General features: G+C 32.8%; 38 protein-coding genes and 1 tRNA gene (1 of these 39 running past the window's edge). 18 read left to right on the top strand and 21 right to left on the bottom strand.

All coding sequences use genetic code 11. The annotated features are described in order from the left end of the window. Together C4S35_RS13385 and C4S35_RS13380 are read right to left on the bottom strand one after the other, a co-directional pair. Positions 1-219: helix-turn-helix domain-containing protein (locus C4S35_RS13385; protein WP_146059552.1), on the bottom strand; the 219-nt coding region annotated here is incomplete at its 3' end. Positions 220-420: 201 nt separating this feature from the next. Then, complete coding sequence (locus C4S35_RS13380) at positions 421-5,391, bottom strand: LamG-like jellyroll fold domain-containing protein (protein WP_104000656.1); 4,971 nt, start codon at positions 5,389-5,391, stop codon at positions 421-423. A gap of 491 nt (positions 5,392-5,882) precedes the next feature. Here C4S35_RS13380 and C4S35_RS13375 point away from each other — a divergent pair, with 491 nt between their 5' ends. After that, positions 5,883-6,974, top strand: coding sequence for an alkene reductase (locus C4S35_RS13375; RefSeq protein ID WP_104000655.1), 1,092 nt, complete (start codon positions 5,883-5,885; stop codon positions 6,972-6,974). Positions 6,975-7,032: 58 nt separating this feature from the next. Continuing rightward, on the top strand, positions 7,033-8,094 hold the full coding sequence (locus C4S35_RS13370) for a class I fructose-bisphosphate aldolase (RefSeq protein WP_104000654.1): 1,062 nt from the start codon (positions 7,033-7,035) through the stop codon (positions 8,092-8,094). Positions 8,095-8,211: 117 nt separating this feature from the next. Here the strand turns inward: C4S35_RS13370 and C4S35_RS13365 are convergent, their stop codons facing one another. Then, a complete protein-coding gene (locus C4S35_RS13365; protein ID WP_104000653.1) occupies positions 8,212-8,715 on the bottom strand; it encodes a hypothetical protein in 504 nt (167 codons plus the stop codon). A gap of 17 nt (positions 8,716-8,732) precedes the next feature. Then, the gene (locus C4S35_RS13360) at positions 8,733-8,939 is read right to left on the bottom strand and encodes a hypothetical protein (RefSeq protein WP_104000652.1); all 207 of its coding nucleotides are present in this window, start codon (positions 8,937-8,939) and stop codon (positions 8,733-8,735) included. Between the two features lie 277 nt (positions 8,940-9,216). On the opposite strand from C4S35_RS13360, the gene C4S35_RS13355 reads away from it, so the two are divergent. Together C4S35_RS13355 and C4S35_RS15515 are read left to right on the top strand one after the other, a co-directional pair. Further along, on the top strand, positions 9,217-9,780 hold the full coding sequence (locus C4S35_RS13355) for an ATP-dependent Clp protease proteolytic subunit (protein ID WP_104000651.1): 564 nt from the start codon (positions 9,217-9,219) through the stop codon (positions 9,778-9,780). A gap of 312 nt (positions 9,781-10,092) precedes the next feature. After that, positions 10,093-10,533 carry a hypothetical protein gene (locus C4S35_RS15515; RefSeq protein WP_146059551.1) on the top strand — a complete coding sequence of 147 codons (441 nt, stop codon included), beginning with the start codon at positions 10,093-10,095 and terminating at the stop codon, positions 10,531-10,533. 267 nt (positions 10,534-10,800) lie between these two features. Here C4S35_RS15515 and C4S35_RS13345 read toward each other — a convergent pair whose 3' ends face one another. Then, entirely contained in the window at positions 10,801-11,361 is a 561-nt protein-coding gene (locus C4S35_RS13345) for a DUF6642 family protein (protein ID WP_104000649.1), read from the bottom strand. A gap of 209 nt (positions 11,362-11,570) precedes the next feature. Continuing rightward, complete coding sequence (locus C4S35_RS13340) at positions 11,571-12,401, bottom strand: hypothetical protein (protein WP_104000648.1); 831 nt, start codon at positions 12,399-12,401, stop codon at positions 11,571-11,573. 129 nt (positions 12,402-12,530) lie between these two features. Here C4S35_RS13340 and C4S35_RS13335 point away from each other — a divergent pair, with 129 nt between their 5' ends. After that, positions 12,531-13,061 (top strand): site-specific integrase, encoded by a 531-nt coding sequence (locus C4S35_RS13335; RefSeq protein ID WP_104000647.1) that lies wholly within the window; start codon positions 12,531-12,533, stop codon positions 13,059-13,061. Positions 13,062-13,162: 101 nt separating this feature from the next. Here C4S35_RS13335 and C4S35_RS13330 read toward each other — a convergent pair. Then, positions 13,163-13,239 (bottom strand) — tRNA-Met (locus tag C4S35_RS13330). Positions 13,240-13,394: 155 nt separating this feature from the next. Between C4S35_RS13330 and C4S35_RS13325 the strand changes: the two genes are divergently transcribed. Both C4S35_RS13325 and C4S35_RS13320 read left to right on the top strand, forming a co-directional pair. After that, complete coding sequence (locus C4S35_RS13325) at positions 13,395-13,787, top strand: START-like domain-containing protein (protein ID WP_073210168.1); 393 nt, start codon at positions 13,395-13,397, stop codon at positions 13,785-13,787. A 54-nt stretch (positions 13,788-13,841) separates the two neighbouring features. Further along, positions 13,842-14,681, top strand: a complete 840-nt coding sequence (locus tag C4S35_RS13320) for an aminotransferase class IV (RefSeq protein WP_104000646.1) — start codon at positions 13,842-13,844, stop codon at positions 14,679-14,681. Here C4S35_RS13320 and C4S35_RS13315 read toward each other — a convergent pair. The 5 genes from C4S35_RS13315 to C4S35_RS13295 form a co-directional block, all read right to left on the bottom strand. Continuing rightward, on the bottom strand, positions 14,678-15,238 hold the full coding sequence (locus C4S35_RS13315) for a YqgE/AlgH family protein (RefSeq protein ID WP_104000645.1): 561 nt from the start codon (positions 15,236-15,238) through the stop codon (positions 14,678-14,680). The genes C4S35_RS13320 and C4S35_RS13315 overlap by 4 nt on opposite strands. Positions 15,239-15,358: 120 nt before the next feature. Then, positions 15,359-15,631, bottom strand: a complete 273-nt coding sequence (locus C4S35_RS13310) for an HU family DNA-binding protein (protein ID WP_104000644.1) — start codon at positions 15,629-15,631, stop codon at positions 15,359-15,361. Positions 15,632-15,810: 179 nt separating this feature from the next. Further along, a complete protein-coding gene (gene fmt / locus C4S35_RS13305; RefSeq protein ID WP_104000643.1) occupies positions 15,811-16,758 on the bottom strand; it encodes a methionyl-tRNA formyltransferase in 948 nt (315 codons plus the stop codon). After that, positions 16,758-18,653 carry a RecQ family ATP-dependent DNA helicase gene (locus C4S35_RS13300; protein ID WP_104000642.1) on the bottom strand — a complete coding sequence of 632 codons (1,896 nt, stop codon included), beginning with the start codon at positions 18,651-18,653 and terminating at the stop codon, positions 16,758-16,760. Before C4S35_RS13300 ends, fmt begins: the two co-directional genes overlap by 1 nt. 84 nt (positions 18,654-18,737) lie before the next feature. Then, complete coding sequence (locus C4S35_RS13295; protein WP_104000641.1) at positions 18,738-19,277, bottom strand: AAA family ATPase; 540 nt, start codon at positions 19,275-19,277, stop codon at positions 18,738-18,740. 147 nt (positions 19,278-19,424) lie between these two features. On the opposite strand from C4S35_RS13295, the gene C4S35_RS13290 reads away from it, so the two are divergent. The 4 genes from C4S35_RS13290 (at position 19,425) to C4S35_RS13275 (ending at position 22,927) form a co-directional block, all read left to right on the top strand. Next, a complete protein-coding gene (locus tag C4S35_RS13290) occupies positions 19,425-19,709 on the top strand; it encodes a DUF493 family protein (RefSeq protein ID WP_104000640.1) in 285 nt (94 codons plus the stop codon). An 89-nt stretch (positions 19,710-19,798) separates the two neighbouring features. Further along, the gene (locus C4S35_RS13285; RefSeq protein ID WP_104000639.1) at positions 19,799-20,524 is read left to right on the top strand and encodes a DUF4290 domain-containing protein; all 726 of its coding nucleotides are present in this window, start codon (positions 19,799-19,801) and stop codon (positions 20,522-20,524) included. 106 nt (positions 20,525-20,630) lie between these two features. Beyond that, positions 20,631-21,941, top strand: coding sequence for a UDP-N-acetylglucosamine 1-carboxyvinyltransferase (murA, locus tag C4S35_RS13280; RefSeq protein ID WP_104000638.1), 1,311 nt, complete (start codon positions 20,631-20,633; stop codon positions 21,939-21,941). A 110-nt stretch (positions 21,942-22,051) separates the two neighbouring features. Beyond that, complete coding sequence (locus tag C4S35_RS13275; RefSeq protein ID WP_104000637.1) at positions 22,052-22,927, top strand: cation diffusion facilitator family transporter; 876 nt, start codon at positions 22,052-22,054, stop codon at positions 22,925-22,927. Between the two features lie 98 nt (positions 22,928-23,025). On the opposite strand, the gene C4S35_RS13270 is transcribed toward C4S35_RS13275, so the two are convergent. The 3 genes from C4S35_RS13270 to C4S35_RS13260 all read right to left on the bottom strand — a co-directional run bounded on the left by C4S35_RS13270 (position 23,026) and on the right by C4S35_RS13260 (position 26,646). Beyond that, positions 23,026-25,512 carry a DUF5686 and carboxypeptidase regulatory-like domain-containing protein gene (locus tag C4S35_RS13270; RefSeq protein WP_104000636.1) on the bottom strand — a complete coding sequence of 829 codons (2,487 nt, stop codon included), beginning with the start codon at positions 25,510-25,512 and terminating at the stop codon, positions 23,026-23,028. Positions 25,513-25,590: 78 nt separating this feature from the next. Further along, positions 25,591-26,004, bottom strand: a complete 414-nt coding sequence (locus C4S35_RS13265) for a type II 3-dehydroquinate dehydratase (protein WP_104000635.1) — start codon at positions 26,002-26,004, stop codon at positions 25,591-25,593. A gap of 78 nt (positions 26,005-26,082) precedes the next feature. Beyond that, complete coding sequence (locus C4S35_RS13260) at positions 26,083-26,646, bottom strand: porin family protein (RefSeq protein WP_104000634.1); 564 nt, start codon at positions 26,644-26,646, stop codon at positions 26,083-26,085. 344 nt (positions 26,647-26,990) lie between these two features. Here C4S35_RS13260 and C4S35_RS13255 point away from each other — a divergent pair, with 344 nt between their 5' ends. From C4S35_RS13255 to C4S35_RS13240, 4 genes are all read left to right on the top strand, one after another. Beyond that, on the top strand, positions 26,991-27,581 hold the full coding sequence (locus C4S35_RS13255; RefSeq protein ID WP_104000633.1) for a porin family protein: 591 nt from the start codon (positions 26,991-26,993) through the stop codon (positions 27,579-27,581). A gap of 142 nt (positions 27,582-27,723) precedes the next feature. After that, positions 27,724-28,314, top strand: coding sequence for an outer membrane beta-barrel protein (locus C4S35_RS13250; protein WP_104000632.1), 591 nt, complete (start codon positions 27,724-27,726; stop codon positions 28,312-28,314). Positions 28,315-28,389: 75 nt separating this feature from the next. Beyond that, positions 28,390-28,662 (top strand): hypothetical protein, encoded by a 273-nt coding sequence (locus C4S35_RS13245; protein WP_104000631.1) that lies wholly within the window; start codon positions 28,390-28,392, stop codon positions 28,660-28,662. 287 nt (positions 28,663-28,949) lie between these two features. Beyond that, positions 28,950-29,849, top strand: a complete 900-nt coding sequence (locus tag C4S35_RS13240; protein ID WP_104000630.1) for a site-specific tyrosine recombinase — start codon at positions 28,950-28,952, stop codon at positions 29,847-29,849. A gap of 108 nt (positions 29,850-29,957) precedes the next feature. On the opposite strand, the gene rny is transcribed toward C4S35_RS13240, so the two are convergent. The 3 genes from rny to C4S35_RS13225 form a co-directional block, all read right to left on the bottom strand. Then, positions 29,958-31,520 carry a ribonuclease Y gene (gene rny, locus C4S35_RS13235; RefSeq protein ID WP_104000629.1) on the bottom strand — a complete coding sequence of 521 codons (1,563 nt, stop codon included), beginning with the start codon at positions 31,518-31,520 and terminating at the stop codon, positions 29,958-29,960. 209 nt (positions 31,521-31,729) lie between these two features. Continuing rightward, positions 31,730-32,023 carry a cell division protein ZapA gene (locus C4S35_RS13230; protein WP_104000628.1) on the bottom strand — a complete coding sequence of 98 codons (294 nt, stop codon included), beginning with the start codon at positions 32,021-32,023 and terminating at the stop codon, positions 31,730-31,732. An 8-nt stretch (positions 32,024-32,031) separates the two neighbouring features. Continuing rightward, the gene (locus C4S35_RS13225; RefSeq protein ID WP_104000627.1) at positions 32,032-32,322 is read right to left on the bottom strand and encodes a hypothetical protein; all 291 of its coding nucleotides are present in this window, start codon (positions 32,320-32,322) and stop codon (positions 32,032-32,034) included. Between the two features lie 177 nt (positions 32,323-32,499). Here C4S35_RS13225 and C4S35_RS13220 point away from each other — a divergent pair, with 177 nt between their 5' ends. From C4S35_RS13220 to C4S35_RS13210, 3 genes are all read left to right on the top strand, one after another. Beyond that, positions 32,500-34,197 carry a M23 family metallopeptidase gene (locus C4S35_RS13220; protein WP_104000626.1) on the top strand — a complete coding sequence of 566 codons (1,698 nt, stop codon included), beginning with the start codon at positions 32,500-32,502 and terminating at the stop codon, positions 34,195-34,197. Between the two features lie 12 nt (positions 34,198-34,209). Further along, positions 34,210-36,675: a TonB-dependent receptor gene (locus tag C4S35_RS13215; RefSeq protein WP_104000625.1), complete on the top strand. Its 2,466-nt coding sequence runs from the start codon at positions 34,210-34,212 to the stop codon at positions 36,673-36,675. Between the two features lie 124 nt (positions 36,676-36,799). After that, positions 36,800-37,522, top strand: a complete 723-nt coding sequence (locus tag C4S35_RS13210) for a hypothetical protein (RefSeq protein WP_104000624.1) — start codon at positions 36,800-36,802, stop codon at positions 37,520-37,522. 203 nt (positions 37,523-37,725) lie between these two features. Here C4S35_RS13210 and C4S35_RS13205 read toward each other — a convergent pair whose 3' ends face one another. The 3 genes in view from C4S35_RS13205 to C4S35_RS13195 are tightly spaced (at most 17 nt apart) and all read right to left on the bottom strand, a layout consistent with a single transcriptional unit that may run on beyond the window. Then, positions 37,726-38,427: a hypothetical protein gene (locus tag C4S35_RS13205; RefSeq protein WP_104000623.1), complete on the bottom strand. Its 702-nt coding sequence runs from the start codon at positions 38,425-38,427 to the stop codon at positions 37,726-37,728. Positions 38,428-38,444: 17 nt separating this feature from the next. Further along, entirely contained in the window at positions 38,445-40,277 is a 1,833-nt protein-coding gene (locus C4S35_RS13200) for an ABC transporter ATP-binding protein (RefSeq protein WP_104000622.1), read from the bottom strand. Beyond that, positions 40,277-40,864, bottom strand: the 3' portion of a protein-coding gene (locus C4S35_RS13195) for a phospho-sugar mutase (RefSeq protein WP_104000621.1). The gene runs 1,140 nt beyond the window's last position; 588 of the gene's 1,728 nt are visible here — the last part of the coding sequence; its start codon lies beyond the right edge, outside the window; the stop codon is at positions 40,277-40,279. Before C4S35_RS13195 ends, C4S35_RS13200 begins: the two co-directional genes overlap by 1 nt.

The raw sequence follows: 40,864 nt of genomic DNA, 5'->3' as shown, positions 1-40,864 counted from the left end.
AAGATAAACTTTTTTAGGTTTATTTATTTGACGCTTATCGTATTTTCGCTGAGCTAATTCAGAACTGTATTTACCACTGCGTAAATCGCAATTGCGTTTTAATTCAAGTGTTATAACAGATTTGTCCTTATTTATAAGAATTGCTATTTCACTTTTATTGTAGTTTTGATCTAATAATACACCGATTGTGTATCTTTGTTCGCTGGTTAAGTGGCTCATTATTTACAACTTTGGTCAGGAGCAAATAAAGAACATTTATTCCATTCGAGAGAGAGGGCTTTTTAAAAGTCCTTTCTTTTGAAAAAATGTCTTTATCTCCCCCCTAAAAGTTGCATTAATTAGTTGAATCTAGTGAATAAAATAAGGGCCAAAAAAAAACTGTCTCGAAAGACAGTTTTTTATAAAGACGGATTTAAAACCTTAAGGGACAATTATTTTTTTGCTGATATCTCCACTTGTCGTTTGAATTCGTACGATATATATACCAGAACTTAAATTTTTAATAGGCAGCTGGATATTTTGTTGTGATTGACTCTCAATCTCCCATGTTGCAATTGACTGGCCATTCATATTATACAAAATAACTTTTTGAAGATTTGTTATAGCTGATTTATTGTTAATCATAATTGCATTTTTTCCTTGAAGATTAGTCACTTTTATATCATCTGATTTTTTATTTTTTTTGTCTTTTTCATCCTTACTTTCTTCTTTTTCTTTTTTAGTTTTTTGTTTAAAGCACAATGAAAAACGGTCGTTGTTTTCACCAGATGGAATCAAAACTTCATATTGTTTTTTTCGGATGTCGTTATAGCTGTCATTTTCCGAATCATAAATGAATATTTTTTCATTTTTGTCAAAATTTTCAAGTCCATCAATCATGAATTTTACTTTGCCATCTGTATCTGCTTTGATTCCAATAGGGTAAGATTCATTTCTGTCAAAGTAGCCAACTCCCTGAATTACTAATTGATCTTCTCCATTCATAAAATACATGTCATTAGGAAAGTCATCAAAATTAAAACCATCATAACCATTATCGATATCTGAAGTTGCTTTTTCATCCATAAATCCTATTAACACTTGACGGTGGTAATTATTATTGGAATTATAACCGATTCGAATTCTTTTGTAAGTATCTTTTTTAATAATATCATTATTATTGTTCCAAACGTTATCTTTCTTGTCTTTGGCTGTTGATTTAAACATGATATTTGATACGCCAACCTCATCTTCTTTATGAAAACCTCTTTGAGTATTTTTATAAGTAATAGGACCTCCTGAATTTATATTTCCATACACAAAAAAGCTTTGTCCCACAGGAATAAATTGATTTGGAATACCTTTGGTGCTAGAGCCTAAACCACTTATAAAATCTATACCTGATGAGGTTGCAGGAACTCCACCTGTTAAATTTCTTTCGGCATAACCACCTTGATAATCCCTTAGAATATGGGTGTCATTAGTAGTATACTGTTCCCAAAAATACAGAGTACCATCCATAGAACTTAAATTATCATTTATGAATGCATTGGCATCCAATGCAGAAGGATATGGATTTCCTGTTAAAAGCAATTGGTCGGCACTAACATTATTGGTTGCTATTGTTCCATTATTTGGTTTTCCTACAAAGGTGTAATTCTGAGTTCCTGAAGCTGCTCCGCTTCCTTTTAACGTAAACCCTTGTCCAACTCTAAGAGCACCTGTTTCACCTATTTGTGACCAGTTTGCATAAGTATTTGCAGAATTATCAAATTTATATATCCAGTATCGTGCTAGATTAATAGGGGATCCAGAAGATCCATCATAACCACTAACCCAATTTATGTTTTGTGGTACTGATGCCGTTCCGTCTTTCATTATACTTGTAACCGTATAATCAATATTGTTAGCGGTTGTATTTATGGGACTCACCGGAGCGCTCCAGTAATTATAATTGTATTTGTTGGATTGACCTTGTTGGTCTCTTTCTATCGATCCGGCACTTGATAGGTCCAAATCACTGTCGATGGTTTGTACTAATTGTGACTTGCCCACTAAATCTATTTTTCCATCTAATTTTAGATAACTGGAAACTTCAATTTTTGAATCACTTACAGCAGTTAATATATTACTATTTACTACTAATCCCAAAACTATTTTATTGCTATTTGAAGTTATATTGTGTGCCGTCTTAACGATATTCCAATCTATTTTTGTTGTACCATCTATACCTAAACTATTAGGAACATCCCAAACCTGAAAATAAGTCCAGGTGGCGTCACTTTCCCAATTACCATTAGCTCCGGAGGTATAAGGAATTGGTGCGGTATCTGGTTCTTGAACATAAATACCTTTCAATTTACCATTTTTGGTGTTGCCTGATTTGTCTACTAAATAGCCATTTAAGATATCACTTGTACGATTCATTTGAAAATAACCGGACAAATTAGTCCAATTTATTCCAGTGATGTTTTTGGGTACAATTGCTCCCCTAATATTGCCGCTGCCGTCATTTATGATTTCTTGATTCATCATTTGGCGAATTTGACTAATAGTTAGAGAAGCATTCCAGATTCGAACCTCATCGATATAACCATTAAAATAATTATTGGGAGTTGTACTGTTTTGGGCCATCGCACCTAAAACACAATCAATATTATTCGATGTTGGGTTTACCCCTGAGCCAGTTTTTTCTAATAAACCATCGATGTATAATTTATAGTTAGTTCCGTCGAAAGTGACCCCAATATGATACCATCTGTTCGTATCAATTGCATGAGTGGCGTTTATGGAATTATTATTCCAATTGAATGAAACTATATTATTTACTAATCTTAAATCATATCCATCAGGTGAACTCGTATTTAAACGTTTGGAAATAATTGTTTGTGTATTATTATTACTTGCATTCGATTTTATCCAAGCTTCAATACTAAAATTGCCGCTGTTTAAATTATAGTTATTTTTAAAGTTGATATGATCATCAATTCCATCAAAATTTACAACATTGCATAGTGTAAAAGTGACTACAACATCATCTGTGGTAGAGCAACTGGTAGTCCATCTTAAGATATATGCACCAAGATTAGGACTGTAAAATGTTGAATTTGGACTTGTGTTATTCGAAAAAAGTTCTCCACCTCCGGCAGGTCCACTAATAATGCTCCATGTTCCTGTTTTCCCTGTTGATGCCGCTAATGTGACAAATTCTCCTCCGCACGAAGTTATTTGATTGGGTCCAGCCATACTTGATAAGCAGGAACTCGCATCGATAGCGACTTTAATTGAGCCCTCAATAGGTAAATGGCAAGAGTTTGAATCATATCCCTGAAAGAAATACTTCGTAAAGGAAGATCCAGATGTGGCACCATTACCCATTATAGTTCCGGTCTCTAAAGAAACTTCGGGGCTACAACCCGCACTTAATATAATATTACAATCTGTTGTAACATTGAGGGTAAAACTTAAATCGGCAAATATATATTCGGGATGACCTGATGTTATCGGTAATGTGCCTAGGTTCCAAATGATTTTATTTGTCACTGCGTCAAAGTAGGGAGTGTTGGTCGTTGTAAAACCGTTATACGTGTGATATACAATAGTTGCTCCTGTATTGAAAATTGCTGTTGCCGGAATGGGTATTGAAACTACTGTGTTATTCGTAGCTTCAGTGCCTTCATTAGTAATATTCAATGAGTAATTAATTGTTTGTCCCGGTAAAGCGTTTAAAGTGGGCGGATTTGTTACATTATTAATTGAATTGACACTTATTAATCCTTTAGGTTCCGGAATATAGGCATCTACTGACATGGCAAAACCAAATATGGTATATACTTCATAAGTGGAGCCAAACCTAAAAGTGGTAGAGGTTTGATTTTTTCCTATTACTAAATTTGAGGTATTCGGAATGGTAAACATACTAAAATCGACTCCGGTATTGTTTTGTAAAATAGGATTGCTGGTACCCGGAGCTGGGACTGGGTAAATGGATGAATTGAAAAAGTTGTCGACTGAATTTCCTGCATGGTTCATCGTTAAATAGTTGGTGGTATTGTAAACTGTAGGATCTGCACTTAATTTTTGCACTGCCAGATAATCGCTTCCCGAGTTGGTGGCTACGTCCCCTTCGGCTGCCATAACCCCTAGTTTCATATTTACTTGTCCTGAACCAACAGTTGTGAATCCCGAGATGGGAATTGTTCCATATTCGCCTTGAGTTGTATAAGAACCTGATGCTGCTCGCTGTCCGTTTACATAAGCATAGCCGTCAAAAAGCGTTACAGCGCGACTTTTCATTAAAGGATTTTCATAAATAACCACCATTGACCAACCTCCAGAAAAACCAGGATTAGCATTTGTTCCCTCTGTAAGAGCGACATCGGCAACAGTATAAGCTCCTGGACCATGTGCTTTTACATAATCGGTGATTTCTTGATAACCAATGAAAATTCCACTGTAGGATGTTCCAGGGAAAAGAATATTTGAACTGGTGCCGTTAGTTTTTGCCGTGATGGAAGTATAAGTTGTGGCACCTGGCCCTTTTATAGATATGACTTTTTTATCGTAATTTTTAGTTAGTGTTGTATATGTAGCAACAGTGCCTGAAACATTAACCGAAATAGAAGAATTGATTGTATAATCTGTACCGTTAACGATTGCTGTTGATCTTGTTAGGGTATAAATTTTTATAGTTACTGTACCGTCTGTTATGCTATAAGGTGTTGTTAATGTGGCGGTAGCTATCGATCCAGATGTAGAAATCGTTGCAGGTAGATTTGTAGTTGTACCACCTACAGTTACAGTTATGGTTGGAGTATTAGTGTAATTAAATACGTAAGTGTTGCTACCTGCAAAAGTATAGATTGGGTAATGATTGTTTCCAGGTCCTCCCGTAGTCACTTTTAAATTGTAAGAAGTGTTGGCAATGTTTTGATTGTGAGTTACGGCTGAATTATCATTAACTGGTTGTGTGCCGTTTTGAACTTGCTTTGAAACTGTAAAAGCATCAGCATCATTTGATTTACCGGTCCAATAAAGGCCCGCAAAAAGAACAGTAGAACAAGTTGGGTTAGCTCCATTTTCTCCCGAATTAGAGAGTTCAAGATTAGCCTTCGAAGAATTTAAGGTATTGGAATCGTCGTCAATATCCACATATTTCATCGCATTTCCTTCATTGTTGGTAGTAATTCCATAATTAACAAGAGTTAAATTGGTATTGCCCAACATTGTAAAATCTCCCTTGACATTGTAAACCGTTCGAGCTGGCGTCGCTGCGGCAGTTCTTTGAGTAAAATTAACTTGAGGAGATGTTGGTGCTTGCTGCGCCTTAATTTGAAAAGATAAAACAAAAAATAAAATTGAAAATGCTACATAAAATTTGTAATTGATGGTTTTAGAGTAGAGTTTTTTCATAATTTAATTAAGGTATCTGTATTATTATAAAAATTTTTAGATTTTCTAAGCTGTGAGTATTACGCCTTTAAAATTATATTTTTTGTTTTGTTTAACAGTTTAAAAGCTTAAATAATCGATAAAGTACATGTTTTATATTTTATTGTAGGTAAAAAAGTATAAAAATTAAAATAATTATCGTAAAAAAATACGGTAATGCTGACTATAATAAATTAAAAAAAATTATTGTAAATCTCTATAGGTATTTCTTGGCTTTCGTTCCTATTTACTTGCATCCGCCCTAAGTGAATTTATGCGTATTCGAGGTGGTTTTGATTGCCATAAATATGATAATATTTTTATTGTATTTTATTTTGGCCAATTCTATGAAGACCTATTTTTCCTTGATAGTAAACAGTAATAGATTGATCTTTCTTATTTTAAAAAGAAATAAATGACACTTTTGAAAATAATTTAAATATCTTTATACTAATTATTTAAGAAAAAAAAATATGAAAACGTCCAAATTATTCTCACCAGAAACAGTTGGTTCTATTGCGTTAAAAAACAAAATTGTTATGGCGCCAATGACTAGATGCAGAGCAATTGATAGTATTCCTAACGAACTTATGGCGGAGTATTATAAACAACGTTCAAGTGCTGGATTGATAATAACTGAAGGAACATCACCATCTCCTAACGGTCTTGGATATGCCCGTATTCCCGGGGTCTTTAGTGAGAACCAGGTAGAAGGATGGAAAAAAACAACAACGGCAGTTCATAAAAATGGAGGTAAAATAATAGTTCAGTTAATGCATTCCGGAAGAATTAGCCATCATCTCAATATGCATAAAGATGCGCTGATTGTAGCACCTTCAGCAGTAAAAGCAGCCGGACAAATGTGGACCGATTTAAAAGGATTGCAAGATTTTGATGTTCCAAAAGAAATGACTTCTCAGGAAATTTTACATGCCAAAACAGAATATGTTGCCGCTGCCGAAAATGGTTTGTTTGCGGGCTTTGACGGAGTTGAATTGCATTCGGCTAACGGATACCTTTTAGAAGAATTTCTTTCCCCAATAAGCAATATTAGAGAAGACAATTATGGTGGAAGTATTGAAAACCGTTGCCGTTTTGTGATTGAAGTGGTAACAGCCGTTGCAAAAGCCATTGGAAAAGAAAAAACGGGAATTCGCTTGTCACCTTATGGAGTAGCTAGTGACATGCCTCATTATCCGGAGATAGAAGCCACTTATGATTATTTGGCAAGGGAACTCAATAAATTAGATATCGCCTATATTCATCTTGTCGATCACTCGGCTATGGGAGCGCCTCCGGTTCCTTTGGAAATTAAAAAACGGATACGAAACAATTTTAAAAACACGATTATCCTTTGTGGTGGTTTTGATAAAGAAAGTGCTGAAGCAGTTCTTGAAAGTGAACTTACGGATTTGGTAGCTTTTGGGCGGCCATTTATCAATAATCCCGACCTTGTTGAAAGATTTGAAAACAATTGGCCTTTATCACAGGATCTTAATATGGATTTGTTTTATACAGCGGACGAAAAAGGATATACTGATTATCCATTTTACAAAATGGAGTAAAGTAATTACATTTATCTATTAAAAAGTGTTTTGGAAATTTATTCAAATCAAAGTCAAAATGAAAGATTTACGCCAATTATTGGATTTATTAGGGGACGAAAAGGATTCGTTGTTAAATCATGTCTGTACAAAAATTACGAAAGAGCACATTCATTTTCCGAATCCAAATCATATAGAGACTCATTTTTTGCAAAGTAATAGAAAGGCACAATCCATTCGAAGCTTAACGCAGTTATACAATCACGGTCGGCTTTCTAACACTGGCTATCTGTCAATTTTGCCAGTCGATCAAGGAATTGAGCATACTGCAGGAAGTTCCTTTTCTCCAAACCCCATTTATTTTGATCCTGAAAATATTGTAAAGTTAGCCCTGGAAGCCGGTTGTAATGCGGTCGCTTCTACAATGGGAGGATTGGCAATGTTATCCAGGAAATATGCTCATAAAATTCCATTTGTGGTAAAAATAAATCACAACGAACTATTGACTTATCCAAATAAGTACGACCAAATCATGTTTGGTAGTGTCCGCGACGCTTGGAATATGGGTGCTGTAGCGGTAGGAGCGACGGTTTATTTTGGCTCTGCTGAATCCGACAGGCAAATCATAGAAGTGGCGAAGGCTTTTGAACAGGCCCATAATTTGGGTATGGCTACTATTCTTTGGTGCTATTCGAGAAATGATGCTTTTTTAAAAGATGGTGTCGATTACAATACTGCAGCCGACATTACTGGTCAAGCCAATTATCTTGGTGTTTCCATTCAGGCTGATATTATTAAACAAAAGTTACCAACTAACAATGGTGGTTTTACCGCAATAAAATTTGCCAAATCAAGTCCGGACATGTACACCAAATTAGCCAGCGATCATCCCATAGATTTATGCCGTTATCAGGTACTGAATTGTTACTCGGGACGGATCAGCATGATTAATTCAGGAGGGGAGTCAAAAGGGGAAAATGATTTGGCGCAAGCTATAAAAACGGCCGTGATTAATAAGCGGGCAGGAGGAGCTGGAATGATTATGGGAAGAAAAGCTTTTCAGCGTCCTTTTAGCGAAGGTGTAGAACTCATACATGCGGTACAGGAAATATACTTAGACAAAGAAGTTTCGATAGCTTAATTAAATATGATTATAAACTTTTTTTAGTAGATTTTACATTATTTAAAAAAGAAATAGAATTAATGCATCTTATCAATAATTCTATTTCTTTTTTTTATAAAGTTTAAAAGGTATTATTTACAAGAAATTTTTCGGAGATTTGTTTTGATCTTCAATCTCTGAATCTTCCTCATCATTTACATTCGCCCGTTTGAAATTGTTATTGCTATTTTGTGGTGAATCTAAATCATTTTCATTTTCACTTACGTTTTCTTCTGCATTATATGCACTTTGCGGATCTTTATTTTGTTCTTCATCAGATCGTTGCTCCTGATTTTCGTTAAAAATTTGGTCCGTTTGTGAATCAGATTTGCTTTCTTCCTGATTATTAAGCTCTTTCTTCCAATCTGATATTGCAGAAGTTGAACTTTTAAATTCTTCAATAATGTTTTCATTAGTAGGATTTCTTTCTTGATCCTGATCTGAAATGTCCTTTGGATCTTGTTCCATTTTTGGATCAGATTGATCTGCCAATTGATTGCTAGTGTTTTCCGAATCTGAAGTCTCGAAATTCGCTTCTTTTTGTGGGTTTTGGTTATCCTGGCTCTCTTGACCTAAATTACCTTTATTATCATTTTCCATAAAAATTGATAATAGGATTAATGTTTTTTAGTTGAATGAGCTCCAGAATCTTTGTCTGATTTTTTTTCATGACTTTTAGATTTTGAAGTTTCAGGTCTTTTTTCGTCCATTTTTTTTGCATCTGTTTTAGAAGTTGCGTTGGTGCCAGTTGTTTTTTCATCCTCTGTTTTTGAAGATTCGACGGCGTTTTTTGCTTTAGTGTCTTTTGCATTTAAAGGTTTCATAATGTAATTTTTTTGAAATTAATATTACTATAAATTTATATACTAATTAAATGATAAACAAGTAGTTATGTAAAAAATGAGGTTTTTTTAACAGTGCGACTGTTTATTAATTATGCTTCATGAATTTTAGTAAAAATTAACTGTCTTTCATGTTTTAAATAAATTTTACACTACATTTTTTTTGATTAACTTTAATGTTTTAATAAAATTAAGACCGTAGCGGGAGCAATTAACATCTATATTTTTATACATAAATTCATAAGAAAATAAGTGAAATATGAAAAATATCAAAACAGTTTTTATCCATTTTTTTGACGAAATAAACGCAGATAAAGTAAATAAATTTATTAAGTTTACCACTCAAGCTATTGAAAATCATAACCCAAATGAACTCTATTATTTTATATCTTCTAATGGAGGCGATGTTGACTCGGGGTTTGTACTTTATAATTTTTTAATTTCTTTAAAAAGTAAATTAACTGTAACGATGCACAATATTGGTTCCATTGATTCAATAGCTAATGTGATTTTTGTGAGTGCTGATAAAAGATTCTCTGCACCAAGCGCATCATTTTTATTTCATGGCGTCACCTTGGATATTAATTTGAGCTGCACCGCAACAATGTTAAAAGAAAATCTAAGCAGACTGGAAGGTATGGAAAATAGAATTGCGCACGCGCTCAGTGAACACACTAAACTGACTGAAAAAGAAATCAGTTCTCTTTTTCGGCAAGGAGAAGATAAAGATGTTTTTTTTGCACTTGAAAAAGAAATAATACACGAAATTAAAGTGCCCGCTATTCCTGCCGATTCAATTTACTTAGCAATGACTTTTACATAAGAAAAACTGTACAGCACGAAATTTATTGAAATAAAGGTTCTCTAATTATAATATGGTTTACCCGTTGGATTACATTAATAAAATCCTGAATTATTAAACAGCTAACCCTTTGCGGGTACTTATTAAAAACATAGAACTACTGCGAAATTATTAGAACTACTTTAAATTAAAATTAACAGATTTGGACTGAAGGATAATAAAATCATTGACTACCTTAGTGTAGAAACTAAATTTAATAATTTTTGCTATCGGAGTTTAATAGTTTTTGGGACAAGTAAAAAACGGAAAAAAAACACAGGAAATAAAAACAAGATGAAAAGAACAATCAAATCGATTAAAGAAACATCCAAACCTGGAAATCAAATCGAAGAAGAAAATTATGTTGACTTATTACTTAATAAAAAAAGTGTAATTCAAGTATCGGATAATCTCAATAGAAAATTAAGAAGAAAAATTCTTGTGAAAGCTAATTTTAAAACTACTGTAAATAGTAAGCGCTATAGGGATGAGGTTAAACCTGTTGTACCTACGCAGCCAATGCCATCAATACAGCCCCCAGTGGAACCGACCGAACCACCAGCCCCAATACCAATACAACCACCAGCCCCAGTACCCCAAATAATACCGGAGCCTGCTGAACCTTCTGTCCCTCCTATAGTACCTTTGCCTCCTGTAGTGCCTTTGCCTGCTGTACCACTTGTTCCACAAGTACCTTTTGTACCCACGGCAGGAAACCACATTGTTGCATCGTAGAAAACTTTTTATATCTCTAAAATAATATAAGAATTTTTTAATATGGGTTTTATCTGCCAAGAAAAGACCCGTTAAGAGTTTGTTATACGGTAGGTCTTACTGTTGAAGTACATAAAAAAACCAGAAATATTTTTCGAAAAACACGGATTTTATGATATCTCATACAAGGTTATTTTTTGTCTCTAAGGATCAAAAAAAACTGGAACTGCAGAGAATTCAATTTATGTACATAGTGGGGACGGTGACATCGACAGACTGATTTCATATTTAATAATACAATCTAAAATCGAGTAGTTTACAGAGGGAATAATGTTTTTGAAATAATTCTTCTACAATTTCGACAACATTATCCTGTTCTTCGAATAAGCTAAAGAAAGCTTTGTCTAGGGCGCTGCTCGTTGTTGTATTGAATGCTGCGCCATAACCAGAAATGGCACGCGCACCAGTAACATCTAAAAAGTATTGCGCTTCTTCCTGGCTCAAGTCCAATACCTTTGCATTGGCAAAATGCAAAATTTTACCTTTCATTTTTCCTTCAAAAAGCTCCGCTATTTCTTCTAAACTGTAATAATACTCATTGAGGCAAATAGTATTTCCTTCGCCTTGCATGACTAAATAAATTATTTCATAATTGATAAAATTATGATCCTCATAGAGTAATGCATTTAAACTTTCTTCTAATCCCTCAATAGTATCGCAAGTTTTATAAATGCTTGTAATACCTTGTTGAAAAGCTAATTGTTCTAGGTTTTTTACCACTTCAGTAGTGGTGGCTGTTTCTATATCGGGAACAGCTTCGAGGCAGAAAATAAAGGTATCCGAATCCATGAAATTTAGTTTATGTAAATTATCTATTAGGGTTGGAGATGCTAATTGCGTTTTGCATGACTGATCTATTTGTATAAACAAACATAGTATATGCAAATTAAATATCGAAATAAATCAAAGAAAAAAAGTGATACAAAAAAAGTGTATCACACAAACCTGTTAAGGATTAATATTGATACACTTCGAGTTTTGATACAGAAACTAATATTTTAGGATTCGTTTCCGAAAATATTCAATTGATTTTCGTTTGCTTCTCTTTTTTTCCTTTGTTTCTTTCTTTCTGGAGTTTCAACTGGTTTATCGTTTTCAAAATAATGGTTAACACTCAAAATATTAGATGCAATAATTTTTTCATTTCCGTCATTATCCAATTCTTTTTTTATATTGAGAACGCAATTAATAGCTGAGCCGTTTTTAAATTCGATTTTACCTGTTTGAATTAGTGTTTTAAATTCATTGGATTTCATATCAAATGAAATGGCATTGTTATTATAAATTCCTTTCCATTTGTAATTACCTTTTTTTAACACAGGAGATATAATTTCTATTACTGCATCTTCAATTGGTTCTGTTTCGATTTCATTAGATGGTAAAATGTATTCTTTGCAATTTTCTTGTAAAATATAATGTTCTTTAGAAATAGGCAATCTGTAATTATCCTCAACGGCAAATAAGATTTTTTGAATTCGTTTTTCTTTTTCAATCTCTTCATAAAAATTAGACTTGTACTTTTTTATTTTTTGATTAGAATCTATTTTAATAACAACGTCTTTTAATTCTTGCTTGATTTTTTCATTTTTCAGTCTTTGTTCTTCATTTTTAAGTCTTTTACTCTCATTTTCTAATTCCTTTCCATCAATTTCAACTTCTTTTTCTCTTCTATCAGATTCATCTTCAAAAAACTTTTCTACTACTATTTCAGTTGTTTTTGATAGGGCAGTAGTTATTGGTGTTGCGACAGTTGCAATTACCAAAGCAGTAAACAGCGCAATTGTTAACGTAGCTTTTTTGTTTTCGTTTTTCAGTGAGAGTTTGACCATCTTAGAATTCCGCCCTCTGCAAGAGCTTCTGTTTCTATTGAAAATTCTATATCAAAAATTTTACCCATTTCCGAAATAAGGCGAATTAGTTCAAGTTCTCCTTTATTTTGGAAAAGGGAAAAAAAGAATATGTACAGGAATTATTTTGTTCAAGGTTTTAAACTTTCCTTGCTAACTGGTGGCCGTAGGGAAGAAGTTGTTGACTTAAAATGGAGTAATATATTTAAGTATGTGAGAGGCGTTAAGTTTTTTAAAATTACAAATATAAAAGTCGAATTATTAACTGCTGAGGATTATTGGAAATATATTCCAATAAATACGGATTTGATGAACTTACTACTTAAATTGGGTTATCATGATAAAAAGCAAACAGATGATTTTATACTTTTTCCAGAGAGACAAATATTAAAAAAGACTATAATGAATGACTTATCTAAAGGATTTACTCATTATAAAAAAATGGCAAATATTGATAAAAAAGTAAGTTTTAAGAATTTAAGGAAAACTTATTTATCTTGGGTGAATGCAGTTATGAACAAAGATACGTGTATTTTATCATCACATTCAACTTATGAGATACTCGAAAGGTATTATATTGACCCAACTATTTTAAGTGTAATTGAAGAAGGAGCGTTGAAAATTTCTGTTTTTGGAACATAAAACGTCACTCCTTTTCGTCACTCCTGGGGTTGAGGTCTGAAGAATCAGTTGAATTTTAAGCATAAAAAAACCCTAACGTATTGCTGTTAGGGTTTTTGCTTTGGTAGCGAGACCGAGATTTGAACTCGGGACCTCAGGGTTATGAATCCTGCGCTCTAACCGACTGAGCTATCTCGCCATGATTTAGGGTGGTAAACCATCCCTGAATGCGGGTGCAAATATAAAAATAATAATACAGCTTGCAAGCGTTTTTTAAAGAAAAAAAAATATTTTTAAAAATGCTTTTTTTTCGGACTTATATTCTATATATTTCAGAAAAATTAAATGTAGCTCATGGATCAAAAAGTACGTTACGAAATCGAGTTCCCCATAAATTCCTCGCCTCAATTATTATATCAATATATATCGACTCCATCTGGTCTATCAGAATGGTTTGCCGACAATGTAAATTCTCGTGGTGAATTTTTTACTTTTATTTGGAATGATTCCGAGGAAAAAGCCAGACTTGCCTCTAAAAAGTCAGGTGAAAAAGTAAAATTCAAATGGATAGATGAAAATAATAAAGATACTGAATACTTTTTTGAGTTGCATATTTTGGTAGATGAGTTAACTAAGGATGTTTCCCTAATGGTGATTGACTTCGCTGAAAAAGATGAAGTTGATGAGGCTACTCAACTATGGGAAAATCAAATTTCAGATTTAAAACATCTTATAGGTTCTGTATAGTTTAATCTTATTTTATGACTTATATTTGCCCTGAATAAATTTAGGGCTTTTTTTATGATTAATTTTAATGGAACTATGGTGTCAAAAGACGCTAATATACTGACACAAAATCGCGGTTTCTTATATGGTGATGCTGTTTTTGAAACGGTTAAAATAATAAACAATAAAATTCTATTTTTAGAAGATCATTATTTTAGATTGATGGCTTCTATGCGGGTGGTCCGAATGGAAATACCCATGAATTTCACCATGGAATATTTAGAAGAACAAATTCTGTCATTGGTTAAAAATAATTCATTGTCGGACTCATCTCGTGCTCGAATTACGGTTTATAGAAATGATGGGGGCTATTACTTACCAAGCAATAACAGTATTTCCTTTTTGATACATACCGTTGCATTAGAAAACGCCTCTTATTCTATTGAACAAAAGGAATATGAAGTAGATCTTTACAAAGATTTTTATGTGACGAAGCAACTACTATCTTCTATAAAAACAACCAATAAAATTATCAATATTACTGGAAGTATTTATGCTCATGAAAATGGTTTAGACAATTGTATTTTATTGAATGACAGCAAAAATGTAGTCGAAGCATTGCAAGGAAATATTTTTATGCTAATTGGAAATAGACTGATTACACCACCCGTTTCAGAAGGTTGTTTGAACGGTGTTATGAGAAAACAAATTTTGGGGTTGGCAAGAAGAATAGAGGATTTAGAAGTTGTTGAAGAAGTGATTTCCCCATTCGATCTTCAGAAAGCAGATGAATTGTTTTTAACAAATGTCATAAAAGGGATACAACCCATTACTAAATACCGAAAGAAAACGTTTACTGCCAAACTAGCTAATCAATTAGTGCAAATGCTTAATGAAATGTTAACTGTAAATTAATTTAAATAGGGGTTTTCAGGGGCATTTGACCATATCAGGTATTCTCCTCCTAATTCTTTTATTTGTTCTTGCCAGAAATGAGTTGCTGATTTTCCGATGATTTTATTTTCATAATTATTTTCAGTGATAATCCATGAATTTTCTAACATTTCGTGTTCTAATTGGTTCTCATCCCAACCCGTATAACCTAGAAAAAAACGAATATTGTCTTTATTGATTTTTCCTTCGTTGATTAATTCTTTGGTAGATTCAAAATCACCTCCCCAATAGATCCCATTAGAAATTTCAATACTGTTTGAAATTAAATTAGGAATATTGTGTATGAAATAAAGATTGTCTTGTTCTACCGGGCCACCATTATAAATTTTGAACCGTGCACAAATTTCAGGAATCAAATCATTGATGGTATATTTTAATGGCTTGTTTATAATAAAACCAACAGATCCTTCTTTATTATGATCTGCTAATAAAATTACGGATCTATTGAATGATAAATCGCCAACTATAGAAGGTTCTGCTATAAGTAGATGTCCTTTTCTTAATTTTTCTGAGATCATGACATTGTCTTTTTTAAGTAATTAAATTTAAGAATAAATTCATTAAAACTCCAAATAAAGTCGTTAAAGTGCATAAAAAAACCTTCCTGTGGAAGGTTTTATTATATTGGAAAACTTAAACTAGTTTACTGCTCCTTCTAATTCTGCGCCAGCTTTAAATTTCACAACATTTTTAGCAGCGATTTGAATAGTTTTTCCTGTTTGAGGATTTCTACCGTCTCTTGCAGCTCTAGCTGAAACTGACCAAGATCCAAAACCTACTAAAGATACTCTTCCACCTTTTTTCAAAGTACCGCCCACATTTCCTAAAAATGACTCTAAAGCTAATTTTGCAGCAGCTTTTGTAATTCCTGCATCAGCAGCCATAGCATCGATTAATTCTGATTTGTTCATAATGAATAGTTATTAATTGTTGGTTAAAAATATTTGTTAATACACAAATTTAATAGGAAAAACGTTCCTTGCAAGTGTTTTAGCTGTTTTTAGTTAGTTTTGTTGATAACTTATTTTTTTTGTTCATAAAACGCTATTTTTAGTGCTAAAATCATCGATAAACACCCATTTTGCTGAGGTTAATAGACTTTTGAATTTTCAGTAAAAGAAATTCCGTTTAGTAACTCGGCTGTAGTCATCCTTTTTTTTCCGGGAAATTGTAAATTTAATACTTGAATAAATCCATTTGCTACAGCAATTTTTATTTCTTTTTTGGTGCAAACCAAATGACCAATGGAATAGGAGTGGTCTTCTGAAATAACTTTTGCATCATAAATTTTCACATTCCACTCTTCATTTTTGTCTCCAAAGAAACACCAAGCTGCCGGATAAGGACTCAGTCCTCGAATCAAGTTATTTATTTCTGAAGCTGATTTTGTCCAATCTATTTTGCAATTCTCTTTATTTAGCTTGTATGCCGTTTTAATATCAGCATCATCTTTTTGAATAATTGTCGTTACATTTCCTTTTTCAATCATTTCCAAAGTTTCAATAACGGTAGTACTTCCCAAATCCATTAATCGATTGTGCAATTCTCCTGCATTTTCAGTTTCACCAATTTCGATTTCTGAACTTAAAATCATAGCCCCCGTATCAATTTTATCGTCGATAAAAAAAGTAGTTACGCCAGTTTTTGGTTCTCCATTTATAATTGCCCAATTTATGGGCGCAGCACCTCTATAATTGGGTAGGAGAGAAGCGTGAAGATTAAATGTACCCCGTGAAGGCATTTCCCAAACCACTTTTGGAAGCATTCTAAAAGCAACTACAATTTGTAAATTGGCATTCAGGGATTTTAATTCGGATAAAAAAGTTTCGTCTTTTAGATTTGTAGGTTGTAATAAAGTAAGGTTATTTGCTAATGCAAATTCTTTTACAGCGGAGTATTTTATTTTTTGTCCCCGACCTGCCGGTTTGTCTGCAGCTGTAATAACGCCAACAACCTCATAGTTGTTTTTAATTATGGTCTGCAGAATTCCAACTGCAAATTCAGGTGTTCCCATGAAAACAATTCGTAATTTTTCCATTATGATTTTAAAGTATATTTATTGTTTGGTTGTACAAGTATGGCGTTGTTTTCTAGTAAATGTTGCAATACAAAAATAATATTGTCAGGACTATTTTTAGTTTTATCCTGTATTTCTCTAGAATTTAGATCCGCAGTTTGTAATAAAGTAATGATTTCTTTTGCTAGTGAAATAACATCTGGTTTTCGCTGTTTTTTTGTGATGCAATACGAACAAATACCACAGTCAGTATTGGCTTTTTCGCCAAAATAGTTCAAAATTAATTTACTTTTACAAACCTTTTTCTCATTAATATAATCAAGTACAGCTTTGAGTTGGTCCTTTTTTAATTGATTTTGATTTTCTAAATATTTAGAAACTCTGCTAATTGTTCTTTCATCTTCCCGAACTTCGTTGAAAATTAATGTGGCATCATTATTTTTCGAATGGTATTCAATAAGGCCTTTTTCTTTTAATTTTTTTAAAACGGCATGTATTTCTGCTGTAGCATGATTCGATTTTTTTGCAATCAATTCTAAATTAAAAGCGGTTTGCATTTCGTAAATTCCCGGATACGTTCGCAATATTGCTAAAATAATTTCCTCATCATTCGAATTTAAACTCATATAACGAATCACTTCTTTGGATGAAATTAAAAATTGAATGGTGATTTTTTCGGAAAATTCCGGAGAAAGAGTAATAATGCCTTGTCGGTCCAGAAATTGCATGGCATTGTACGTTTTCAAGATAGGAAAACCATATTTTAAACAGAAATGATTCAAATTGAAAGTGAATTGTTCGTTAATTCCTTCTCCATATGCGATTTGAAAATAATTGCAAAGCTTCACATACATTTGATTCAGAAACTTTTTATCAGGGAGAATATTTATAAACTGGCTTTCCGTCTGAATGATATCAGAAGGACTTGTCAACAGAACAGCAAATGCTTTTTCGCCATTTCTTCCCGCGCGACCGGCTTCCTGGTAATAATTTTCTAAATTCTCCGGTAGTTGAATGTGAATCACCGTTTTTACACTGGATTTGTCAATTCCCATTCCAAAAGCATTCGTGGCAACAATTATTTGTACTTCATCGTTCATCCATAATTGCATATTTTTATCTTTCTCTTTGGACGAAAGTCCGCCGTGATAATAAGTTGCTTTAAAACCTAAAGACTGTAGTTGCGCAGAAACATCTAAACACGATTTTCTGTTTCGCACATAAATGATGGAAGGTTGCGGATTTTTCTTCAGTATTTGTTCAATTCTAAAAAGTTTATCTTCTACTTCAAAGACCATATAGGCGATATTTTCCCTTGCAAATGATTTTTCGAAAATTTGTGGGTTGTGCAATCCTAATTCGTTGATGATATTTTCCTTTACTTTTGAAGTCGCCGTTGCTGTCAAAGCCAAGAAAGGTACTTTTGGAAAATGTGTTTTTAAGGAAGAAATTTTTAAATAGGCAGGACGAAAATCATGTCCCCATTGCGAAACACAATGTGCTTCGTCTATGGTGATTAAGTTTATGGGAAGGTTTTTTATTCTTTCTAATATCCAATCTGACTGCAGTCGTTCTGGTGATAAGTAAAGGAATTTATAATTTCCGAATTGGCAATTGTCCAGCAGATCAATCATTTCCTCAGATCGTATGCCTCCCGTTAGAGCAATCGCTTTTATGTCTCGCTTCTGTAAATTAGCGACTTGATCTTTCATCAAAGCTACCAAAGGCGAAATCACCAAACAAATGCCTTGATTCATCATCGCTGGAATCTGAAAACACACTGATTTTCCGCCACCGGTTGGCATTAATGCAAAAGTATCTTGACCACTTAAAACTGAATTAATAACTTCGTTTTGCAGTGACCTAAATTTATCATGTTTCCAATATTTTTGAAGAATAGCTACTGCTTCTTGCATAGATTACAGTCCCGAGACTTCGGGATCAGATTTTAAGTTATACTAGATGAAAAAAATCGTAAATCCCAAATTGTAATTCGTAAATTATTTAGAAATTTCATCTAAGATAAAAAGAATTCTGTTATCTAAAGTATCTTTTGGCACTTCTATAAGTTCGTAGCCATAGTTTTGATAGGTTTCAGCAAGATGCGTATAAATGATTTTGGCTTGTTCGAAGTTTTCGTAACGTTCGCCATCGCTAATGTATATGTCTTCCCAAGGCGGAAGAATGAAGATTTTCGAGTAGGTATGATCTCGGCAGGCAGCATCAAAAAAATCAGGGTAACTGTCCCCGATGTAGTGCATATAAGCTAAAACATCCGGAATTCCTCTGTCGATAAATACAATTTCATGAGGTTCTTGGGAAGCATCTTGAAATTGTTTTTTTCTTCCTTCCAGCAATAATTCGCTGAATAACAATGGTTTTTCTAGAAACAACTGCTCAATTCCTTGTTTTTTAGCTTCCAAGGTTACTTCCCGAGAAATTTCGGGGTAGCAACAATATCCGTTAGCTATCAATCCGTCTATGATAGTACTTTTCCCTGTTCCAGGACCGCCAATGATAACTATGATTTCTTTCTGCACTTTTAAAAAATAAGGCGCAAATTTACTTAAACTTATCGGGATTTAAAAAATTGATTGCTATTAAAATAATATTAGGCAAAAAATCATAATTCAAAATTCATAATTTACTTTTGAAACCGTATATTTGCCTTTATTTTTAAAAGAAAAATGGACAAAAAGACTGAAGAATTTTACGAGAGATTAAAAGTGGAGTTGGATATGAGTAATACATGGCCAGCATTGTATTTGTTTAAGTTTATTGTACCTACTGAAAATGATAACGTGGAGCGCGTAGAATTGTCTTTTGATTGTATGGGTGCAGTTATAAAAACTACTAAATCCAAAACTGGAAAATTCACCAGTATATCTGTTGACGTCACTGTTAAAGATGCACAAGAAATAGTAGATAAATACCTAGAAGTTTCTACAATAAAAGGTATTGTTTCATTGTAAATAAGAAATGAATTTGAAATGGTACACTCGAATGATTATAAATTTTCGGGAATAGTAGCATACAAAATCAAAAATACATACATTCGAATATGAATTCAAAATATATAAAAGAAAACTCGAACGATGTTGTCCACCATTTGGAATATAATGCGGAGCGATCTCATTTGATTATTCCGGAATACGGACGTCATTTGCAAAAGCTAATTGATCAGGCAACTAAAATTGAAGATGATGTGGAGCGCAACAAAGCGGCAAAATATATCATTCAGGTTATGGGAAGTTTGAATCCTCACTTGCGTGATGTTCCTGATTTTCAACATAAGTTATGGGATCAGATTTTTATCATGTCTGATTTTAAATTGGTTGCTGATTCACCATATCCAATTCCTTCACGTGAAGTTTTGCAACTGAAACCAGATGTATTACAATATCCTCAAAATTTCCCCAAATACAGATATTATGGCAACAATATAAAGTACATGATTGACGTAGCCAATAAATGGGAAGAAGGCGAAATGAAAAATGCATTAGTGAAAGTGATTGCTAATCACATGAAGAAATCATATTTGAGTTGGAACAAAGACACCGTAAAGGATGATGTTATTTTCGAACATTTATATGAACTTTCCGATGGAAAATTGAATTTAATTCAAAGTACAGAAGAACTGCTGAATACAACCGATTTATTACGAACCAATAAAAGAGTATCTAATAAAATTTTACCAGTTGGACAGCCAAAAATTCTTAGTAACAAGAATTTAAAAACTGGTAAACCCAACCCTATTCACAAAAACCAAAACAGAAAACCTTTGTAAGTCAGTTATAAATTAGGAGTTATAAGTTTTGAATTTTTTCTGCATTACTTTTAGCTCGTAACTTTTTAACTCTTAACTAATAATTTATAACTCATAACTGTAAAAAATGGGAATTTTCAAAATAGAAGGAGGCATTCCTCTAAAGGGAGAAATCACGCCACAAGGAGCCAAAAATGAAGCGTTACAAATTTTATGTGCCGTTCTTTTGACGCCTGAAAAAGTGATCATTAATAATATTCCCGATATTATTGACATCAATAAACTAATCACGCTTTTAGGTAATTTGGGAGTGAAAATCCAAAAAACAGGATCAGGCTCTTATACTTTTCAAGCTGATGAAGTGAATATACAGTATTTAGAAACTGAAGCATTCAAGAAAGAAGGCGGTTCTCTTCGTGGATCTATTATGATTGTTGGACCACTTTTGGCACGATTTGGAAAAGGATATATTCCAAAACCAGGTGGTGATAAAATAGGTCGTAGAAGATTGGATACTCATTTTGAAGGATTTATCAATCTTGGAGCTAAATTCCGTTACAACAGAGAAGACCATTTTTATGGAGTAGAAGCGCCTAAAGGATTGAAAGGTGCTGATATGTTATTGGATGAAGCATCTGTTACCGGAACCGCTAATATAGTTATGGCTGCGGTTTTGGCCAAAGGGAAAACAACCGTTTATAATGCTGCATGCGAGCCTTACCTGCAACAATTGTGTAAGATGTTGAACTGCATGGGAGCTAAAATTACAGGTGTAGGATCTAACTTATTGACAATTGAAGGGGTTGAAAGTTTAGGCGGTTGCGAGCATAGAATCCTTCCTGATATGATTGAAATAGGTAGTTGGATTGGTCTTGCAGCAATGACAAAATCTGAAATTACGATAAAAGATGTAAGTTGGGATAACCTGGGAATCATCCCTAATACATTTAGGAAACTTGGTATTACTCTGGAACGTCGTGGGGATGATATATACATTCCAGCTCACGTTGATGGATATGAAGTAAAAACGGATATTGATGGCTCAATTCTTACCATCGCAGATGCGCCTTGGCCAGGATTTACTCCGGATTTGTTGAGCATTGTTTTAGTAGTAGCTACACAAGCGAGAGGTGACGTATTAATTCATCAAAAAATGTTTGAAAGCCGATTGTTTTTCGTTGATAAGTTGATCGACATGGGAGCAAAAATCATGTTGTGTGATCCGCATAGAGCGGTTGTTATGGGACACGATTTTAAATCACAGTTGAAAGCTACAACTATGTCTTCACCAGATATTCGTGCTGGAATTTCTTTATTGATTGCAGCCCTTTCTGCAAAAGGAACAAGTACTATTCAAAATATAGAACAAATAGATAGAGGATACGAACGTATTGACGAACGATTAAGAGCCATTGGTGCTAATATTATTCGAGCATAAAACGTACAATTATTATAAAAATCGTTTAAGTAAACCTGAGAGATTCTGAATAGAGACATTCAATTAGGTTTATTTAAACGATTTTAATTTTTTAAAATTCAACAGCAATTATGTCAAACGAACAGACTGCAATAAAAGCTACTTATTTTAGTATCGTTGGAAATATAAGTTTGGCACTTATAAAGGGCTTAGCAGGTTTTTTTGGAAATTCCTATGCTTTGATAGCAGATGCAATTGAATCTACGACCGATATTTTCGCGTCATTTTTAGTATTGTTCGGAATCAAGTATTCTAACAGACCAGCGGATAAAAATCATCCTTACGGACATGGCCGAGCGGAACCTTTAATTACTTTTTTGGTTGTTGGCTTTTTAATTACTTCAGCTACAATTATAGCGTATGAGAGTATCAATAATATTGGGACATCACATGATTTGCCTAAATCATGGACGCTTTATGTACTTGGAGCAATAATTATTTGGAAAGAATATTCATTTCGAGTAGTAATGAAAAGGAGTATAGAGACTAATAGTTCCTCTTTAAAGGCTGACGCTTGGCATCATAGAAGCGATGCTATTACTTCTGTTGCTGCCTTCATTGGAATTTCTATTGCTTTAATTTTAGGAAAAGGATATGAGTCGGCTGATGATTGGGCTGCACTTTTTGCATCAGGCTTCATTTTATTTAACAGTTATTTGATTTTTAGACCTGCACTTGGAGAAATTATGGACGAGCATGTTTATGATGATTTAATTGAAAAAATTAGAGAAGTATCTCAGCAAGTAGAAGGAATTATCGATACCGAAAAATGTTTTATCAGAAAAGCGGGTATGAAATATCATGTAGACTTGCATGCCATTGTAAATGCGAATATTACTGTAAAAGAAGGACACGAGCTAGCTCATAAATTAAAAGATACCTTAACGGAGAAACTACCGGAATTGGGACATGTTTTAATTCATGTTGAACCTGGTGAAAACCATTAGAAAGCATATTAGAAGTAATTGACAAGGATTATAAAATATAAAAACGGAGCAGGTTTTTGAAAGCTGCTCCGTTTTTCATTTATAAAAGAATCTAAAAATTACTCCAGAACATTTAGGATCTTTAAACCAAAAACAACCCCATCGCCTTTATAACCGTTTTGGTAAGAACGAACATAATCAACTCTAAATAGCTTAAATTTTCCAAAACCAAGATTATCTAGACCAGCAGTAAATTCAGAATATGGCTTCGAATTTGGTATGGCAAGGGTATGAAATCCTATCACTAAAGTAGATTTCAATTTGTTCAATATAGGAATTTTATTCATAATATATCCTTTGTCATTGTGTTCAATGTGAGCTTCAAAATAGCTGTCGTTTGTACTGTTAGAATAATACGGTAGCAAATTAAAAACATTCAAATAACGTTCTGTTTGAACAATATGCGTTTGGTTACCATTGAAATGTTTGTAATCTATGAAAGCAATATTATCCGCATTCAGAAACTTTCCTACTTTTAGATTTAATCCTAAAACTCCTTTATTCCCCAATGTTAAATCGTACGTTAATCGGGCGTTGAAATGGTCAAATTCGTACTTCTTTTCGTTGGCCGCAATTGCTTTTTCATAGCCTAAATAAAGCGTTGGATATTTATTATTTCTAATGTTGAATTTGCCATCGGGGCGGGAGGAATACTTATTCCCAAAATTGATTTTTGCCAGCAAATTAACTTTCGTTAAATGGTGTTTTTCAAAAGCTGAACTAGTGAAATCAGCCGGTGCCAAAGGGTTGTTCGAACTGTATAAATCGTTCTTGTTGAAATAAGAAAAATCAGTGTTGTTGAATAATGGTTTTCGTTGTTGGTATTCTATTTTTCCATTTAGATTTACACCATTAGCAATATCTTGGCTATAGCTTATTGCTGCAAATTCAAGATTATACAGTTTCATATAATTGTTCTTAAATGCTAAAGAACTTATGGAATTTATAATATTACTGATGGGTTGTTCGGCATTAAATTGTTTAACTGTATTTCCTCCTGATAAGTTTAAGGTTGCATAATCCTGATTATTGAATCGATGGCTTAATTCACCGGTAACTCGCAGTCGATCTTCTGAAAAACCATAATTGATAGTGGTACTTATCGAAGTGTTTTTCCCTTTTTCTTCATCCCAATTTTTGAATGAAAAACCAGAACTAAGACTATGACCTTGAACGGTATTAAAACTTAACGAGCTCAAATCCAATAATCCATTGTATTTAAAGGAATGTTTTTTGAAAGTGTTTTTGTAATCGTAACCCATTATTAAATCCATAAATTTGAATTTATTGTTTTTCGCATCAATTGAATCCATATACTTTTGGGATTTTCTGATGGTTTGAAGGCTGTCTTTCTTAATATAATCGTTACTTTCTTCTATTGTCAAAGGAATTGGCCGGATGTTATTCCAAAAGGCATCTTCCTTTTTATTGGCATTTGTCTCGAAACTCAAAATTTCATTCCCAAAGGTTTTCTTTTCGAAAGAAAGAGGGAATTCATAATTACTATACACATAATTGAATTTTCCAGAAAACTTTACTCCAAATGCTCCAGCATTAAAAGCCAGACTTTGAGAATTTTTTGACCAAATTTTGTTTTTGGAATTGTAACTGAAGTTTTGTTTTAAGGTCATTACATCAGTAAATTCATTTTTCATTCTATATCCTTTTATGTCAAGGTCTACGGCATAAATTGCGAAACTATCATCGATAATATAAATATATCCTTCAAAAACGGGTTCTTTATCACGCTTTGAGGTAACTTTTATTTTATTGATTTGCTGATTGTTTTCAAAAAAAGTGCCTTCAAGTTTGAATTTGTAGTAATTGAAAGCATTATCGGCAATGGGCGAAATCATGTTGACTCCAAACTCTAAAGTATTATTGTAAAAATCATAGGTAGATGATTTTGCTGTATTATAACTGTACCCTTTGTTATTTCCTGAAATTCTGGAAGCAACAATCTTCTCTTTTAAATTATTGGGCTTTTCAAAAGCTATTTTTGAAACCGTTTCCGATAAATATAAAATACCGCTTCCCGTTGAATCAAGATTCAAAGCCATGTTATCGCCTATATCAACCTTCATTCCCATTATTTTCTTGGGTAAATCCTTGATCTTGAATAATCCCCTGGAATAAAAATCGGCTGTGAATCGCGCTGTTTTTTCCGAATTTTCTTTTTTGGATGCAATGGCATTTTTTATAATCGCTATGGCAGGATTATTTTTTTTGTTGATTATAACTTCATTTAAAGTGAAGTTTTCTTCTGATAAAGTTACATTTAAAAGAAATGGGAATTCTTTAATGCTAACGATTTCTCTTTTAGTTTGGTAACCTAAAAATTTAAAAACAAGAATATAGCTGCCCGTTTTTCGTATTTTCAATTCGTACTTTCCCTGTTCGTTTGAAGTCGTTCCGTTATAGGTTTCTTCTTGAAAAATAGTTACATAAGGTAATGGATTTCCTTTTACGTCAGTGATGGTTCCTTTGATTTGGGCATTGGAATAAAAAGATAAGAATAATAGAAGGAACAAGTAAGCAATCTTCATAATTGAGTTTTTTGTATGACGCTTAATTGTAAGGAATGTTACATGATTTTGAGGGTTTTTATTGTATTGATAGTGAAACTATAGAAACGACTGTATTGCTAATTCATAACTTTTTAAACCAAATCCAAGAACAACTCCTTTAGCATTTCCGGAAATATAGGATTGATGTCTGAAGCTTTCGCGAGAAAATGTATTTGAAATATGCACTTCAACAACAGGTGTGGTTATGGCTTTTACAGCGTCACCAATACCGATAGATGTATGCGTATAAGCACCGGCATTTAAAATAATTCCATCAAAAGAAAAACCGAATTCCTGAATTTTATCTATTAATTCCCCTTCTATGTTGCTTTGATAATAGGTAAATTCTATTGCAGGAAATTTAATTTGTACTGTAGTGAAATACTCTTCAAAAGTTAGATTTCCATAAACTTCTGGTTCCCTTTTTCCTAAAAGATTAAGATTAGGCCCATTAATGATACTGATTTTCATTGTGCTTGTTTTTGTAAAAATAAAAAAACCGTTCCTATTTATGAAACGGTTTTAATAAATATATTTATTTTAATTTTCTTAGAACTTAATACCTGCTGAAATTTGAACAACAGAGTTTTTAACTTGCGCATCTTGTGAGGCATCTGTTAAGCCTAAACCGTAACGTCCTTGAATAAATAAATTTTTAGTAATATTTAGTCCTAAACCACCAACAACTGCAAAATCAAAAGTATTGGCGTCTTTCACATTAAAATTGTTTCTTTCACTCAATAAAAAAGAAGCTTGGGGTCCTAGTTCAAGGCTGACAAATTTATTCAAATTGATTTTTGCTAAAACTGGAATTGATAAATAGCCTAATTCATTTCTAAATTCTTCGGTAGCATTTTTGTAAGTAGCACCTTGTGTAGAATATAGCAATTCAGGTTGTACAGAGAAACTGTTTACGAGTTTTATTTCTGCAATTAAACCTGCATGATAACTTGTAATAGCATCTGTTTGGTAATTAGTGCTGTTTACTGTAATATCTGAACCAGTTTGATTGGCATAATTTACTCCAGCTTTAATTCCAAATTTAACTAACTGCGCTTGCATATTCATCGATATAGCAACAAGTAAAACGGTAAATAAGATTGTCTTTTTCATAAAATGGTATTTAATTTGTATTAATTATTTATACTTAAAACTCTTCATTTTGACAATTATTGCCATTATTAGTAAACAAAACAATTGTCAGAAATATTTAAAAAACAAAAATAAGGGTATCTGATGAGCATTTTTCTATTACTACTATTTATTATCACCAAATATTATAATTGTTTATTGTGGTATTGCATTTTTCATGCCAAAATTGAAAATTAAATCTTACCTTTTGTTGTTTTGTTAGTTATTAATCTTAGTATATTGATAATCAACGAGTTTAAGTTATTATTGATAAATCAAAGTTTGGTTTTTTTAACTTTGTGTGTATAAATTTTAAATAATTAATCATGAAAAAAATTACTTTATTATTAGTGACAGTTTTCACAGTTGGATTTGTGAATGCTCAAGACAAGGAAGATATGTCTTTTGGAGTTAAGGGAGGTTTGAACGTTTCCTCAATTACTAATGCTAATCAAGATGGTGTAAATTCAAAATCTTTAATAGGATTTCACGTTGGTTTTTTCGCAGAATTTATGATAAGTGATAAATTTGCCATTCAGCCTGAATTGCTATATTCCGCACAAGGAGTTAAATTAGAGTCTGGTGGTGACAATGGAGATTTAAAATTAGATTATATCAACATTCCAGTTATGGCCAAATATTATGTGGCTAATACCTTTAGTCTTGAATTTGGTCCTCAAATTGGGTTTCTTGTATCTGCCAAAGCTAAGTCTGGAGGAGTATCTGAGGATATTAAAGATGAAATACAATCAACAGATGTAAGTTTGGGGTTTGGAGCCAGCTATTATTTTGCTGAAAGATTTATGTTCGGCGCACGTTATAATTTAGGCTTATCAAGAATACAAAAAGATTTATTTCCAGGAGAAGCAGAGTGTAAAAATTCTGTTTTTCAAATTTCGGTGGGTTACAAATTCTAAAGTTTTTAAAAAAAAAATATTTAATGACCTTTCGTCGCAACGGAAGGTTTTTTTTGGTAAAAAAACAATTTATAATAGATTTTGATTGTTAATATTTATTGTTAAATTTGTAGTAAAAATATTAAAATTTATTTAAAACCATATGAAAAAATTTATTTTATTAGCTACTTTACTCTTAGTAGTAACAATTGGTTATTCTCAGAAAGAGGGGGGATTCAGAGTTGGTTTAGATTTTGGCTTTGTTCCAGCGTCAAATGGAGCTGGTGTATTATTCTCTGTTGAGCCAAAATATAATATTAAAGACAACATGAATGTGGGTTTACGAATAGGCGTTGCAGGAATGGTTAGAGATGTTAATGATTCGGGTGTTAGCACAAGCGCCAAAGTTTCTGCTAATAGTTCGTACGTTGCAACGTATGATTATTACTTTAACAAATCAGGAAAAACTTTTGTTCCATATCTCGGTGGGGGTTTAGGGTTTTATACTGTAGGGAATGTTCAGTTTGATGATATAAATAATTCAAATAATGTCACATTAGATGCAACAAGTAGTTTGGGCGGATTAGTTAGAGGCGGTTTTGAGTGGGGGAAATTTAGAATGGGGCTGGAATATAATTTGGTACCGGAATCCACTTTACATGGTATGAATGGGAACAATAGAGGGACAGTTTCTAATTCATATATGGGAATACATGTAGGGTTTTATATTGGTGGTGGAAAATGGGGTAAATAGAAGTCCTATTTGTTTTATTTTTTAATTCAATAACCGTAGTAATAGAAATTGAGGAATAAAATTATAGTAACTGTAATGGCAGTAGTTATTTTTGGATTCGCAAATGCCCAAGACGTCAGATATGATTTAAAGGCAGTATCTGATTTTGCTTCAACTAAATTTACACATGCAAATGTTTCTGGAGCCGAGACGAAAACTGGGATTTATATCGGGGGATTTGCTGATCCGGAACTCTTCAGGAAATTCCATCTTCGACCTGAAGTTTTGTATGTCTTTATCAAATGCTTAGATCAAGTGCAAGTGTTGAGCAATGCTAAATATAAAATTTTTGATAATAGCAAACTTTGAACGAAACCAAATTTGGGCTTTTTTACCAGTTCAAATTAAAATAATTCGGTCAACATTATCTTAGATTTTGGACTTTCATATGATGTGACAAAAAACATTTCATTTGCTGCAAAATATAATTTAAGTTTGAATAATTTCCTAAAGGTTATAGATGATAATTCTAGCAGTAAACTCAGCGGTTTATATGTTGGTCTTGGTTAAAAATTCTGATTCTTTTTTATAAAATATTTTAAAACCTCTTATTCAGGAGGTTTTTTTATGTCTAAAAAAGTCTTTACTTTGTAACCATGGATTGGAATTCATACATCAAAGGTTATCAATCATATCTGAAAATCGAGCGCGGTTTATCTAAGAATACCATCGAAAACTATTCTTTCGATATTGATCGATTACGTTTATTTCTTACTGAAAATGAAATTGCAGTTTCTCCAATAAAAATAGGAGAGGAGACACTGCAGCAGTTTATTTATGATGTTTCAAAACAAGTTAATCCTCGTTCTCAAGCCAGAATTATTTCTGGATTAAAAAGTTTTTTTGGCTATTTAATTTTTGAGGATTACCGTCCTACTAATCCTCTTGAATTGATTGAAACGCCCAAAACGGGAAGAAAACTTCCAGATACATTAACTACTAATGAAATTGATTCACTAATAGCCGGTATAGATTTAACATCTAACGAAGGAGAACGTAATAGAGCTATTTTGGAGACGCTTTATGGCTGTGGGCTTCGAGTTTCGGAATTGACTTCTTTGAAAATTTCTGATTTATTTTTCGATGAAGGATTTGTAAAAATTACGGGTAAAGGAAATAAACAGCGTTTTGTGCCTGTTGGGGATTTGACCCAAAAATATATTGAAATTTATAAAAATAATATTAGAACACATTTGGGTATTCAAAGGGGATTTGAAGATACTTTATTCTTAAGCAGAAGAGGTAAACAATTGACTCGGGCCATGATTTTTACGATTATTAAAAATTTAGCTGTTAAAATAAATTTGAATAAAAATATTAGTCCACATACGTTGCGGCATTCTTTTGCGACTCATCTACTGGAAAATGGTGCTGACTTACGTTCTATTCAATTAATGCTGGGTCATGAGTCGATAACTACCACGGAGATTTATGTGCATCTCGACAGAAAATTTTTGACAGAAATACTTAATACTTTTCATCCCAGAAAGAGTTAAGATTATAGTTGCGGTTTACCGATGATAGGAAATAGATAATGCAAAAAGACTTACCGATTTTGAATCAATAAGTCTTTTTATGTATTATCAAATTGAGCTTAAAGCGAATTATTTTGCAATATTTACCGCTCTAGTTTCTCTAATTACAGTTACTTTCACTTGACCAGGATAAGTCATTTCTGTTTGTATTTTTTGTGATATTTCAAAAGATAAAGTAGCAGCATTATCATCTGAAACTTTTTCGCTTTCTACGATAACACGAAGTTCTCTACCGGCTTGAATAGCATAGGCGTTTTTTACACCGCTAAATCCGTAAGCCACTTCTTCAAGGTCTTTTAAACGTTGGATATAGGAATCTAATACTTGTCTTCTTGCGCCAGGTCTAGCGCCTGAAATAGCATCACAAACCTGAATAATCGGGGATAATAAAGATTTCATTTCTATCTCATCATGATGCGCTCCAATTGCATTACAAACTTCTTCTTTTTCACCATATTTTTCAGCCCATTGCATTCCTAATAAGGCGTGAGGTAAATCACTTTCTGCATCTGGAACTTTACCAATATCGTGTAATAAACCGGCTCTTTTAGCCAATTTTACATTCAGACCTAATTCGGCAGCCATAATTCCACAAAGTTTAGAAACTTCACGGGAGTGTTGCAATAAATTTTGTCCATAAGAAGAACGGTATTTCATACGCCCAACTACTTTAATTAATTCAGGATGCAATCCATGAATTCCTAAATCAATGACGGTACGTTTACCAACTTCTATAATTTCATCGTCAATTTGTTTGGCTGTTTTAGCAACAACTTCTTCAATTCGAGCTGGGTGAATTCTTCCGTCAGTTACCAATTTGTGCAAAGCCAAACGTGCAATTTCTCTACGTACTGGATCAAAACAAGAAAGGATAATTGCTTCTGGTGTATCATCTACAATTATTTCAACTCCAGTTGCTGCCTCTAATGCTCTGATGTTTCTACCTTCACGACCAATAATTCTACCTTTTACATCATCAGATTCAATGTTGAATACCGAAACACAGTTTTCTACTGCTTCTTCAGTTCCAACTCTTTGAATTGTATTGATAATGATTTTCTTCGCTTCTTGTTGTGCTGTCAATTTAGCTTCTTCAATAGTATCTTGAATATGCGACATAGCTTTGCTTTTGGCTTCCGCTTTCAATCCTTCTACTAATTGATTTTTAGCTTCCTCGGCAGATAAACCGGATATAACTTCCAGTTGTTGCAATTGACTTTTGTGTAATTTGTCAACTTCAGCTTGCCTTTTGTCTAGAATTTCTATTTTTGAATTGTATTCTAAAGTTTTTGATTCGAAATCATCATTAACTTTTTTTGCTTTTGATAATTCATTAGAAATTTGAGATTCTTTATCTCTAATTCTTTTTTCAATTTCAGCTACTTTTTTATCACGAGAAAGAATTACTTGCTCATGCTCTGATTTTAATTCAATAAATTTTTCTTTTGCTTGAAGTATTTTATCTTTTTTTATGTTTTCAGCTTCAAGATTAGCATCTTTTAAGATTGATGAAGCCTCTTTTTTAGCGTTTTTGATTAAATTAGAAATATTGCTTTTTTCAATTATTTTGGCTATTCCAAAACCTCCTACAATACCTATAATTCCTGAAATGATGATCGTTACTATGTCCATGTTTGTTAAAATTTATATATAAAAAAGCCTACATTAGTGAGATTGAATAAACTCGGAATGACAAGTTTTGAGCTAACTCACTGTTCAAGTTTCCTCGCCGAAGCGTGGCATGCTTTAGTAGTGATGATTTGCTCATTCTAAATTGTTAGTGTTGAGTTTACCAAATGTGAACTAATGTAGGCAGTATCTTAGTCTTTTGTAAAGAACGTTTAATTGTCGAGATATTGATCTAAAAGCGCGTTGATTTTTTTTATTCTTTCAATGGTTGCTTCTCCATCAATAGTATTATCAATTTGTTTTTGTTCTGATTGTGATGCAAATTGTAAGGCACACATGGCTAATACATCTTGTTTATCACGAACTGCATAATTTTCTTCAAACTGCTTTATCATCACATCAATTTTCTTGGAAGCGCTTCTAAGGCCTTCTTCTTGAGACAAATCAACCGTTAACGGATAGACTCTGTCTGCAATTGATATTTTAATTTTAAGCTTTTCGTCCATATCTTTTATTAGTCTGATAGTTGCGCTATACAGTAATCAATTTCGCGAATTAATGAATTTATTTTAAGCTTCGTATCTCTCTTATTTTCGTCACTGCCTAGTAATGCATTTGCCATTTTGAGTGTTTCACACTGCGTTTTTAGCGCTTCAATCTCTTGAGATTGAGTTTGTATGACTTGTGCAGCTTTAGTTAATTCAATTTTTAAATCTTGACTGTTTTTTTCTAAACTTTTCATTTTCATGAAAAGTTTTTCAACCTTATTTTCAAGAGTATCAATTATTTCTGCAATTACACTCATTATAATCCTATTTCATTACTTAATCTTACAAAGTTAGTATTCCTTTTTATTATTGCAATATTTTATCGATTTTTTTACATTAAAAAAAGCAATTATATGTAATTCAGTATGTTGTGATTTGATTTTTTTCTGATTTTTATTAACTGGTTTTTTTTATCTTAGCAAAAATCTGCTACAATGAAATTTTTTGCTTTTTTACTTTTTTTTTCCAATGCTCTTTTTGCTCAGATAGAATATCCAAAAGATTATTTTGATCCGCCACTTGATATTCCGATGCAACTTTCAGGAAATTTTGGAGAATTAAGACCCAATCATTTCCATGCTGGTTTCGATTTAAAAACAATGCAAAAAGAGGGACTAGAGGTACACGCAGTTGCGGATGGATATGTGTCCAGGATAAAAATTTCTACATTTGGTAACGGAAAGGCAATTTATATTACCCATCCGAACGGATATACTTCGGTGTATGGACATTTGCAAAGTGCGAATGATGCAATTGAAAAGTACATAAAGAAGATGCATTATAAAGAGAATTCATTTGAGATTGAAATGTTTCTTAAACCCGATGAATTAGTTGTCAAGAAAGGACAAATCATTGCTTTTTCTGGAAATACAGGAGCTTCTGAAGGACCGCATTTGCATTTTGAGATTCGGGACACTAAAACGGAAAAAGTTATAAATCCTATGTTTTTTGGTTTCGATAAAAATATAAAGGATAATAAGAAGCCTATTATTTCAAGTGTTTATGTTTATCCAATAGATTCTAAAACTACTGTGAATCATTCAAAACGTCCTCTATTATTAAATTTATCGTTGCAAAAAGATGGAAGTTATCTGTCAGAGAAAGTAGTTTCCAATGGAAATATTGGTTTTGGTATTTCAACTTTCGATTACGATGATGTCTCTTTTAATAAAAATGGGGTTTTTAAGGTACAGTCTTTTTATAACGGAAAACCAAATTTTGGTTATCAATTTGATACCTATTCTTTTGATGAAATGAGATATGTGAACGCACTGATCGATTATTCGAGGTATAAAAAAATGCAACAAAGGGTTCAGAAATTATTTATGAAAAATAAATATGGGCTTAGTATCATCAAAACTGAAGAGAATAATGGAATTTTTTCAGTACTTCCAAATTTAGCAGCGGTTTGTCGTATTGAGGTTTCTGATTTTTATGGCAATAAAAGCACTGTTTCTATTCCTATTAAGTATGATTTATTAGCTACTATTATTGACAAAGAGCCAGTTGTGTCTAACTATTTTGTAAAAGCGAACAAAGATTGCAATTTTGCCAAAGAGAATATGTCTGTTTTTTTTCCTTCTGGAACTTTCTATGATGATTTCGACATGAATTTTGATGTAAAAAACGATACTTTATTTCTTCATGATGATACCGTTCCGGCTCATACTAATTTTACCATTTCTATTGAAGACAACAAATACAGTGAGGCTCAAAAAAGCAAATTATTTATTGGTATGATTGAAGGAAAAAAAATAAGCTACCTTCCTACTTTTCGCAAGGATAGTTTATTTACTGCGAAATCAAAAATATTAGGTCAGTTTGCTTTAATTTTGGACACAATTACGCCAAAAATCAACCTCACAAAACCAATTGAAGGAAAATGGTTAAGTGACCAAAAGAATATTCAACTTACTATAACGGATAGTTTATCAGGCGTAAAATCGTATAATGGCTATTTGAATGGAAACTGGATATTATTCGAATATGATAATAAAACTAAAAAAATAACACATAATTTTAGCGATGGAATTGTGGCCGAAGGTGCCAATGATTTAAAAATAGTTGTAATTGATAATGTAGGAAATTCATCTACCTTTGTGACTCAGTTTTTTAGAAGTCAAAAAAAATAAAAATCAAATCATTTGAGTACAAATAGATTAATACTTGTTTTCTTTTTTTTCTGTATTGGGTTTGTTGCAACTGGCCAAAAAGCTCGAATTAGAGGAATAGTTCTTAGTTCCAACAATCAGCCAATAGACAACGTAAATGTTGTATGCCTTGGTAATTCTGCACAATCCAATGCGAATGGGTTTTTTGATTTAGCCGTTCCTGCAAATCAACAAGTGATTGTCATTTTTACTCATGTTTCTTTGAAAAAGACTACCGTTTCTATTTTATTAAAACCTAATGAAGATTATGAAATGAACTTGGTTATGAATGAGTATCAGGAACAAATGGGAGAAGTTATCATTATCTCCAAAAACAAAAAAAGAATTCAAGGAATTATTACAATTGAACCCGAAGTTATTCGGAAAATGCCTGGCGCTAATGCTGGTATTGAGAATATTTTAAAAACCTTACCGGGAGTTAATTCTAATAATGAACTGAGTACGCAATATGCGGTTCGCGGCGGGAATTATGATGAGAACTTGGTTTATGTAAATGAAATTGAAGTTTATCGTCCCTTTCTTATTCGGTCCGGACAGCAAGAAGGATTAAGTTTCACAAATACCAACTTAGTACAAAATGTTGACTTTTCCGCTGGTGGTTTTCAAGCTAAATTTGGAGACAAACTATCCTCAGTTTTAGATATTAGCTATAGAAAGCCTACAAAATTTGGAGCAACACTTGAAGCAAGTTTACTTGGCGGAAGCCTGTCTGTAGATGCTGTTTCTAAAAATAAAAAGTGGTCAGCGATTACTGGAGTAAGGTATCGTAATAATAGTCTTTTGGTGAAAAGTCAGGATACTCAAACTAATTTCACCCCTTCATTTGCAGATATTCAAACAAACATTAATTACCAGGCCTCTTCTAAATGGCAGTGGAGTTTTCTTGGAAATATTTCTCAAAACAAATACCAATATCAACCATTAAGTCGGCAAACTAATTTTGGAACACTTGATAAACCGATGGCACTTTTGATATACTATGAGGGACAGGAGAAAGATAAATATGATACTTATTTCGGAGCTGTAAAGTCTACATTTAAAGTAAATAACAATTTTACTTTAAAATTTATCGGATCCGTTTTTCATACTTTAGAACAAGAATATTTTGACATTTTTGCACAATACCGTTTAGGAGAGGTAGATGCTAATATTGGTTCTGAAACGTATGGTAACGTTGATTTTACAAGAGGAATTGGAACACAACTGAATCATGCTCGAAATGATCTGGATGCCTTAATTGTAAACACGGAGGTAAAAGGAATTTATGATTGGAAGGAAAACCAATTGGAATGGGGAGTAAAATATACGCGGGAATCCATTCGCGATAGAGTTGTAGAGTGGGAAGTAATTGATTCAGCTGGTTTTTCTATAAACCCTCCAATTGTAATTTTGCCTAAAAAAGATCAACCCAACTCTTCTTACACAGGACCTCTCGTTCCCTATCAAAATGTGAGAGCCACTAATTTTAATACCATCAATAGATTTTCAGGTTATGCGCAATGGAGCCGTAAAGAGCATATAGGTTCTAGTGAAGTTTGGTATAATGCAGGAGTACGATTGCATAATTGGGAAGTTTTGGGAGACGATATAGCAGGTAAATCACAAATGACAATTAGTCCAAGGGCACAATTTGCCATAAAACCGAATTGGGAGAAGGATATGGTTTTTAGACTTTCTGGAGGATTATATCATCAACCACCATTTTATAGGGAGTTGCGAGACGCCGGTGGAGTAGTGCAACCTAATGTAAAGGCACAGCAATCCATTCATTTTGTTTTGAGTAATGATTACAGTTTCAAAATGTGGAATCGTCCTTTCAAACTGGTTTCGGAATTATATTATAAATCGTTGGCGGATGTAAATACCTATACGATTGATAATGTTCGCATACGTTATGCGGCTACAAATAATGCTAGAGCCTATGCACAGGGATTAGATGTCAGATTGAATGGAGAGTTTGTTCCCGGAACAGAATCTTGGTTGAGTTTTGGCTATCTAAAAACAGAAGAAAATAGCGCCGATAGAGGATTTATTGCCAGACCAACGGATCAGCGATTAAAATTTGGACTTTTATTCCAAGATTTTATGCCTAAAATTCCGAGTGTCAAATTATATTTGAATTTGGTTTATAATACTGGTTTACCGGGAGGATCGCCATCTTACGCGGATCCTTATTTGTACCAAAATAGATTAAAAGATTACCGCAGAGCTGATGTTGGATTTTCCAAAGTGCTTATTAATGAAAGTACGAATATTAACAGAAAATGGTTAAAAAGCTTAAAAGAATTAGAGATAGGATTAGAGATTTTTAACCTCTTTGATAACCAAAATGCGATTACTAATACTTGGGTTCGCGATGTTTATTCCAAAATTCAATATGCAATTCCAAATTATATGACAACTAGAGTTTTTAATGTAAAATTGAATGCGAAGTTGTAACTAGAACAAATATTTGGATTTTAATAATAGTATAAACGATTTCTGTTATATAAATCAATCAAAGAATGTCGTTACCATTTTTAAAAATGATTACATTTGAATTTATTATAAATAGTATACCATCATGAAAAAATTACATATCACTTTATTAGGAATATTTGTTTTACTTCTTGCCAGCTGTAAAGAAGATCAAGAAAAACCTAAAGTAACTTATGATGCTCCTAATAAAGGAAAGAGTGTGGTGAAAACCGATTCTACTTTGATAGCAATTGCTGATTTACCTATACAAATGGAAGGGACGGATTATTTGATTCATCCGGTTGGTGATCTAAGTATTCGTGAAAAAGGGATTAAAACAAAATATGGATCTTCTAGCGTGAATGATTTGAGTTTTACAATATCTAATTATGGAGAAAATGAAATCACCGGTTTTTTGCAGAATTTAAAATTTCAACGGATTGATTCCGATTCTATAAAAGCATTGACTGATAAACCAGTTTTAATTCAAACGGCTACCTACTTAAAATCAGTTGCCGATAAAACCAAGAACCAAATTATGGTTTATACCATGGTTGATATGGATACCAATAAGGATGGAAAATTAGATACGAGTGATATTAAAGCTTTATATCTTAGTGAAATAAGTGGGCATAAACTCACTAAAATATCAGATAATTTTCAGGAGTTGATCGATTGGAAATTAATGGAATCTAAAAACTGTTTGTATTTTAGAACTGTTGAGGATACTAATAAAAATGGACAATTTGATAATAAGGATGTAGTGCATTACAACTATATCGATTTGTCTAAAAAGGAATGGAGAGTAATTAGTTACAAACCAGTTTAAAAAGCCACTACGGTGTAGAACCAAAAAACAGGCATGATATTAAACACGAATTTCACTAATGTGCACGAATTAATAAGTACAATTAGTGAAATTCGTGTTTAATTTTAATTAAAAATCAGTGTAATTCTGCTTAATCAGTGTTATCTGTGTCTCAAACTAGTGTTCAGAATGTTGATCTAGACCGTAGGTTTAAAGAGTATTATTTAAATTAAAATATCACTTTCTAAATCGGATTTTTCAATCTCAAAATTAAAACCTAACTCGGAAACCAGTTGAATTACTAAGTTTTTGTACCAGTTTTCAGATTTTGGATGAATATAAATTTTTTCGATTAATTGGTTGATATCAACATTGATTTTTAAACCTTCATTAATTTTGATATCATTTTCGGCAATATCAGTGATGATTCGGACTTCTCGCTCGTACTGAAAACTTTTTCGTTTAAACAGAAAAGGGAAGAACATATCGTCAAAGGGAATGTATTCCTTTTTGTAATCGATATAATTAACTTCGCCGATGTACTGTTTATAAACTTGCTCTGGTTGCAGCGCGTTTTGTAGTCTGCCAATCGTAGATTGAATCGCTAATCCTTCACTATTCTGTGTGAAAATTTGCCACATTGCAAACGATTCATATTCATTAATGTGCCAGCTGCTGATAGCCACCCTTTCTCGATGACTTTTGTAATAATTCAAAAAGTCAGGATTGTCAATGGATAGTTTCCTGATTTCTTCAAATGTGGGTTCGCTAAAAGTGCCTTCGTACTGATCCTCAAATTTATCTGAACGGGACATGAATAACTTTTGAGACATCAATAAATCCAAAAACTTAGACAAATCCAAGTATTTCCAAACGATTGTGTTTGGATTTTCGGGCAGTTTTATATTTGAATTATTGAGGTACATTTTTTAGATTTTAAATATTACGATTCAAAAGACTGCATATTTACTAGTTTGCTATAGGTACCATTCATGGCAATAAGTTCATCATGTTTCCCTTGTTCCACAATTTTTCCTTTTTTCATGACTACAATCAAATCTGCTTTTTGAATAGTCGAAAGTCGGTGCGCGATAACAATGGAAGTTCTGTTTTGCATCATGTTTTCTAATGCTACTTGAACAAATTTTTCACTTTCGGTATCCAATGCTGATGTCGCTTCATCCAAAATCATAATTGGAGGATTTTTCAAAACAGCACGAGCGATAGACAATCTTTGTTTTTGACCACCCGAAAGTTTGTTTCCGCTGTCGCCAATGTTGGTATAAATTCCAAGATGCAAGTCTTTGACAAATTCAAAAGCGTTGGCAATTTTTAAGGCTTCAACAATTTCTTCATCCGTTGCGTTATCTTTACCAAGCGAAATATTAGCTTTTATGGTATCATTAAATAAAATACTGTCTTGAGTTACTAATCCCATCAAATCACGAAGAGAATGCAAAGTCATGTCTTTAATATCTATTCCATCGATTTGTATTGTTCCTTCGTTTACATCATAAAAACGAGTCAGTAAATTAGCAATGGTACTTTTTCCGCTTCCGGATTGTCCCACAAGAGCTACTGTTTGTCCTTTTTTTACTTCAAGTGAAAAGTCTTTTAAAACCGCTTCATCTTCGTATTTAAAATTAATATTTTGGATTGTTATAGTGGAGTCAAAAGTTTTTTTGTCAATAGCATTTACTTTTGAGGTGATTTCATTTTCGACTTCTAAAACTTCAAAAACTCGTTCCGCAGCTGCTAGACCGTTTTTAACGGAATAAGAAGCTTTAGAAATGGCTTTCGCTGGCGTAAGAATATTGAAAGCCAAGGTCAGGTAAACGATAAAAGCGGAGCCTTCCAATGTTTTTTCGACTAATACTAAATTTCCACCATAAAAAAGTAGTACTGCAATCGTTGTTATTCCTAAAAATTCGCTTAATGGAGTCGCTAAATTGTTTTTGCTTCCTATACTATTTGATAAATTCAACAATCGCGTCACTGAATCGTGAAACCTGCTTTTGAAATTGCTTTCAGCATTGTAACTTTTTATAACTTTCAATCCGCTCAAACTTTCATCAACAATAGAAATAAGAAAGCCACTTTCTTTTTGAGCCTGCATGGATTGTGCTCTCAGATTTTTAGCGATTTTTGAAATGATTAATCCTGAAATAGGGATGAATACTAAAACAAATAAAGTCAATTTCACACTGATAAAAAACATCGTAACTAGAGCAAATACAATGGTTAAGGGTTCTTTTACCACGAGTTCTAATATCGAGAAAAAGGAATTCTGAACTTCATTGACATCGCCAAGCATTCTGGCCATAATATCTCCTTTTCTTTTTTCAGAATAATAAGAAATTGGCAATTCTATTATTTTATTATACATCGATTTTCTCAAATCCCGTAACACACCATTTTTTAAGTGCATGATGTGGTGCGAAGCAAGATAATTAAATAAATTTTTGAATAAGAATGTTGTAATAACCATTAGAACAACAAATAACAACGCAACTTGAATGCTGTTTTCTTTGGTAAGTTCTGAAATTTTGTAATACATAAAATCCGAACCAAATTGCTTAATATCGCCTATTCCAGTATAAACCGGCTCTTTCAATATCTTTTTAGTTTTGCCAAAAAGCACTTCAAGAACAGGAAGAAGTGTTAGCATAGAAATAGTGCTAAACAAGGCATACAAAATATTGTATATAATATTCCAGGTGATATGAGACTTATATGGTTTTGTATAAGGTATTAATTTTAATAAGCTTTTGTCCATTAGTTCAATTGCATTGCAGTAATTATATTTTTAATTTTTTCATTCAAAATAGCGTCCACTTCGTTGAAATCTTCAACAGATTCCAATTCTGTATTGACGCTAATATAGAATTTTATTTTTGGTTCCGTTCCGCTTGGTCTGGCACAAATTTTAGAACCGTCTTCTGTGTAATAAATAAGTACATTCGATTTTGGAATGTCCATTTTAGTTACTTCATCAGTCAATAAGTTTTTTGCTGTTGAGGATTGGTAGTCTTCTAACATAATCACTCGTTGTCCGTTAATTTCTTTCATTGGATTCTCTCTCATGTCAATCATCATCTGATTGATTTCCTGTAAACCGTCCATTCCCTTTTTAGTCAATGAAACCAAATGTTCTTTATAGAATCCGTTGTCAACGTATAATTGAAGTAATTCTTTGTAAACGGTACTCCCTTTTGCTTTAGCCTGAGCTGCTAATTCACAAATTAATAAAGTAGCGGCAACAGCATCTTTATCTCGTACAGCATCGCCTACCATGTAACCAAAACTTTCTTCACCACCACCAATGAATTCCAGCTCCGGGAAATCCTTTATCATTTTGGCAAT

The sequence above is a fragment of the Flavobacterium urumqiense genome (assembly GCF_900108015.1).
GTDB lineage: Bacteria > Bacteroidota > Bacteroidia > Flavobacteriales > Flavobacteriaceae > Flavobacterium > Flavobacterium urumqiense.
The sequence above is the reverse complement of the archived record's forward strand: the minus strand, read 5'-3'. Positions and strand labels throughout refer to the sequence as shown.

Bases quoted from the DNA above. Each gene is read 5' to 3' on its own strand.
- C4S35_RS13380 (WP_104000656.1), bottom strand. From the start codon at position 5,391: ATGAAAAAACTCTACTCTAAAACCATCAATTACAAATTTTATGTAGCA.
- C4S35_RS13375 (WP_104000655.1), top strand. From the start codon at position 5,883: ATGAAAACGTCCAAATTATTCTCACCAGAAACAGTTGGTTCTATTGCG.
- C4S35_RS13370 (WP_104000654.1), top strand. From the start codon at position 7,033: ATGAAAGATTTACGCCAATTATTGGATTTATTAGGGGACGAAAAGGAT.
- C4S35_RS13365 (WP_104000653.1), bottom strand. From the start codon at position 8,715: ATGGAAAATGATAATAAAGGTAATTTAGGTCAAGAGAGCCAGGATAAC.
- C4S35_RS13360 (WP_104000652.1), bottom strand. From the start codon at position 8,939: ATGAAACCTTTAAATGCAAAAGACACTAAAGCAAAAAACGCCGTCGAA.
- C4S35_RS13355 (WP_104000651.1), top strand. From the start codon at position 9,217: ATGAAAAATATCAAAACAGTTTTTATCCATTTTTTTGACGAAATAAAC.
- C4S35_RS15515 (WP_146059551.1), top strand. From the start codon at position 10,093: ATGAAAAGAACAATCAAATCGATTAAAGAAACATCCAAACCTGGAAAT.
- C4S35_RS13345 (WP_104000649.1), bottom strand. From the start codon at position 11,361: ATGGATTCGGATACCTTTATTTTCTGCCTCGAAGCTGTTCCCGATATA.
- C4S35_RS13340 (WP_104000648.1), bottom strand. From the start codon at position 12,401: ATGGTCAAACTCTCACTGAAAAACGAAAACAAAAAAGCTACGTTAACA.
- C4S35_RS13335 (WP_104000647.1), top strand. From the start codon at position 12,531: ATGTACAGGAATTATTTTGTTCAAGGTTTTAAACTTTCCTTGCTAACT.
- C4S35_RS13325 (WP_073210168.1), top strand. From the start codon at position 13,395: ATGGATCAAAAAGTACGTTACGAAATCGAGTTCCCCATAAATTCCTCG.
- C4S35_RS13320 (WP_104000646.1), top strand. From the start codon at position 13,842: ATGATTAATTTTAATGGAACTATGGTGTCAAAAGACGCTAATATACTG.
- C4S35_RS13315 (WP_104000645.1), bottom strand. From the start codon at position 15,238: ATGATCTCAGAAAAATTAAGAAAAGGACATCTACTTATAGCAGAACCT.
- C4S35_RS13310 (WP_104000644.1), bottom strand. From the start codon at position 15,631: ATGAACAAATCAGAATTAATCGATGCTATGGCTGCTGATGCAGGAATT.
- fmt (WP_104000643.1), bottom strand. From the start codon at position 16,758: ATGGAAAAATTACGAATTGTTTTCATGGGAACACCTGAATTTGCAGTT.
- C4S35_RS13300 (WP_104000642.1), bottom strand. From the start codon at position 18,653: ATGCAAGAAGCAGTAGCTATTCTTCAAAAATATTGGAAACATGATAAA.
- C4S35_RS13290 (WP_104000640.1), top strand. From the start codon at position 19,425: ATGGACAAAAAGACTGAAGAATTTTACGAGAGATTAAAAGTGGAGTTG.
- C4S35_RS13285 (WP_104000639.1), top strand. From the start codon at position 19,799: ATGAATTCAAAATATATAAAAGAAAACTCGAACGATGTTGTCCACCAT.
- murA (WP_104000638.1), top strand. From the start codon at position 20,631: ATGGGAATTTTCAAAATAGAAGGAGGCATTCCTCTAAAGGGAGAAATC.
- C4S35_RS13275 (WP_104000637.1), top strand. From the start codon at position 22,052: ATGTCAAACGAACAGACTGCAATAAAAGCTACTTATTTTAGTATCGTT.
- C4S35_RS13270 (WP_104000636.1), bottom strand. From the start codon at position 25,512: ATGAAGATTGCTTACTTGTTCCTTCTATTATTCTTATCTTTTTATTCC.
- C4S35_RS13265 (WP_104000635.1), bottom strand. From the start codon at position 26,004: ATGAAAATCAGTATCATTAATGGGCCTAATCTTAATCTTTTAGGAAAA.
- C4S35_RS13260 (WP_104000634.1), bottom strand. From the start codon at position 26,646: ATGAAAAAGACAATCTTATTTACCGTTTTACTTGTTGCTATATCGATG.
- C4S35_RS13255 (WP_104000633.1), top strand. From the start codon at position 26,991: ATGAAAAAAATTACTTTATTATTAGTGACAGTTTTCACAGTTGGATTT.
- C4S35_RS13250 (WP_104000632.1), top strand. From the start codon at position 27,724: ATGAAAAAATTTATTTTATTAGCTACTTTACTCTTAGTAGTAACAATT.
- C4S35_RS13245 (WP_104000631.1), top strand. From the start codon at position 28,390: ATGGCAGTAGTTATTTTTGGATTCGCAAATGCCCAAGACGTCAGATAT.
- C4S35_RS13240 (WP_104000630.1), top strand. From the start codon at position 28,950: ATGGATTGGAATTCATACATCAAAGGTTATCAATCATATCTGAAAATC.
- rny (WP_104000629.1), bottom strand. From the start codon at position 31,520: ATGGACATAGTAACGATCATCATTTCAGGAATTATAGGTATTGTAGGA.
- C4S35_RS13230 (WP_104000628.1), bottom strand. From the start codon at position 32,023: ATGGACGAAAAGCTTAAAATTAAAATATCAATTGCAGACAGAGTCTAT.
- C4S35_RS13225 (WP_104000627.1), bottom strand. From the start codon at position 32,322: ATGAGTGTAATTGCAGAAATAATTGATACTCTTGAAAATAAGGTTGAA.
- C4S35_RS13220 (WP_104000626.1), top strand. From the start codon at position 32,500: ATGAAATTTTTTGCTTTTTTACTTTTTTTTTCCAATGCTCTTTTTGCT.
- C4S35_RS13210 (WP_104000624.1), top strand. From the start codon at position 36,800: ATGAAAAAATTACATATCACTTTATTAGGAATATTTGTTTTACTTCTT.
- C4S35_RS13205 (WP_104000623.1), bottom strand. From the start codon at position 38,427: ATGTACCTCAATAATTCAAATATAAAACTGCCCGAAAATCCAAACACA.
- C4S35_RS13200 (WP_104000622.1), bottom strand. From the start codon at position 40,277: ATGGACAAAAGCTTATTAAAATTAATACCTTATACAAAACCATATAAG.